This window comes from Erythrobacter epiphyticus (assembly GCF_034653295.1).
Classification (GTDB): Bacteria; Pseudomonadota; Alphaproteobacteria; order Sphingomonadales; family Sphingomonadaceae; genus Erythrobacter.
Map to the genome: position 1 here is coordinate 1 of NZ_JAYEEU010000006.1, position 57671 is coordinate 57671.

Below are 57671 nucleotides of genomic sequence, written 5' to 3' on the forward strand. Positions count from 1 at the left end.
CTGGCAGCGCGATACCGCGCTCCTCCATCTCCTTGCGCAGCAGGCGGCGCCAAGTGAAGAGCTGGGATACCGACATGCCATGGCGGCGCGCCACCGCGCTCACACTCTCCGTGCCCGAATAGCTCTCCGCGACGATCGAGGCCTTCACCTCCGGCGGCCAGTCCCGACGCTTGCCGACACCGGTGAAAACCTCGAAGCGACGCACACCGCTGATACCAGCATCATCACATGACATCGTCATAGCATCAGCGCCCTCTACAATCAGGGCGCGGACACTCCGCGGTCCGCGTCACCCGCGCAAGGTGGGCTCAGGACAGCGCTTACGGTAAAGCTTGTTTGTTGTCATGATCATAGGGGCCCCCACCTATTCCTGAGGTGGAAGCTCCGGCAATCCCGAGGTGGTTCAGCCCGATCTACTTGACCCGTTGCGTCAGATGGGCACGCATGGAGATCATGCGCCCGTCCTGCCATTCAATAAGGTCAATCCCCTCGAGAAAGTCTTGTCCAATCGAAAGTTCGAACTCGATGGCGCTGTGCGCTCCATCGACCAGAACCGTTTGAGGCCGGAACGCCAAACTGTTGCCTGCACGATCGAACAGGTCCGAGATGAACCTCAGCACCCTGTCTCGAGGTCCCAACGCCTCGTTTTCAGGATCGGTCAACACGAAATCCTCGTGCATGAGCGCCGCAACACTCTCAATGTCCCGGTTGTGGAACGCGGTGATGTACGCGTGTGTCAAAGCCCGAATGTCTTGGATCAAAGGATATCACCTTGCTTAATGTCGACGACATCAGTCACCGGCGCGAGGTGCACATTGTAGCCCGCAGCTAACACGCCGTTGAACAATGGACAGACGTAGAGAAGGCCGTTGTGCTGCTGCCCGTCGAAGTCACGGAGGGCATGTGCCACAGCGATCAGATACACCGAGGCGTCGGCAAAGACATACGTGCCCGCCGATGCGTTAGTGGAGATCACCCGTTTCTCGGCGGCTTCGACCACCCGGCCGTCTTGGTCGAGCCTCAGGTAGCTGTAGCTGGGTGAGGTGCTCTGAAAGGCGAGCGCAATGGCACCGCATTTCGAGTCCCGAGAGAAAACGGCGCGCGGCTTTAGATCGCTCACATAGAGAATATCCGCAAGATCAATGATCAACGGGCCCTCGTCGGCACCGCTCGTCGCGACACCGGCCAATGCGCTCAGAGCTGCACCCATGGAATATTGGCCAAGAAACACGTGAGCAGCACCCGGATACCAGCGGGTGAGCGGCCCTGACGCGAAGGCGCGGGTTTCCGGCCTGTCCGCCATGACGAAGGCGTACCTCTCCGGTGCGACCTCAACGGCCCATGGGCGAGAACCGAGCGCGGCGCGCAGCATTGGTTGGCCTTGAACGACGAGCTCGGCTTTCACCGAGCCGTCAGGCCGAATGAAATCCGGCCCAGCCAGAGGCACGATGACCCGCATCAATCCGGCGCATCGGGTGACGGACCGGCGCCTTGCTTTTTCAGAAAGGCTTCCAAGTCCTCTGGTGTCCCGAGGCCCTGCATAGCGTGCACCGGAACTTCGTAGACGCCGATCCTTGCGCCCTGTGCAATCATAAAGTTATAGACAGGGCAAGTATAGAACTCGCCATTTACGCGTTCGTTGGCCGCCATCATGTCCGCAGCGGCGCCAACAAAATCCTTACCTCGGGCAAACAGGTAGATCCCGACCGTGGCGAGATCCGAAATAGGCTTCTTTTCAGCCACCTCCTGAACTAATCCGTAGGCACCTACTCGTGCAAAGGACCATTTCGGATCCATCTCCGTGTCCCGGAACACGAGGATCGAGCCGTCGAGTTGTCGATTGAAGCAATCTTCTACGAAGTCGGAGACGTTGAATTCGACGATTTGATCGGAGTTAGCCACAATCATCGGTCGATCGTCGTCGAACAAACGCCGGGCCAGCAACACGGTCGCTGCCGTGCCTTCGGTCAACTTCTCAACCGGAATGACCGTAACACCCTTTGCTTCCAGATCCAGAACCGCGCTGGCCTGTTCTTCCTGATGCTGCTTACGCAGAAGGACGGTGGTTTGGGAGCCCATGGGTGAAACGTTGTCGATGACGTGGGACAGCATCGGCCGTCCGAGAACGTCAATGAACGGCTTTGGCTTTTTCCAGCCGGCCTTGGCAAAGCGGCTTCCTTCCCCCGCCGCTGGCAGGATCACGTTGATGCGCGCGTGCGCTTGTTCCCGTTCACGTATCGACGCGGCCGCTGGGGAACGTTCGAAGGCAGAGATCCGGGACGGCTCGAAAAAACTATGGTAATCTCGTGCATCGATCTGAGACAAAACGACACGACAGTTCATCAGAAGCGCTTCGTTCAAGGACGCGCTTATGTAGAACAGACCATTGACATTCGCGTCATTGAGTACAGCTTTCTGCGCTGCAAGAAGGAAAGTCTCAGCTTTTCGGAAATAATAGAAGCCAGCAACCGCGTGTCGCGACATCACCTTTTTCTCGAAGGCCTGAACGACTTCAGACCCATCCGCCACAACGTAACACCATCGCGGATGAACAGCATCGAAGGTGATCACCCCGGCATCTGCTCCCGCATGATTGAACCGCTCCACATGTGCCGCCAGGTTGTCGGTGATGATCTGGTCGCTGTTGAAGATCAGAAGCTCACGGTCCGGATCGAGCGCATCGATCGCAAGCAGACAGGAACACAAGCCCCCGGATGTATCACCCAGTCGCTCTACAATCGTCGCGCTTTCCCCGGCAGCTAGCCTAAGCACCCGATCTAGCGAGAACTCTCGCGCATCTTCACGATCGACAATAAAGGTGAAATCCGCGTCTGGAAAATCGTGCTTTAGGCTGTCGATCACCAGCTCAATCATCGGCTGGCCGGACACTTCGATCAGGGGCTTGGGAAAGAAATACTCATCCTTTGGGAAAAAGGACGTTCGGCCGGAAATCGGGATCAAAATCTGCATTCGGAATCCCCTCAACGGTCGTCTATTTCATGAATGCGCGCCTTGATGGCACGGTAGGTCACGTCGTCAGGCACCCCGATCTTCATCAAATGTCCGCCACTCGCAATGGCCGCCTCAATGCCGTGGTCGTTGTCCTCAAGGATCAAGCATTCCTCCGGTCGAACACCGAGCCGTTCCATCGCGACCACATACATCTCCGGGTCTGGCTTACCTTTGACTACATCCTCGTTCGACATCAGCAAATCGAAATGGCTTTTCAGAGCGGATAGCCGCATCATTTCCTCAACCGACTGCCGAACCGAGTTCGAACAGACGGCAGTGAGATAGCCATCTGCCTTCAATCGCGTCAGAGCGTATTGATGGTTGAAGACGGGTTTGCACCGCATATTGCTGAATTCGAGCGTATAATTCTGCTTCAATGCATTGAGAAAATGATGAAGCCCCACCGGAAGGCCACGTGACTTTGATAGCATCTGCAGCTTGGTCCGGGTCGGTAGCCCATCAAATGTAGACAAATGACTTTCACGACTGATGGTGTAGCCGAAATGGCCTAGCGCACGGTTGAGAGCTTCATAATGCCAATCCTTGGCGTCGATCAGAACGCCGTCCATGTCGAACAGGATTGCTTTGATCATATCAGTCCGTCCCGAGAATGCGATGCGCTTCGTTTGGAAAATCCGTACAAAGCTCGAAGTCCGGATGCAAATGCAGGCCGCTCCCCAAAATCTCCTGCCACAATCCCTCGTGCGGTCGACCATGCAGCTCCGGCGACACTATGGCGACCCGATGGCCATTTCCCAACAATTCCTTGGCCTTCTGCACTTGGGGAAAATCGCCCGAAAAATTGTCCACCCACACGCCCTGCGCGAAATCGGCAAACGATGGCTCCGGCTCGTACTCGCTTGCCCGTGAATAAACGGGAAATCCGCGGCGGACGTATCCAAGCGCATCCGGCACGGACATATCGAATGCGAACAAACGCTCCGTCGGAACACCCGCCGCTTCGATTGCATCGGTAATCAAGTGTTGAAGCCCGTCCGCTTTGATATTCAAAGCCAGCCGTCCGTTCCGGTTCGCTCCCACGCAATCCTCAAAGAACCGAGATGCACGGACAGCGCCCCTCCCTTTGACCGGATCGTGTGAAATCCAAAGCACTCCTTCCGAGTCCCGAAAATCAGTCTCGACCCCGAACCCGAGATCAAGCGCAGCAATCAGCGCATCACGACTGTTCTTGGCGGCAGGATCGGTCCAAAGACCGCGATGGGCCAAGATGTTGCCTCTCTTCATTCTGAACACCCTGTCATTTGTTCCGCCGAGGTCGCGGGCAATTCGAGTGTCCGCGCAGCGCCGCCATTCATCACATGCCGTGCGTTGTTCTCCCGGTGCTGAAGCATCACGGATAACCCGGATCAAAGGACATCATGCATTCGTCCAGCACTGGCTCGTAAGCTCCGGCCGCGTCAGGCGACAAAGCACCTTCCACAAGCTGTACCCATTCAAGAAAGCCCAATTCCTCCCTGTTCGACAGCGCTGCGTAGCTGCCGATCACGTCTCGCATCGTATCGTGCTGTCCCTTGACCCAGTAAATATCCGACGACATCTGATCCACTACACCAAAATGGTCCCTCAGCGCCGCCCAGCTGTCAGCAACGGTCCAATCCAGCGAACGTCCTTGCCGCAACAGGAACTGACTTGCGAGATAGGTCTCGGGCACTGCATCGTAGCGGCAAAGATTGCCGATGGGCACTTCCTTGAACAAGCGCAGCCGATCAGCCGGAAAGCTCTCGGGCAAGCGGTTCTCGTGTAAAGGCGGAGACCAGTAGGAAAGCATGTCATCGATATGTCCGAAAACCGTCTGATCACACAGATGATAGGGCGCGAACTTCAAGGTCCCGGCAGCCATCCCGAACACCCGATACTTCTGTGTTTTCGCCGCCGCTCCGAGTGGCGGGAAGAGTCGCGCCAGCGAGATCAGGCCGCTCATGATCGTGGGCTGATACAATCGCTGGTCGGTGCGCGACTTGATAACCCATTCCACACCCAAATCAGCCGCCCTCCGGATCCCGCCGGAGGAGCTTACGATCTGCATGTTCACGTTGAGCGGACCGGGAATAGCCGGCTTATCATTGAGAACAATATCGACGCCCTCTTCGGCAATCCGATCCAGATCTTCCCGAGACGTGTCTTTCCAGGTAGACAGAATAAGCCTGCAGTTCGGCATATGGCGGCGATAGATGCGGAAGGTTTCGACTGTGAAATTGTCCGCAGAACAGATCGGCCCTTGAATAACAATAGCTGCGTTTTCTGCGCGCAGTGCCGGTTGTAGGGAGTACTTTGGCGATGTCTCCGCGCACAAGCCTAAAGCCGCAGAAGCCTTGGGCCGCGCCCGGCTTGTCATGTAATGCGCGCCCTTGCGCGTTTCACTGACAAGAGCATAGCGCAGAACCCGTCGTCGCAACCTGTTAATCAGAGAACCCTTCGGCATCTGCTGTCCTGATAATCTTCGCCCACAACAAACGCGACTGAGTAACAATCGGCCGCCACCCAAAAGTCGATCACGTGCCCTCGGCGCGATAGCCGGAAGCTGGCATGGTGTCCAGCTTCCGGCCCGACGAGAGCGACCATTACTCCAGCTCGTGTCGACATGATAGAGACTAATCAAAAAGAACCTTAAGCAAAATATACGATAATCGCGGAATTATTTAATATAAATCGATCTATTTTACCGAAAAAATATGCGATAAATTTGGTTATCTTGTCGAATTATTACATTATTTTCTTCACAGCGACGCCAATAGGAACTATTTCTCTCGACGATGATGAAAACTTCAGAAATAGAAATCTATAACGCTCAAGACTGCATCCATCCAAAATCGACCTGTTTACGATCGGAGACGCAGTGCGCTTTCGATCAAGCCCTGCCTGGCAGCGCCAACATATTTCTCATACTGCGGATGCTTGAACAGATGTGCATAATAGATCTGCCAGCGCCATGGGAGATAGTCGGCGTTAAGTAGGTTTTGGTTGAGATGTAATTTAACGCTGTCCTGCCGCTCGTTGTATTCTTCAATGGCCAGAAGCTGTCCGTTATAAGGACCATACATCTCAATCTCTGAGCCAATAATATCGTCAAGATATACGAAAATACGAGGAAGAAATATTTCTGGATTCTCTTGAGCAATATCGAAAATAATTAAGCTATCACGTGTAGATGACCAATAATCTGTATCGTTAAAGATAGCTCCAATGGGCGCTGGATTATGTGTACGGATGAAGTCGGGCAGTGTGTCCCTAATTTCACCTAGAACAAGCTTAGCATTCGGCACACGCGCCTTCAGCGCCTCCACATCCATTTTGTATTGTCCCGACTGAAACCAGTACGGTAAATCCTTTGCCCCATCCGGCGGTGGCATCCCGCCGCCTGTATCGAACCCATAACATTCGATTGTCACACCCGTAGCTTTTTGCACTTCCTCCGCAAAGTCACACATGAATTTCAGCCCGTTGCCACCAGCAACACCGAACTCGATGGCTGAGATTCGGGAATGCCCAAGGCTTTTGGCAAGAATAGAAGCGTTCATCATGCAGTAAGCGTAATGGCCACGTTCCAAAAGTTGCATGTCCATTTTGAAACGTATTCCAATATTTAATAATGGATCAAGCTTTCGTAACGCCCAACGGGAAAGAGGTGCTAATAATGATCGCTGAAATTCCGGAGAAAGTAAGAATCCACCAATCGCCTTTTTCATCAAACATTACTCCAGTTTAGACACAGCTTAGGCACTGCCATGTCATATTTCGCCCTATTGAATTAGCCGAATATGAGGCAAAATCCCGACACGGGATCATCTCCGCCCTGCATCGGTGTTTCTATTATCTGATCTCGCGGAAATATATCTTAGATTTTGGAATGTCGTTTTTTGGAACAGGGCTGGCCTAAATCCCTGTGAAAAGGAAGGGAGCGAGACCATTCGAGCGCCCGCCCCGACCTTAGCAACCTGATCTATCCTCTTCTCGCCGATTTCCTTAAGCTGCAACCTCCCTGATATAACATTGAACTATCAAATCGATTGTCGCTTATTGAGACAGTTCAGGGCGCTGGTCTGAGTCCGAAGTTTCTACCAATTGGGCACCCGCAACATTGATAGCTTTGACGAACTGCCCCCTTATGATCCTCGCCCAAAACACATGCGCCTGAGTTGCGATCAGCCACCGCAGAACAACCGACAGCTTGGCCCCTTCGGACTAACGTCATGCGGATATGGTGTTTGGCTTTTTGCCGACAGGACCAACGAATAACGCGTCCAGCCATAGGCTGCGTTAGCGACGGCAGACGTGATTGTGCCGAAAAGAACGCAGGAGTAAGGTGCTGGAACAGACAGTGCGGGGGCGCATGCCAGACATAACAAAACACGCTTTGCTCGAACGCTTGACGAATGGTGACGGCATCGGAGCCCGCGTCGTGAGAAGCTCCGCGAGCATCGCGCTAGGTAATGGTGCTTCCCAGGCATTGCGCCTCCTCTCGAACCTAGCTCTGTCGCGACTTCTTTTCCCCGAAGCGTTCGGCCTAATGGCTTTGGTGACAGTGTTCATCACCGGGCTTCAAATGCTGTCCGATGCCGGGACCAGTCCCTCAATCATGCGCCACGAGCGCGGTGATACTCCGCGGTTTCTGAACACGGTGTGGTCGATCCAGGTTCTTAGAGGCGTGGTCCTGTGGCTCCTTACGATCGCTATCGCGTGGCCAGTCGCAACGCTTTACAATGAGCCTCTTCTTGCCCAGCTCCTACCGGTCGCGGGCATTTCGCTGCTGATCAGCGGCTTCACTCCGACGCGGTATGAAACATATCTAAGACATCTCAGAGCCGCGCGCGTGGCGCTACTCGATCTCGGGTCTCAGGCCGTTAGCATCGCCGTCGTAATCATTTTAGCATGGTGGCTTCAGACAGTTTGGGCGCTAGTTTTCGGGATAATCCTCGGGGCGGCAGCACGTGTCGCGATGTTGCATACTTTTCTTGACGGTCATGTCGATAAGTTTCGCATAAACCGCGAGGATGCTGCCGAGATCGTCACATTCGGCAGATGGATTTTCCTGAGCTCAATATCGGGTTTTTTCGTTCTCCAAGGCGATAAGGCCATCCTGGGCGCATACCTCTCGCTTGCCGCCCTCGGAGTCTACAATATTGGCTATTTCATGGGTATCTTCGCTGCGCAGCTTACCGACGTGGTGCAAGCCAAGGTATTGATCCCTCTTTATCGTGAGACCAACCCGACCACAAACAGCCATGACGCGCTGGTGGTCCGCCGCCTGCGACTGTTGCTGTCAGGTGGGGGTCTCGCACTGCTCGGCCTGTTCGCGTTCGGCGGAACCATCATAATCGAGATGCTTTATGATCCTCGCTATGCCTCCGCTGGCCTGATCGTGGTCCTGATCGCCTGTGCCCAGATGATGGGGCTGGCAAGCAAGGTCTATGACCAAGCGGCGCTAGCGTATGGCGACTCCCGCGGCTTTTTCATTGTCGTTGCTGTGCGAGCGGTGGTTCAGACCAGCTTGCTCTGGGTGGGCGCGGAGACATTCGGTGTTGCGGGAGCCTTGATCGGACAGGGGCTTGCGCTGCTTGTGGCACATTTGGGATCCATCATGCTTGCGCGAAAACACAAGTGCTGGGACCCTTTGCATGACAGTATCGTCATTGGAGGCGCTTTTGCGCTCACCGCCGGAGCTGTATTCGTGCATCGGGATGGCTTGATAGCTTTTTTTGTTGGTGGAGGCTGACCGAAGCTGAATGTCGATGTGAGCCGGGCGTTCATGCAAGATGAAGGCGTCCAGCTCGGCGCGCCTGCGCCGGCCGGCGACCACGAATATCAGACTGGCAAACGCTCGCTAGAACCACGTGGCCAATGGGAATCAGGTCACTGACTCTGATCTCGCGCCAGATGTAAGGTTGTGCCAGCAACGACTTCCTGCATGCAAAACCGGTGGGCGTGACATGAAGCGCATCGTCACCGGGTCCGAGTCAAAACTGCCCGCCAAAACACACTGCCACGCGCTTCTGCCACAACCTCGGATCTGCTTCAGATCACCGGCCATCATCACCGCTCGCTTTCAAGCCATGCCAAAAACATCAGTGCGTTCCACAGTTGGGGGCCCCAGTTGAAACGTTCGGAAAGATGCTCTGCCCATTTTTCAGTCAGCAGTCTTGAATTCAGAAATCCCTCTCTGTCCAGTCGCTCGGGGTCCAGGAGGGCCTGAGCCCAATCCTTCAAGGGACCACGCAACCAGATGCCGACCGGCACCTCGAACCCCATTTTGGGGCGTTCGATCAAAGCAGCGGGAACATAGCGGTACAATACTTGCCTCAGTGCCCACTTTGATTTGCCCTCGCGGAGCTTCAGGTCCTGCGGCAAGCGTCCCGCAAATTCCACCACCCGATGGTCAAGAAACGGTGCGCGGCATTCCAATGAAACCCGCATCGACGCCCGGTCCACTTTCGCGAGAATATCGTCGGGAAGATACGTAAGCACGTCGAGCAACATCATCCGTGCTGCATCTCCTTCAGACCTGCTTGGCGGGAGAAGGCTACCAAGCAGGCTTTGTGGCTCGGCCCCTCCGATCACCACATCGCAAGGCCGAGGCCAGCGCGAGACCATCTTGCGGTGCAATTCGTCAACCGACCGGCTGGCGGCATAGTCGGCCAGCCGGTGCATGCGCTGCCCATTGGGTTCTTTGCCAGCGGGCACTGCGAGAAAAGGTGCCAGCACCGTATCCAACATGCTGGTTGGGAGAGTCTTCACTGCAGCCGCGATCGCTGGCCGCAAAGGCGCTGGCACGTACCGCAGCCTTTGCATGAAGCTTGCCCCCTGCCGGTAGCGATCGTAGCCGCCGAACAATTCGTCCCCGCCATCGCCGGAAAGCGCCACGGTGACGCTCTCCCGCGCTAGCTTGGAGACGAGAAACGTCGGAATCTGCGACGAATCCGCGAACGGTTCGGTATAGATATGCGGAAGTATGGGTACCACGTCTCTGAGTTCGGCGTCGCCGACGTAAAGCTCGGTATGTTGGGTCCCAAGATGAGTGGCGACCTGCTTTGCAAATTCCGCCTCATTATAGCGCGGTTCGTTAAACCCAATAGAAAATGTCCTGACCGGACGCGCCGACTGCGCTTGCATCAGCCCGACGACGAGCGAAGAGTCGACACCGCCCGAGAGAAATGCTCCCAAAGGCACATCCGCAACCATCTGACGCGCAACCGCATCGCGTAGGAGGGCATCAAGCTCGTCAACGGCTGTTGAAGGATCAATGTCTGCCGCGGTGGGACGCAGCGCTTCAACTGCTGACCAATACTGCGTCACTGCTGGCTCGGGCTTGTCCAGCGAAAGCTCGGCCAGACAGCCAGGCGGTAACTTGTGCAGCCCTTTATAGATCGCGTTCGATTCTCCAACGTGGCCGTGGCGCATGAATTGTGCGACGGCGCCGCGATCAATCTCGGATCCGCAGACCGGGTGCGCTCTGAGCGCGCGCAGTTCAGATCCGAATAGAAAAGTAGCCTGTTCACCCTCGCCCTGCCAGCCGTAGTAAAGAGGCTTTTCGCCAATCCGATCACGCCCGAGGATTAGTTTGCGGTTTTGCCGGTCCCAGACCGCAAAGGCGAACATGCCGATGGCGCGGCCAATCGTGGTGGTGACACCCCAGGCATCAAAACCAGCGATCAAGGTCTCGGTATCCGAAAGTCCGCGCCACGCAGGTGCAAACCCAGCCGCTTCGAGGTCCGCCCGCAAATCAAGATGATTGTAGATTTCGCCGTTAAACACAAATACGTAGCGGCCCGATGCGGAGGTCATCGGTTGGTGACCTGCCGACGAGAGGTCAACAATGGAAAGGCGCCGATGCCCCAGAGCGACGCCGGCGTTGGCATCAACCCAGTGCCCGCTGGAATCGGGACCACGATGAATGATCGCATCCGTCATTGCGATCAGGCGACGCTCCGGATCGGGGAAGGATCGGCTCATGAAGCCGGCAAGACCACACATTGCTGCAACTCCAGAACCAGTTATCGCTTCACAAACAGGACAGTGTTTGTTCACGGACTGATGGTATTGAAAAATTTTCCTTGGAAGTTTTCAGTGACTTGATTTTCACAGTGTGCCGCATAGCGACACACACTCCATTCATGTGCCTCAAAATTAATAAGGATTCCCAAATCTCAGACTTCAGTTAATGATTTGGAGTTTTTCAACACGATCGGACCAGAAGCGCTCTTGGCGGGCCTCGATCGCGGCGATGGCCTTGGCTTTGCCTTTGAACAGCGCCTGTCGCTGATATGATTGGATAAATGCCCGCAACACCTTGTCATCCAGTTGCGGTTCACGACGAAGCCAGGCCCGAGCATAGCCAAAAATCATTGCCATCCCACCAACGACATATGGCCACTGCGTCATCCGAAACACGGCGGTCGCGATGAAATAGATCGGATCGGACCCCATGAAGTATTGACCGAACCCATGCCGGGCGCGCCCGGTCATGATGCTCTGCTGGCTGGATCCCATTGGGCGCAAGTGCTCAAACTGCAGGTCTGGTTCGTCCCAGCTGCGCACAATCCAGCCAAGTTGTCGCGACTTGTGACAATCGATACCGTCCCACATCACCTCTCGAACAAAGCCACCGATGTCTTCGAAGCATTTCACTCGATAAAACTTCGTCATTCCCACCGACATTTCATCGCCACATTTTTCGCTGACCCAAGCTCCGCGTCGGCTGCGGTAGTAGGGTTTGCCACTTGCGCTGCCAAGCCGCGGGTTTGCCTCCATCCGGGTCATCAGGATTTCGAAGTAACGTGGCGGCAGGTCGAGATCGACATCAAGCTTGCACACGAAATCGAACTCGCCCAAGGATAAGTGCGCCATTCCGGCATAGAACGCCTCGATCACGCCAGGTCCAACGGCCCGATGACCCCGGTCGGGCTTCCGCACAACCTTGATCCATGCGTGACGCGATGCGTACTCTTCCAAAATGGCTGGTGTAGAGTCGGTAGAGCCGTCGTCGACGATAATCCAAAGGGTTGGCGGTTCGGACTGTGCAACGACGCTGTCCAAAGTCTTGCGGATATAGTCTGCTTCGTTGCGGCATGGAGAGATCAAGGCATAGCGCCGTCCGTTGGTCTTCATCATCAGTAAACTGCTTCCTTAACGAAAAATTGCCTGCAGATTTTCCCCAATCTGGCGCTTCGATCGGGATCCGAGTCAGCTTTCGGAGTATACAATCGAATTTTGGTAGATCCGACATTTTTGTAGTATGTCGTCAGGTGATTAAGTCTCCCTAATCTGTTTGCCTAACAAGTGTTTTTAGCTTGAGCGGTTTCGGGACACACAGAAAATCGTAAATCTGGTGACATTTGCGCACTTAACCGCAAACTGCCAACTTTGGCCCGGCACGTTTTCGCCGCCGCACCCAGACATGTCGATTGGCTTTCGTTCCTTTCTTGGGGCCGGAACATTGCAAATCGGCTTTATCGGACGGTCTCGCTCAGGGTGCGGCCGGGCTCGGTGACCCGATGTTCCCCAAGTAAGCTGCAGTTCAACCCACCATTTCCCATGCGGCCCGCCCTTCCGCGCCAATATTGCGTGAACGAGTCAGCAGATCAATCGCTATTCCTACCACTCGGCGTACGCGGACGGGTAAAGGTGGGCGCATCATCAAAAAATCGTTCCGTCCCACGCCGGCAGCATTTGGGCTTGGATGGCTTGCTTGTAGATCGACTTCAGCCTTAGGGCTCGCCCGGTTTTCACTTAAAATTAAGTATACAGCTCCTAGGCTGGATAGCATGCCTTTCAAAGGATCGTAGGAATGAATGCTGCAAGTTGGACCCGAGCACGCCGGCAGAAGACTAGGAAAGCGATTGAGCTTCCTTCGTTTTCCAAACGGTCTGCGATCACCGCTTTGGCAGCACTTTTGGCCTTGACGGGTTGTGGTGGGGGAGGCGAGTCCGGACCAATCGCCGGACCTTCGCCTGCGCCGTCACCTTCGCCTACCCCTACGCCTTCGCCTACTCCATCAACCGGATGCGTAAGGCTCTCACAATTGGACGAAGTTTGTTCTTCTGTTCAAGCAACGCCCAATGTCGTTTCGGTTCGGGCGTCCCGTCAGACTTGTATTGCCCCATGCGGCATCTTTTTCGAGGCAGCGCTTAATCAAAGTCTTGGCACTGAGCGCCCGATCCATGAATTGTCCTTTCAATGGTCCTTCGAAGACCCTGCTGCCCGGTTTGAGGCGCTGTCCAATGATTTCCCGGAATCGTTCAAAGATGCCAACGCGGCACAAGGACCATTGGCTGGACATGTATTCGAGAGACCCGGCACGTATGAGGTTAGGGTCTGGGTCGCTAATCGCAATCAGAACTACGCTATCGATAGCGAAACGATCACAGTCGAAGACCCCGAAATCGCGTACGCAGGCACGCGCACAATTTGCTATTCAAACCGGGGTAACTTCAGCGGTTGTCCAAGCGGCGCGCAGCGATTCACCAGTGCAGTCGATGCCATCCGCGCCGCGAACCAGAGCCGGATGAGAGTGCTGTTCCGGTCAGGGGAAGAAACACTATTCAGTGCCGATACGAGCTTTCGCGGCCTGCGTGATATCCAAATAGGCTCGTTCGGGTCGGGCGCGAAACCGATCCTGCGTATTGATGGCTCTATCACCAGGCCGCTTTTTACACCGACAGATACCAATGGCCTCACGATTTTCGGGCTCGATATACGTGGAGACTACGATCCGCGAACAGGCATGGGCGAAAATTTCAATGAGAGCGGCATTCAAAACGTCGGGAATGTGCTTAACACCACCATCTTCAGGAACAGATTTTCCGGCCTTCAAATGGGGGTGCTTTTAATCGATCGACCTGTTGGCGTGATCGTCGCCGATAACGAGATAAGAGATTGGTACGATTACGGGATTTTTGACAGTTTCGCCGAAAGAACCGCCTACATAGGCAACTCAATCAAACAAAATCCGAACGCAGTTAGCGGGCCCGGCGGCACGGACCGATCTATCACCCCGCGCTGGGCCGATCATGGGCCCATCCGCACGTCGGAAGTCTCTTCGCTGGTTATCGCACAAAACGACATGGTTAGTACTACGGGGTGGTCAAGCAACGGGCAAGCTCACCAGCCAACGATTCGGTATAATCAATCGGGAACGCGCGGTCATTTTGGAGTAATAAATCGCAATCGTTTAGAGGGAGGCTTTCAGGTAGTGATGTTGGCCACCCAAAACAGCTCAACTATTGGCAATGTGGGCAACGTGATCGTCGAGCGCAATCTCCTGATCGGAACGGGCAACACAGGAGAATTTTTTGCACTTAGCTTTGGCGGAACGACTATCCGCAATAACGTTGGGATCATGCCTGATGTAATAAGTACGCTTAACCCTTTTTGGACACTCGCGCTTTACCAATCCAGGCCCTCAACTGTAGAAAATACGCGAGAACCTGTCGTGATTGCAGGCAACACAGTCATCCAGCTTCAATCTAGATCACCTCAAGAGTTTCGGATCCTCCGCCTATTTGAAACTTGGACGAACGCGAATTTTCGTGAGGGGAATAATCTTGTTTACGCCCCCCGTGTTCCTAATTCCTCCGGGTTCCCGAACTATCTTCCTCTCAATCAAAATGACTACTACAGGCCGCTAGCTGGCAGTTCTGCAATCGGATCGGCGGCGGCCGACGGATTAGTCTTCGATACGCTGGACGGGAGAACTCGACCGGCCAGGGCATCGGTGGGAGCGCAGGAACCTTCCCAGTGAAGTAACCTTAGTCATGGCGACGCGAGTTTCTCGTCATTTTTTGACAAGAAATCGGTAACATTTTGCTATCGTGGGGTGCTTGCTCAAGACGAAAGAACTGCTTGCCGCGGATGTCGGGTTCATGATCGAGTGACAAAAGTCCACCGCAATTGGGGACGATTTCTGAACAAATCACCGCATCTGGGCACCTGAAAAGCCGCTCGCGTATGGGGCCATGACCTTCCCGGTCGCTGGCCGCCAGCAACCACCTAAGAACCATGTGCCCAACCTCGGCAAGTTTCCTGTCCGGTAGATGCTCGAAAGCGCCGATTGGCCGACTGTTAGCTGGCGCCGCGGAACAAAGATCAAGCCCTGTGCGCGCTCTGCTGCGATGCGTGTGCTCATAGCTGAGCCGTCCACGACACCAGTTGCACGGGCGCCATCAAGATATGTATGACATTAATTAAGGTGTAACTCGGGGGGCTTCAATGCCAACATTAAAGCAACTGCTGGTTGGGACTATGTTTGGTCGCTGGCTATCCACGGCACGCGACTTTTTTTCGTTGGTTCGCGCACCTCGCGTCGCTTTGGGTACAACTGTCAACGACCAATTAGCTCCCCGCCTCCTTGCTCAGCTTTGCCGACCAAATGACGTCTTCGTCGACGTGGGTGCACATATCGGTTCAGTAATCGCTGAGGTGCGCCATAATTGCCCAAGCGCACGGATTGTCGCGTTTGAGGCTATGCCAGACAAGGTTGCGTGGCTGACCCGCAAGTTCCCGACCGCGACGGTTCACTGCTGCGCGCTGTCCGACCAGACGGGCGAAGCTGAGTTTTTTGTCAATCTCAGTCAAAGTGGCTATAGTTCGCTGGCCGAGCAACAGGGAAGCGTCCGTCGGATTAAAGTCGATAGGAAGCGGATGGATGACTTGTTAGACTGGGCGGACTTGATCAAGATCGACGTTGAAGGGGCGGAGCTGGGCGTTCTTCGGGGAGCAGTCAAACTCATTGAAAAATGTCAGCCGCTCATAATGTTCGAGAGCGGACCCCACGATGTTCTTGGGTTTACCAAAGAGGGCATGTTCAACTTTTTCTCAGAGAGGAATTACGGTTTGCTCGCACCGAACCGCCTCGCTCATCGCAGTAGTGTAATGACCCTTGACTCATTTCTTGATGGCCATGAATACCCTCGCAGGACTACCAACTATTTTGCGGTGCCTATGACTAGACTGGACGAATTCAGGATGAGGGCCGCTTCGCTTTCTCACCGCAAACCCAGCCGGAACGTGGCGTTAGAGGCGGCCTCGGTAACGATCTGACCGGTCCGGCGGTGCGATCATGAGCATGGGCGAGATCGGATGCGTGATCATCGGCGGCTTTGAGGACGCGCGTCGAGCAATGTTTTGCTTTCTGCAGGAATTCGCATCGCGGCTGGTCGATATCGCCTCCCAGTCGGCAAAAGCGTCGCAAATGCGCGCGCATCCTTGGGGAAAGTCGTTGCGCTGGACATGGCAAACCCATTATCCGCAGCGAACGCAAGCAATGCCTGGCTCGAACATCTCTAGGCCGCCCACCTGAACTTGAGATTTGTTCAGTTCACCGACAAAGCTTGGGAGTTGGATGCTGTCTGGTTGCGCAGCGCGCACAGCATTATCAAAGAGTAAGACCAGGTCGCTTTCTTGCATGATCGCCGGCGCGATCGTGTTCCCGAAACTAGCCTTTACAATCTTGTCTTCGACGTGGAATGGCACGCGCCTATCGGCAAGGCGTTCAACAGCAAGGTGCGTAGCGAATGCCTGAACACTCACCGGTTACTGTCGCTGGACGATGCTTGCGAAAAGCTGGAGGCCTGGCGTAAACACTACAATCAGGAGCGCCCGAACAGCACGATTGAGAATACCCCCGATCATGCTGGGCAAACTCAGCCGATGAAACCAACGCAGTGGATCCAAGCAAGGCGAAAAACTCAAGACCCGAGTGGACCAATGCCGGTTAGACGTGAAAAGCGCCTTAAACCGCTACGTGTAGTGGATAGAATTTTTTGGGCACAAACCAACACTAGTACACCCAAGCTCTCAAAGAATTTTTCCTATTGCTTTATCGAATTCGTAATCTCCCTGCCATCTGCATGCAGCAAGCCCAAAAACGGGGTTATTCAGATTGATGCCTAATACAATCGCCTATGCCGCGTTGATCATTTGGCCGATGGTGGTTCTGGCATTGTTCGCTTCAATACGGCCGGCCCACGCATTGATTTGGTCACTGCTGGGAGGGCTTTTGGTGTTGCCAGTCAACACAGGGTTCGATCTCCCTGTGGTGCCAGCGCTCAATAAGACGTCTATTCCGAGCGTTGCCGCTTTGATCGGAGCTCTGATTTTTGTGGGGCCCCGCGCCGTACGAGTGCCTCGCGAATGGTGGCTCATGGCACTAATGGTCCTCTACCTAGTATCACCGATGCTCACCGTCCTAACTAACCGTGATCCTCTGATATTCGGTGAACTAATGCTTCCGGGACTGAAACCCTATGACGCATTATCCGCCGCTGCTTCCAACGGTGTGAATCTCATTCCTTTTCTGCTCGGATACAATATGATCCGGACTGCCCGATCGCAGGATTATGTCTTGCGGGCTCTAGTCGTGGCAATGCTATTTTACAGCCTTCTGATGCTTGTCGAAGTCCGATTGAGCCCACAATTACATACGTGGATCTATGGCTTTTTTCCACATAGCTTCGATCAACAGATTCGGGGCGGCGGATTTAGACCGGTGGTTTTTTTGGGGCACGGATTACTGGTCGCCATCTTGACTAGCATGACCGCTGTCGCTGCGGCCTACCTCGCGCGAAGACGAGATCGGATTTTCGGGGTTTCCGCCTGGTTTTGGCTGGCTTATCTGATGCTCATTTTGGTTCTTTGCCGATCGATGGGGGCCTTGATCCTCGGCTTCGCAGCGCTTCCTGCGGCAATCTACATTCGGCGGGACAGTGCTCGCCTCATCTGCGCATTGGTGGCGATCACCGTCCTGGTTTATCCGCTCATGCGCGGCGCGGACTTGTTACCAGTGCAGGCATTTGCCGATCAAGTCGCGGATGAAAATCCCGAACGAGCCGGTTCTTTTCAGGTTCGGATCGATAACGAAAACATCCTTCTCGAGCGTGCGAGCCAGCGCCCCTTGTTCGGCTGGGGCGGATATGGCCGAAACCGGGTGTATGACGAATACACTGGCAAGGACATGAGTATAACCGACGGGACCTGGATCATCATTATCGGAACCAGCGGCTGGGCCGGGTATCTTGCGACTTTCGGGCTCTTATGCCTACCTTTGGTGGGAGCATGGTGGCGAGGTTCACATGTGAGCGCAGCCGGTACAGCTTTGTCGCTTGTGCTGGCTATCAACCTGGTGGACCTATTGCCAAACTCTTCGCTTACCCCCCTTACCTGGCTCTTGGCGGGGACTTTGGCAGCGATTCCACAGGGAGCTCGTCGCAAATCGGGGCCAATGATCCACCCTCCAGGCTCGATCCGCCAAGGTTCTAAGGCCCGATCGCACAGGGACTTTCCCAGAACTGCGATTTCCTTGATCCTTGAGCCAACAGGTGCCAATTGAGTTTCGACGTAAAAGTCACTTGAGAAATATCGCATTAATCAAAGCGCCATTTTGAATATCTCGAATGAGGGGTCTCAAATTCGATGACTAGCCAGCCAAGGCTGCTGATGCTGCCGCCCGCGCCGGTAATCATCACAGACCCGTCGTACCCCGTTCTGGACACCAAGTTCGTATCCGGCATGGAGTATATTTGTGCCAACTGGCCAGGTCGCATTGATTGCATTTTAAGAAATCAAACATCACACATCCCGTTTGGTGCGCGATATCCACTGTCCGACCTCCCCTTTGGTCTGCAGGTCATAGCCCCGAACGAACCGCTTGATCCCGCTCGACTGGAAGACTACGATGTAATTGAATTGTCCGGAGATATGCATCTGGATCTTGATTTGCCATTACTTGCCAAGCAAAGAAATCTGCGGGCCCGGCTTGTTTTGGTGATCGAATATACCCTCGAGACGCGGTTGCAAATCATCCAGCTTGATCGGGAGCTGTCTGTCTCGCGCAAGGCAAAAAGTGCGATCTGGACAATTTGGCAGGAGCTCCGTCGCCGACGGGCGATGCGGATGTCTGACGCAGTGCAAACGAACGGCTATCCAGCTTATGATGCCTACCGAAGCCTCAACCCGGATACGCTGCTTTATCTCGATAATCGCATGCGCGACGACCTGTTCGCTTCGGAGCTTGAAATGGCCGCGCGCAGGGATCACCTGTCCCAAAGGACGCCATTACGCCTGATCAATTCGGGTCGGCTCGAACCCATGAAGGGGTCTCAGGATCTCATACCATTTGCAACGGCGCTTCGTGATATCGGCACGAATTTCACGCTTGATATCTACGGGAGCGGCAGTCTTCAAAACGAGATCCAAAGCTCGATTGCGGCCAAGAATTTAGAAAAGATTGTAAAACTTCACCCGGCGGTCGATTTCGAGACAGAGTTGGTTCCGTTGTCGCGAAGAACGGCCGATGTCTTTCTCAGCTTCAACCGGCAGTCCGACCCTTCCTGTACCTATCTAGAGGCCATGGGGTGCGGGCTTCCGGTTATCGGTTATGCTAATCGCATGCTGGAAAGCCTGGTGCAAACCTCCCAGGCAGGCTGGACTGTTCCGCTGGGGAATGTAGCGGCCATGGCAAGGTTTGTGTCGTCACTCGCCCAGCGCGCCCAGGACGTTTCGCAGGCGGCGGCGAATGGTCTGGCCTTTGCGCGCCTACATTCTTTCCAAAGCGAATTTCTCAAGCGACAGGCCCACCTTTCCCAGGGGGTCGCCGACTTGAGTGATTGATCCTGCCGGGTGGGTTTGCGGTCAATCATTTAACGCGCCCCTTGCCCAAACCATTTTCGACAGTGAGAGCGTGATGGCAAAGATGCTCGCAGCCGTGGCGGCTGACGTCCCCCCAACTGGATACCTCGAAAAGCCCTCGCCATCGCTGGGCTGATCTTGGCGAGTTCCCCTGAAATGCGACCGTTTGCTGGTAGAATCCGGCACCAAGTGCACTGTTAACCAACGTCGGACCACTCGGATCTGGAGTTTTCCGCCTTGCTGAGGTCCGGTGATCTGGTTTCACCGGCTGATTTTGCCAGCTTGATCGGGGTGATATCCTGATCGCGCTGTGCGATCGCTCCTCGTTGTAACGTCTACGCCAGACCTCCAGCTTTTCGCAAGCATCGTCCAGCGACAGGAACCAATGAGCGTTCAAGCGCCATGTTATGCGCCCGCTTGACCATGCGCCGGGCTTCGGGGCAGGCTTGATCTCCCCCAAATTCACAGGCGGGCCTTGCGGGATTTGCCGATAGAGGCAAGAGCCTTGCCCGTCCGCCCCGCTCTTTCAGGGAAATGCTGCCCATGACGACCCGCGCCCGCGCGATTGCCGACAAGGTCGAAGCCTTCGTCCGCGAAACGGTGATCCCTTATGAAAAGGACCCCCGCGCCAAGGGCGATGGCCACGGGCCGGATGATGCGCTGGTCTACGAAATGCGCGAAAAGGCCCGCGCGGCCGGCGTGCTCACCCCGCACATCCTGGACGATGGCAGCCACCTGACGCAGGCCGAAACCGCGATGGTGCTGATCCCTTCGGGCCTTTCCCCGCTTGGCCCGCTGGCCTGCAACACCATGGCGCCCGATGAGGGGAATATGTATCTGCTCGGCCATGTCGCCTCACCCGATCAGAAGGCCCACTTCCTGAAGCCTCTGGTTGAAGGCCGCGCGCGCTCATCGTTCCTGATGACCGAACCCGCCGATGAAGGCGGCGCGGGGTCTGATCCTTCGATGATGCAGACCACCGCGGTGCGCGATGGCAATCACTGGCGGATCAACGGACGCAAATGCTTCATCACCGGCTACAAGGGCGCAAGCGTCGGGATTGTGATGGCCAAGGCCGAAGAGGGCGCGTGCATGTTCCTTGTCGATCTGCCCGATCCGGCGATCCACATCGAGGATGTGCCCGATACCATCGATTCCTCGATGCCGGGCGGGCACGCGACGCTGCGCCTTGATAATCTGCGAGTGCCGGCTGATCAGATGCTGGGCGAGCCGGGCAAGGGCTTTGCCTATGCGCAGATCCGTCTCAGCCCTGCCCGCCTCTCGCACTGCATGCGCTGGCTCGGCGGTTGCATCCGTGCGCAGGAAATCGCGACCGATTACGCCTGCCGCCGCGAGGCGTTCGGCAAGGCGCTGATCGATCACGAAGGCGTGGGCTTCATGCTGGCGGAGAACCGCATCCTCATCAAGCAATGCGAGCTGATGATCGACTGGTGCGCCCGCGTGCTCGATACCGGCGCGCTGGGCACCGAGGAAAGCTCGATGGCCAAGGTTGCCGTCTCCGAAGCCCTCATGAAAATTGCGGATAATTGCGTGCAGGTGATGGGCGGCACGGGCGTGACGGGCAAGACCATCGTCGAGCAGATCTTCCGCGAAGTGCGCGCGTTTCGCATCTATGACGGACCGACCGAAGTACATAAGTGGTCGCTCGCCAAGAAGATCAAGCGCGCGTGGCGTGAGGCGCAGGGCTGACAAGGGGGCAAGGGGCAAGAGGTGCAGACATTCGTTCCCGAACGGCTGGAATGGCCGCAAAGCGCCGCCGCCTTACGCGCCACGGTGCGTGAGATCGTGGCAGAGCACGGGGTGACCGATCCGGTCGCGCGCGCCAATTGCTGGTCGAAGCCCGATCCCGCCTTCAGCCGCAAGCTGGGCGCGGCAGGCCTGCTCGGCATGGTCTGGCCGCGCGCATTTGGTGGCCATGAGAGGAGCGCGATGGAGCGCTATGTCGTCCTGGAAGAATTGCTCGCAGCCGGTGCGCCGGTCGGCGCGCACTGGATCGCCGACCGGCAGACCGGCACATTGATCCTGCGCTATGGCCACGAGAGCGAGGCCGAGCGCTGGGTGCCCGGCATGGCACGCGGCGAGATCTATTCGTGCATCGGCCTTTCCGAACCGGGCGCGGGGTCCGACCTTGCCTCGGTCCGCACTGCCGCGCGGCGCGATGGCGATGGCTGGATCATCGCGGGCCAGAAAGTGTGGACCACCAATGCCCACCACGCCCATGTGATGATCGCGCTGATCCGCACCGATCCTTCGTCAGAACGCAATGCGGGCCTTTCGCAATTCATCATCCCGATGGATGCCCCCGGCGTGACGGTGCGCCCGATCATTGATCTGACCGGCGGGCATGATTTCAACGAAGTGTTCTTCGACGAGGTGCGCCTGCCGGCCACCGCGCTCCTGGGCGAGGAAGGCAATGGCTGGCGGCAGGTTACAGCCGAACTCTCGCTCGAACGCTCGGGGCCCGAGCGGTATCTGTCCTCGATGGCATTGCTGGTCGAGCTGATCCGCTATGCCGAAAGCCATGGCGACAAGGCGCTCGCCGATCTGGTCGCGCGGCTGGCTGCCGAGACCTGGACGCTGCGGCTGATGAGCGCGTCTGTCGCCACCAAGATCGCGCGCGGGGAAGACCCGGCGCTGGAGGCGACGATGGTGAAAGACCTCGGCAATGCCTTTGAACAGGCGATGCCCGAACTGGTGCAGGCGGCAGTCGATGTCGATCCGGCAGGGCCGGAGGCGCTGGGGTTGGTGCTCGGGCATTTGCTGCAAGTCTCGCCGTCCTTCTCGCTGCGCGGGGGGGACGCGGGAAATCCTCAAAGGCATTATTGCGCGGGGGCTGGGCCTGAGATGAGCGACGAACAGACCATGCTGGCCGAAATGGCAGGCGCCCTGTTTGCCAGCCTTGGCCCGAAAGCCGGTGCGGGCGATTGGAACGCGGTGGCCGAGGTGGAGCTTGCCGGGCTGCTGGTGCCCGAAGCGCAAGGCGGCTTTGGCGGGAGCTGGGAGGACGCGGTGATGGTGCTGCGCCTTGCGGGCTACCATGCGCTGGCCCTGCCCGTCGCCGAAGCGGTGATCGCGGCGCATCTGACGGGCCGCAGCAGCGGACGCGGCACCTTGGCGAGCGGCGCGCAAGGGACGCTGGCAGACGGCCACTTCAGCGGCACCCTTACCGGCATATGCTACCCTGAAGGGGCGGATTATGTGGTCGCCCCGGCCCCGCAAGGCGGTGCCATGGTGCTCGACATACCTGATGCGGGCTTGAGCCTGTCCGCCAATGTTGCTGGCGAACCGCGCGCCGCTGCCACGCTTGATCGCGTGGCTGCGCAGGCGATCCCGGGCGATGTTATCGGCTTGGGCGCGCTGGCGCGCACCGCGCAGATCGCCGGTGCGCTTGATGCCGCGCTGGCCCTGTCGGTCGATTACGCCAACCAGCGCCAGCAATTCGGGCGCGCGCTTGGCAAGTTCCAAGCGGTGCAGCAAAGTCTTGCGACGTTCGCGTGCGAGGCCGCCGCCGCCAATTGCGCCGCGATCGGCGTTGCGCAGGCAATGGCGCGGGGCAGCGCCCCTTACGAGATCGCCGCGGCCAAGCTGCGCGCCAACCGCGCGGTGGGCGTGGGCGCCGCGCTTGCCCATCAGGTGCACGGCGCGATCGGCTTCACGCAGGATTATGGCTTGCACCCCTTCACCCGGCGGCTGTGGGCGTGGCGGTCCGAATTCGGCAATGATGCCTATTGGAGCGCAAAACTCGGCCCGCAAATCATTGCGCGCGGGGCGGATAACTTCTGGGCAGACATCACCGCGCTGACGGATTAGGCGGCTTTGCTCCAATATTTCCGGCTGGCGATTTCCGCGCCTTGCGCGAGCGCCTCAAGCTTGGCCCAGACGATTTCGGGATCAAGCGCATTGCTGCCCGCGTGCACCGAAAAGCCGCAATCGACGCCCGCCATCACCCGCTCGCGCCCGAGCAGATCGGCGTAGCGGCCGATGCGCTGTGCGATCAGATCGGGATGCTCGATATAGGGGCTCTGCGGCTCGACCATGCCGGGGCACAGCACCTTGCCTTCGGGCAGCGGGTGCTCTTCGAAGAAGGCAAATTCATGCGCATGGCGCGGATTGGCGCCTTCGAGCAGCACGGTCTGCGGCTTGGCCTGCCACACGATGTCGCCAATCTCGCCCAGCGCGACATCGCAGTGGTGCGGGCCGGGATAATTGCCCCAGCACAGGTGCATGCGGATCTGCTCTGCCGGGATGTTCTGGAGCGCATGGTTCAAGGCGGCGATGTTCATGCCGATGCGCTTGCGGAATTCCTCGGTCGAAAGATGCGTGAACTGGACGTGACGCCCCATCGCGAGATCCGGGCAATCGACCTGCAAGGTGATGCCCGCCGCCGCGATGGTTTCGTATTCGTGGCGCAGCCCTTCGGCGAGCGCGAAGACATATTCCTCATCGCTCGCATAGAACTGGTTGGGGAAGAACAGCGCGGTCACCCCCGGCGAGGCGGCCGACATGAAGGTGGCATGGCCACGGGCGAGCCTTTGCAGGCGCTCGGCATCGATACGCGGCGCCTCCATGTCGATGACTTCGATCGGCGCCGTGCAGGCCGGAGCGGAACGCTTGGCGCGGCCCTTGTTGCCGAAGACCTGCGCCTTGGCGCCGGGGAAATCCTCCAGATCGGCAAATTCATATTGCCCGGCCTCGCCGCCGAAGCCCGACAGGCGGTGCTTGATATAGGTGGCGTAGCTCGGCTTCGACATCTCGCCATCATTGACGATCGATACGCCCGCCTTGATCTGGCGTTTGATCACATAGGCCGTGGCGCGCTCGACCGCGGCGTCGAAGGTGGCCTCGAGCACCGGGGTGCCGCTCTCGCGCGCGAACACCAGATCAAGCAGGTAATCGGGACGCGGCAGGCTGCCGACATGGGTGGTCAGAAAGCGATCAGTAGTCATGATGGGGGCCCTTGCAGCACGGCGGCCTGGAGAAACTCACGCACCAGCGCATCAAAGCGCGCCGGATTATCGAGATTGGCGACATGGCCCGCCCCTTCGACGAGCGCGAAGGACCCATGCGGGACGGCCGCCGTCAGGGCCGCAGCGCAGGCCCGTCGCCACGGCGTATCGTGCTCGCCCGCCAGCGCCAGCAACGGCATCGCCAGTGAAGCCGCATCGGTGCGGGTCAGATCGGGCAAGGCAGAAGGCCGGGCCAGATCGTGGCCTTCATAATCGGCAAGCATCACCGCCAGCGCCTCGGCCGCAGCCGGGGTGCAGGCCTGCATCAGCGGGTGCTGCGCCCAATCGGCGCGCATTGCCGCGAGATCACCGGCCGCCGCAAGCGCCTGATAATGCGCCAGATCAAGCGTTTCGTGCCGTTCGACCAAGGCTGGCAGCGGCGCCCCGCACACCACCAGCGCATCGATCCGCCCGGCCATCATCACCGCGGTATCGAGCGCGACGCTCGCCCCTTGCGACAGGCCAAGCAGGCTGAAGCGATCAAGCTTGAGAACATCGGCGATGCGGGCAATATCCTCTCCCTCGCGCATCAGAGCAGGCGGCGCGCTGGAGCGGCCAAAGCCGCGCCGGTCGGGCATGATCAGCGTGAAATCGCGCGCCAGATCAGCCATCTGCGGCTGCCACATGCGCGCATCAAGCGTCCAGCCGTGAAGCAGGATCAGTGGCGGGCCTTCACCCGCCACTGTCAGACGCAGCAGCCCGCCTTCAACATCAACCGCACCGCGCCAGGGCGCATTACCACCGGCCACAGGCGCCGCCATGATCGCACGCGCGCCCATGGCTGGCGCTAGGCAGCTTCTTCAGCGCGGAACGAGTTGTTGTTGTGATGATCGCCCGCCAGCCAGCGCTTGAGTTCGCCATGCGCCGAAGCCCGGCGTTCGGCATCAAGCGGCGCCGCACGCGGGTCATCATGAGTGAACTCGAGGATCATCCCGTTGGGATCCTTGACATAGAGCGAGCGGCAATAGCCGTGCTCCAGCACATAGGTATCGGGCTCGGTGATCCCGGCTGCGGCAATCCGCTTCTGCAATTCGGCCTGCCCATCGGCATCGACATGCAGCGCGATATGGATGAACGGGCTTTCCGGCAGATCGGGGCCGAATTCGGCCTGGTCTTCGGGATCGGCGAATTGGAAGAAGGCGAGCGCGCTGCCATCCGCCAGTTCGAAGAACACGTGGCAATAGGTGCGTTCCTTGCCGAACAGCTCGTCCTTTTCGCAATAGGTCGCCATCAGCGGGAAGCCGAGCACGTCTTCGTAGAACGCGCGGGTCTTCTCGAGATCCTTGGTCACATAGGCCGTGTGATGCAGGCGATTGGCGAGGATCTTTTGCGTCATCTGCTCTCTCCTTGAATTCCGATTTGCGCTTTATGCCGCATGTGCGCGCCCATCAGAAATCGTAACGCACCTGCACGCCAAAGCGACGCGGACGGGCACGGAACACGAAGCCGCCGGGCGAGAATTCCGCGTTATAGGTCTTGTCGAACAGGTTCTGGGCGAAGGCCGTGATGGCCACGCCATCAACCTTGATACCAAGACGTGCATCGACGAGATCAACCGGATCGCGCACGGTGGTGTTGAACGGCTCCCACCAGGTCCGCCCGATGCGGCGGTAATCGACGCGCGCGAGCAGATCGACCCGGCCGGCCAGCGGCCCGGAATATTGCGCGCCGAGGTTGAGTGTCGAGCGCGCGATCTGCGGGGCTTCGTTGCCGATGACGCTGGGATCGGGGAATGCCTTGATCTCGCTGTCAGTCAGACCGAACGAGGCGTTGACATCGAAATAGGGCAGGATCCGTGCCGAGGCATCGATTTCAAAGCCATTGAGCCGCACCTCAGGGATGTTGCCGAGGTTCTGGGTCGACGACTGGGCGAGGAAGACGAAGAAATAGCTGTTTTCCGACTTCGTGGTGTAAGCCGCCGCATTGAGGTTCACCGGCCCGATCTTGGTCTTCACACCGACTTCGAAGGTATCAGCGGTTTCCGCCTCGAAGATATCGCCCACGCCCACGATGGCGTTGTTGATCGCCTCGGCGCCGACGCCGGTCTGGTTGAAGCCGCCCGAACGGAAGCCACGGCTGTAGCCGCCATAGATCGTGACATCACGATCCGGCTTGTAGGTGAGCGTCACCTTGGGCTGCCAGTCTTCGAAGGTGCGGGTGCGCACTTCGCCGCTTTGCGCCTGTGGCACACCCGGCACCACCGGCAGGAAGCCCTGCGGGGTCAGCGTGGTCTGGCGGCGACGGTCACGGTCATACCGCAGCGAGGCATCGACGCGGAACTGTTCGGTGAATTCGTAGCCCGCGTTGACGAAAGCCGCCCAGGCGAAGTTTTCCTGTCCGTCCGCCAGATAGCTGAACTGCGGGTTGAGCGGGTTGGTCGAAGGGGTGCGGAACACCGGGAACACGCCGTTGCCGGTGTCGATCATGTTGCCGGTTGAAATGAAGCGGGTGGTATCGACCAGATAGCCACCGACCAGCCAGTTGAACTTGCGCCCGTCATTGGGCGAGGCCAACCGCACTTCCTGGCTGAACGCCTTCACATTGAGATACTGGCTCTGGTTGAGGTCAAAGCCATTGCCGGGGCCGAAAATGCCTTCAAACAGATTGAAGAAGAAGCTGTCTTCGATCGGCAGGAAGTCGAACGCATCTCCGGTGAGGATTTCCTTGAGGGTGTCGTAAGACGAAATCGCGGTCAGCACCGCGTTATCACCCTTGTATTCGACCTTCATCGCCACGTTGTAGATGTCGCGATCGTTCTGACCGGGGTTGTTCACCCGCACATCAGCGATCGTGTTCACATCATTGACGATGTTGTAATAGAGGCCCTGCGTGCGCAGCTGGTTCACCGATGCACGCACATCGATGGACAGACGATCCGTGGCTTCAAACAGCAGGCTGCCGCGCAGGCTGAAATCCTGCACCGGATCGGCATCTTCACCCAGGAAGGTGTTGGGGATGAAACCGTCGGTGTCGTAGTAGGAACCGGCCACGCGGAAGAACACGTTATCTGCGAGCGGCCCGCTGACCCCGCCGCGCAGGAAATAGCCGAAACCATTATCGATCCCGGCGGTCACATTGCCTTCGAACTCGCTCGTCGGCTTCTTGGTGTTGATGACAATCGCGCCGCCGATCGCGTTGCGTCCATAGAGGCCGCCTTGCGGACCTTTCAGGACTTCGATCTGCTCGATGTCAAAGAGCTCCTGGTTGAATTGTGCGGGGTTTACTTGAAGCACCCCGTCTACAATCACTGCGACCGAAGGCTCGGAGTTGCGGTTCTGCGTGATACCGCGGATGACGACGAAGGCATTGCCTGCGTTCTGGGTTTCGACCAGCGTCACGTTGGACGTCAGGCCGATGAAATCGGAAGGACGCTCGATCCCGGCATCATCAATCGCCTTGGCATCGAAAGCGGTGATGGCGAGCGGCGCATCCTGCAAGCGCTGATCGCGGCGCAGCGCGCTGACGACGATCTCGCCGGTGGTGGGGGCTTCGGCCTGCTGGGCCGGGGCATCGGCCGTCTGCGCAACCGCTGGCGTGGCCAGCAGGGCAGCAGCGAGAGCCGTGGTGCTCGCAAAAGTGGCGCCCGAAATCTTCATATATCTCTCCCCTGTGGGGCACGCGAGACGCGCGCCTTCGTCATGCCCTCCTCCTTATCCCCCTATTATCTTCGAAATGCGAAGTCAACTTCGATATGCGAAAAACCGGCAAGTGTTGCCTTATGGCCGCAGCGAGACCTCGAGCGCGGGCCAGCGTTTGAGAGCCGCCTCGATCTCGCCCGCCGCCGCTCGCAGCAGCGGCAGGCGGGTGCGCACGAGTTCATCCTGCGAAATACGCGTGGTCGAGGTTGAACAATTGATCGCGGCGATCACCCGTCCATCGCGCCCGAACAGCGGCACCGCGACCGAGACGATGCCATAATCAAGCTCATCAAGCGCCGAATCATACCCGCGCGCCGCGATCAGCGCGAGCCGCTCTTCCATCGCGGCCCGCTCGGTTATGGTGCGCTCGGTGAAGCGCTGGAACGGCGCGCCATCCAGCAGCGCGGTCTGCTCCGCCGGCCGCAGATGCGCAGCCAGCGCCTTGCCAAGCGAGGTCGCGTGGAACGGGAACCGCGTGCCGACATTGGCGGCCACCCGAAAGCGCCGGTCGGTCGAGACATGGGCAACATAGAGGATCTCCGCGCCCGAGAGCACGGCCAGCGAGGCGCTGTCGCCGGTCTGATCGCGCAATCCCTGCAAGGGCGGCAGCACCACCTGCTCGATCTGCATCGAGGCCAGAAAGGCCGAGCCAATCGTCAACACCGAAGGACGCAGCAGGAACTTGCGTTCATACTGGCCGATATAGCCCAGCTCGACGAGCGTCTTGAGACAGCGCCGCACGACCGCAGGCGAGAGATCGGTGCGCGCCGCGACCTCGCTCAGCGTCATTTCGGGATGCGCTTCGTCAAAAGCCACCAGCACGCGCAGACCGCGTTCAAGCGTCGAGAGGTATTCGGGATCCTTGCCAACGCTTTCGGGGTCTGCTTCAGCCATGCTCAACTCCTGATGGTGCGGCGGATTTCCTCGTCATGGCTGCCCAATAGGGGAGGCGCTGTGACTGTGTCCATGCGCGCGCCATCGAAACTCACGGGGAAACGGATGGTGCGGAACGGCCCCTTCGGCCCGGCCGGATCGCTGACTTCGAGGCCAAGATGCTGCGCCTGTTCGCTCGCCAGCACTTCTTCGGAAGTGTGCACCGGCGAATTGGGCACTTCAAGGCGGGTCAGCTCGGCCGCCCAATGCGCGCGCGGATGCTGCGCGAAGATCGGGGCGAGAAAGGCGACCACATCTTCATAATGAGCGATGCGGGCATCGCGGCTGGCGAAGGCGGGCAGCGCAAGCATGTCGGGCTGGCCCACCGCGATCGCCAGGTTCTCCCAGAACTTGGGCGGCGAGGACATGTGCAGCGCGATCCATTTGCCGTCGGCACAGGCGAAGACATAGGACTGGCTGACATGCGGGCGGCTATAGGGCCCCATCACCTGATCGGCGGACAGCAGATGGGTGAAATCATCGAGATTGAAGTGGCACATTGCCTCGAACATCGAGGTTTCCACCAGCCTGCCCTTGCCCGTGGTCTCGCGTTCATGCAGCGCGGCGAGCACACCGATCGCCGCGTAAAAGCCCGTCATCGCATCGGCAATCGCCGGGCCGACCACGCGCGGGTGTTCGGGATTGACGAGCAGCCGCAGGAACCCGCTGGCCGCCTGCGCCACGGTGTCGAACGCAGGGCGGTTGCGATCCGGCCCTTCGCTGCCAAAGCCCGAGATCGAAGCATAGATCAGGCGCGGATTAAGGCCCTGCAAGCGCGCGGCATCGACATTGAGACGATCCGCCACGCCGGGGCGGAAATTCTGGATGAAGACATCGGCCTGCTCCACCAGCTGATCAAGCACCGCCAGATCTTCGGGGTTCTTGGGATCAATCGTCACCGAGCGCTTGTTGCGGTTGTAAGTCTGGAAATGCGGGCTGTAGAGTTCGCCCTTGAACGAGCGGAACGGATCGCCCGTGCCGGGCTGTTCGATCTTGATGACATTGGCACCCAGATCAGCGAGGATCATGCCCGCAGCCGGCCCGGTGATGAAAGTGCCCATTTCGAGCACGGTTACGTCCTTGAGTGGCTGCGCCGTCATGTCATCATCCCGGTTATGCGCTTGAAGGTTGACGTTACCCTATATCTTTCGCATAGCGAAATCAACTTCGACTATCGAAAAGGCAAAACGGATGCGCATCGGCAAGCAGGACAACGCGGTTACGTCTATCTGCACCTCGGATGCCACCAGCATCACGGTGCGCGGGCTCGACCTGTGTGACGAGGTGATCGGCAAGGTCGATTTTACCAGCTATTTCTGGCTGCTCGTCACGGGCACGATGCCGTCGGGCCCGCAAAAGGTGCTGGCTGATGCCGTGCTCTGCGCCATTGCCGAACATGGCCTTGTGCCGAGCGTGGTCGCCACCCGCATGACCTATGCCGCCGCGCCCGAGGCGTTCCACGGCGCCGTTGCCGCCGGCTTGCTCGGCTGCGGTTCGGTGGTGCTCGGCAGCGCGGAAGTGGCAGGCAAGTTCTATGCGGCCTGTGTCGCGCGGGCCGAAGCCGAAGGCATCAGCGCTGCTGACGCCGCTACTGCCGCGATCAAGGAATTGCGCGCCGAGAAGAAGGCCATCCCCGGCTTTGGCCATCCGCAGCATTCGGGCGGTGATCCGCGCGCGCACCGGTTGCTCGCCATCGCCAAGGAGCAAGGCATCGAAGGCGCGCATATCGCCATGCTCCACACTATCGCTGCGGCACTGCCCGACACCATCGGGCGGAGCCTGCCGATCAATGTGAACGGCGCGATCCCGGCGGTGATGCTCGATGCGGGCTTCCCGCTCGCGGCGCTGAAAGGCATTTCGCTGCTCGCCCGCACTGCCAGCCTGATAGCGCACTTGCAGGAAGAAACCGAACGACCGATCGGCTTCATCATGTCGGGCGCGGCGGCGGAACGCATCGGGTTTGACGCGGGCGAATAGGCCAGCGCCGGCTTTCCCCTGCGCGCCCGCCGCTTCCGGCTTGCCTGAGCACTTTTGAGGGGCTGAGCACCCTTGCCTTGGCCCCCGCCCGGCGGCATGGGGAGCGCACAGGACAGGAGAGCTTTTCCCCCATGGTACAGACACTGCGTCAGATCGACCATTTCATCGTCGGCGACAGCCCCGCCAGTTCAAATTCCTCTGGCCGCAAGCACGCCATCTGGAACCCTTCGACCGGCGAAGTGCAGGCCGAAGTCGCGCTCGGCGATGCCGCGCTGCTCGCCCGCGCGGTGGAGACCGCGAAGCGCGTCCAGCCCGGCTGGGCCGCCACCAACCCGCAGCGCCGCGCGCGGGTGATGTTCGCCTTCAAGGAACTGGTTGAGGCGAACATGCAGAGACTCGCCGAGATGCTCTCCAGCGAGCACGGCAAGACCGTCCCCGATGCGCGCGGCGATGTGCAGCGCGGCCTTGAAGTGATCGAATATGCCTGCGGGCTGCCGCAGATCATGAAGGGCGAATACACCCACGGCGCCGGGCCCGGGATCGACGTCTATTCGATGCGCCAGCCGCTCGGCATCGGCGCGGGGATCACCCCGTTCAACTTCCCGGCGATGATCCCGATGTGGATGTTCGGCATGGCTTGCGCGGCGGGCAACGCCTTCATCCTCAAACCCTCCGAACGTGATCCGAGCGTGCCGGTGCGGCTGGCCGAGCTCTTCCTCGAAGCGGGTGCGCCCGAGGGGCTGCTTCAGGTCGTCCACGGCGACAAGGAGATGGTCGACGCAATCATCGAGCACCCTGATATCGCCGCGATCAGCTTCGTGGGCTCGTCCGACATCGCGCAGTATATTTACGCGCGGGGCAGCGCGAACAACAAGCGCGTGCAGGCCTTCGGCGGCGCGAAGAACCACGGGATCGTGCTGCCCGACGCGGACTTGGATCAGGTCGTTACCGATCTGACCGGCGCGGCCTTCGGTTCGGCGGGCGAGCGCTGCATGGCGCTGCCCGTGGTGGTGCCGGTGGGCGAGGACACCGCCGAAAAGCTCAAGGAAAAGCTGCTCAAGTCCATCGCGGGCCTGCGGATCGGTGTCTCGAACGATCCTGACGCGGATTACGGCCCGGTCGTCACGCCCGAGCACAAGGCGCGGATCGAACAGTGGATCACCACCGCCGAGGAAGAGGGCGCGGAGATCGTCGTCGACGGGCGCGGCTTCACCCTACAAGGCCACGAAAAGGGCTTCTTCGTCGGTCCGACGCTGATCGACCGCGTGACCCCGCAGATGAAGTCCTATCAGGAGGAAATCTTCGGCCCCGTGCTCCAGATCGTGCGCGCGCATGATTTCGAAGAAGCGTTGCGCCTGCCGAGCGAGCATCAGTATGGCAACGGCGTTGCGATCTTCACCCGCAACGGCCACGCCGCGCGCGAATTCGCCGCGCGGGTCAATGTCGGCATGGTCGGCATCAACGTGCCGATCCCGGTGCCGGTCGCCTACCACTCGTTCGGCGGGTGGAAGCGTTCGGGCTTTGGCGACATCGACCAATATGGCGTCGAGGGCCTGAGGTTCTGGACCAAGAACAAGAAAATCACTCAACGCTGGCCCGACGGCTCGCACGACGGCAGCAACGCCTTCGTCATCCCGACAATGGGGTGATCGCAGCACTCCCCCTCCCCACCAGGGAGGGGGAGCGTCGGTGTTTCAGCCTTCGAAAGCGAGCTTGGGCTTGCGCGCAGCGCCGGTCTCGTCAAGGCGGCGGCGAGGCGCGAAATAGGGCGCCTGCTTGAGCGCCTCGTCCCCGGCCAGCGCCCGTTCGACCACCGCGCGGAAGGCCGCTATGAACTGATCGATCGCCGCCTTGCTCTCGGTCTCGGTCGGCTCGACCAGCATCGCGCCATGCACCACCAGCGGGAAATAGACCGTCATCGGGTGATAGCCCTCGTCGATCAGGCCCTTGGCGACATCAAGCGTCGACAACCCGCCACCGAAATCCTTGTCGCCGAACAGCGCCTCGTGCATGCACGGCCCGCTCGCCGCGAAGGGCGCGTGGAGGATGTCCTCCATCGAACGCAGGATGTAATTGGCGTTGAGCACGGCATCTTCGGCGACCTGCTTCAACCCGTCCGCGCCGTGGCTGAGGATATAGGTCAGCGCGCGCGTGAACATGCCCATCTGGCCGTGGAAGGCGGTCATCCGGCCAAAGCTCGGCCCGCGTTCCTCGGTGTGCTCTTCCTCGACAAGGTAGAAGACGCCATCGCCATCCTGCCGCACGAAAGGCAGCGGCGCATAGGGCGCGAGCGCTTCGGAGAACACCACCGGCCCCGAACCCGGCCCGCCGCCGCCATGCGGGGTCGAGAAGGTCTTGTGCAGGTTGATGTGCATCGCATCGACGCCGAGATCGCCCGGGCGCACCCGGCCGACAATGGCGTTGAAGTTCGCACCGTCGCAATAGACATAGCCGCCCGCTGCGTGGACCGCATCGGCGATTTCGCGGAAGTCCTTTTCGAACAGCCCGCAGGTGTTGGGGTTGGTGATCATCACCCCGGCCACATCCGGCCCGAGCCGCGCCTTGAGCGCCGCCACATCAACCCGGCCTTCGGCTGTCGCCGGGATATCCTCGACCCGGTAACCGGCAAAGGCCGCCGTGGCAGGATTGGTGCCGTGGGCGCTTTCGGGCACGAGCACGACCTCGCGCGCATCGCCGCGCGCGGTGTGGGCCGCGCGGATCGCAAGGATGCCGCACAGCTCGCCATGCGCGCCGGCCTTGGGGCTCATCGCGACGCCGGGCATGCCGGTCAGCTTGCAGAGCCATTCGCCAAGCTGGCTGATCACTTCAAGCGCGCCCTGCACCGTCGATTGCGGTTGCAGCGGATGAATGTCGGCAAAGCCGGGCAGCCGCGCCATCTTCTCGTTGAGACGCGGGTTATGCTTCATCGTGCACGAGCCGAGCGGGAAGAAGCCGAGATCAATCCCGTAATTCTGACGGCTGAGGCGCGTGTAATGGCGCACGGTTTCCGGTTCGGTCAGGCCGACGAGGCCGATCGCTTCCGAACGGGCCAGCCCGCCAAGGCGGGTCGGCGCGGAAGCGTCCACCATCGGCAGATCAACGCCGGTAACATCGGCGCGGCCGATCTCGAACAGCAGCGGCTCTTCAAGCATCAGCGCGCGGTTGCCCGTGGTGGTGACAGGGCCGCCGAGAAAGCCGCTTTCGGCGATCTGCATCTCGGGCTTCCAGCCGGACTTGTTGGGGGCGTTCATCACACAGTCTCCTTGAGGCTGGCTGCAAGTTCGGCGGCGAGCCGCTCGATATCCTCTTCGGTGGTGGTCTCGGTCACGGCAACGAGCAGCGCCTGTTCGAGCGCGGCAACACCCGGATAGAGCCGCCCGAGCGAAACGCCCGCGAGCACACCGCGATCCGCCAGATCACGCACGATTTCGCGCGCCGGCTTGCCATCAAGCATCACGGTAAATTCGTTGAAGAAGCCGTTGTTGAGCACACGCACCCCCGGCACCTTCGCCAGACGGTCCGCCGCAAAGCAGGCCAGCCGGTGGTTTTCGGCGGCGAGCTCGCGCAGGCCGCGTTCACCCAGCAGCGTCATGTGGACGGTGAAAGCGAGCGCGCACAGGCCCGAATTGGTGCAGATATTGCTCGTCGCCTTCTCGCGGCGGATGTGCTGTTCGCGGGTCGAAAGCGTCAGCACGAAGCCGCGCTTGCCTTCGGCGTCAGTGGTTTCGCCGCACAGCCGCCCGGGCATCTGCCGGACATGCTTGGGATCGCGCACCGCGAACAGGCCAAGGTAAGGCCCACCGAATTGCAGGCCGACGCCGAGCGACTGGCCCTCGCCCACCACGATATCCGCGCCCATTTCACCAGGCGACTTGATCGCGCCCAGCGCCACCGGCTCAGTGTTGACCACCACCAGCAGCGCACCCTTGGCGTGGGCGGCTTCGGCAATCGGGGTCAGATCGCTGATCCGCCCGAGAATATCGGGATATTGCACCACGACGCAGGCGGTCTCTTCATCGATCCGGCTGATCAGACCCGAAAGCTCGGGATCAGGCGTGATCGAAGGCAGGGCATCGCCAATGGTGTAGCCGGTGAATTGCGCCATGGTCTTGACGACTTCGGCGTAATGCGGGTGGAGCGCGCCCGACAGCACCGCACGGGTGCGCTTGGTGACGCGCGCCGCCATGGCGACGGCTTCCCAGCACGCGGTCGAGCCATCATAGAGCGAGGCATTGGCTACCGCACAGCCATAAAGCCGCGCCACCTGCGTCTGGAATTCGAACAGCATCTGCAAGGTGCCCTGCGCGATTTCCGGCTGGTAGGGCGTGTAGGCCGTCAGGAATTCGCCGCGCTGGATGATGGTATCGACACTGGCCGGCACGTGGTGGCGATAGGCGCCCGCGCCGAGGAAGAACGGCACATCGCCTGCCACAAGGTTCTTCGCCGCGAGCTTTTTCATATGGCGTTCGACCGCCATTTCGCTGGCATGCAGCGGCAGATCGCGGATCGGCCCGTCAAGCTGCGCGATCGCGGGCACATCGACAAACAGATCGTCGATCGAGGCCGCGCCGATCTTTGTCAGCATGTCGGCCCGGTCGGTATCAGTGAGAGGAAGGTAACGCATGATGATCTCCTGTCGCCCGCTTGCAGGGGCGGACCAAGGCGCCAAGAATCACAGCTTGGCGACGAATTCCTGATACGAAGCCTCGTCCATCAGCCCTTCAAGCTCGGAGGGATCGGCCACCGTCATCTTGAAGAACCAGCCGTCTTCCTCGGGGCTGGTGTTGACGAGCGCGGGGTCTTCCTCGAGCGCGGGATTGGCTTCGGTCACTTCACCAGTGATCGGGGCATAGACATCGCTCGCCGCCTTGACGCTTTCGACCACAGCGGCGTCCTTGCCCTTTTCCACGGCGGTGCCGGGGGCAGGCAATTCGACGAACACGATGTCGCCCAACTGGCCCTGTGCGTAATCTGTGATGCCGACCGTGGCGAGATCGTCTTCGACATCAATCCATTCGTGTTCATCGGTGAAATAGCGCGGCATTGATCAGCTCCCTCGGTAATAGCGGTGCGGGACAAAAGGTGTGGGCGAGACGGTGGCGGCGAGGCGACGCCCACGCACTTCCACCTCAAGGAGAGTGCCGGGCGCGGCCTGTGCGCTGGCGACATAGGCCATCGCAATCGGCTGGCCGAGAGTGGGGGAAAACCCGCCGCTGGTGACCGTGCCGACCAGGTCGGCGCCAGCGAAAACTTCGGCGCCTTCGCGCGCGGGCAAGCGCCCTTCAATCTTGAGGCCAACCCACTTGCGCGCCGTGCCTTCGGCGATCTCGCGGTTGATCCGCCCGGCACCGGGGAAGCCCCCCTCGGTGCGGCGGCGCTTGTTGATCCCGAAAACCAGCCCGGCCTCAACCGGCGACGTCTCGGGCGAGAGATCATGGCCGTAGAGCGGCAGCCCCGCTTCGAGCCGCAGCGAATCACGCGCACCAAGGCCAATCGGCTTCACTTCGGGCTCACCGCACAGCAGCGTGGCGATGTCCTCTGCCGCGCTGGCAGGCAGCGAGATTTCGAACCCGTCCTCGCCGGTATAGCCCGCGCGCGCAATCGTCACCGCATGCCCGGCGAGCGTGTAACGCCCGAACTTCATGAAGGTGAGCGCCGACAAGGGATGTTCGCCCGTGACATGGCGCGCAAGCGCATCGGCCGCCTTCGGCCCCTGCAAGGCCAGCAGCGCCTGTTCATCGAGATGCTGGAGCGTGATCTCATCGGGGAGATGCTCGCGCAAGGTGGCGATATCATCCCACTTGGTCGCGCCGTTCACCACCAGATACAGCGCATCGGGCCAGCGCGAGACCATCAGATCATCGAGCACGCCGCCGTTTTCGTCGAGCAGCAGCGAATAGCGTTGCTGCCCCACTTTGAGGGTCGACAGGTCAATCGGCAGGATCGCTTCGAGCGCGGCATCAAGCCCTTCGCCCGACAGCAGCAATTGCCCCATGTGCGACACATCGAACAGGCCCGCATGCTCGCGCGTCCAGGTGTGTTCGGCGACAATGCCTTCATACTGGATCGGCATCTCATAGCCTGCGAACGGCACCATGCGCGCGCCTTGCGCCCGGTGCCAGCTATCCAGCGGCAAGGGATCGAGCGGCAGCGGTTCGTCAGAATCCATCGCTTGGTCGATTTGGTCGCTCACACAGGTTCCCGATCACAGAAATGACAGCAGCGCAGCGCCAAAACAGCGCTGCACCATTCCTGCCCCCTCTGTCGGGTGACCTGAGAGCTTGGGCGCACGGGGCCTTGCGGGCCGCCCTGCACTTTCCCCTTCGGTGGCCTTGCGGGTTACGCAAGGCGCTTTCCAGAGTGCCCTGTCTTGCGCGGTCCATTTGCCTGAGAGTTTCCGGGGCGGTTGCTCCTTCGGCGCCATCCCGACCCTGTGAGGCCGAGCCTGTCTCTCCCGCGAAAGACGCCGGAATCGCTCCCGGCAGGCCCTCGTCCTTTCGCGGATGCACAATCGCGCGTCAATCCGCGGTGTGAGGCTTTGCGCACGAATTGCGCGCAAAATGTGACGGGATGTTGCGTCAGGGTGCCAGAAGCGCGGTGGCGCGCGCGATCAGCGCCTTTTCGCGGTCGGTGAAGCCGCCGGTATCCTCGCCGCCGGGCGGCGGAGGGACTTCGGTGGTGAAATAGACAAGGCCCGCCCGGAACGCGTCGACCCACAGCCCTGATTGCAGCCCATAGGCCTCCCCCGAATGACCCATCCGCATGCGGCCATCGCCGAACAGCTTGTCACTGCAATCGCGATCGGGATGCTCGATAAGCTGGAGGCCAAGGCCATAGGTGCAGAAGAATGCGCCGTCACCGGGCCGCGAGCGCACCATCGGAGCAAACCAGTGCGTCTGCGCCCTATGCGAAAGGAACCCGCTTTCGCGCCGCCGCAACAACGCTTGTCCGATCTTGGCCAGATCGATCATCCCGATCCGCACCCCGCCCTGCGGCGAGAAGATCGAGGCATTGGTGCCGGGGACATAGCTGGCCAGATCGCAGGGCTGACCCTCGGCCACGGGGATGGTGCAATTCGGCGGCAAGTCCTCCGGCGCATCGCGGGCCACTTCGCCGGTATCGCGATAGAGCGTGACGGCGCGGGCCTGCATATCGGTATCGCATAGGGTCCAGTTGAGGCAGGCTTTCACCCCCAAGGGCGCAAACACCAGCCGCTCGACAAGCCGATCATACCGCTCCCCGCTTGCCGCTTCGAGCACCGTTGCGATGAGCGGCGAGCCAAGATTGGCATATTGGAATGCGGCCGCGCCGGGATAATCAACGTCGCGCCACGCAGCGGGATCGGCGAACTTGGCCTGCAAGCTCTCACCCAGCGGGATGATATAGCCCGCCTTGTCAGACAACCCCGCGCGGTGCGACAGCAGGTCGGTGAGCGTCACCGGCGCATCGGGATGATAGGGTGAGCGCACCGGCCACCCGAGATAATCCGAAACGTCGCGAGTCAGATCGACCTTCCCCTCGTCCATCAGCCTGAGCGCGGTCAGCGCCATGATCAGCTTGGAGATCGAGGCGATGCGCACCGGATCATTGGCTTCGAGCGCGCGGCCCGTCTCCTTGTTCGCCAGCCCTTCGACGATGAGCGGGGTAATGTTCTCGCGGTCGAAGGCGACCACCACCGTTGCGGGTGGCGGGGCGTCCTGCGCGGCGGCCGGGGCGGCGATGAACAGCATGGCGGCGAGGAAGCGGCGGAACATGCCGCCCATCATCGCCGCCCTGCGCTCCGCGTCAATCGAGATTCGGCCGCAGCCAGCGTTCGGCCGTCGCAAGCTCCACCCCGCGCCGCTGCGCATAATCCTCCAGCTGATCGCGGCCCACCCGGGCGACGCCGAAATATTCGGCCTGGGGGTGGCCGAAATAGAAGCCGCTGACCGCTGCCGTCGGCCACATCGCGAAGCTTTCGGTGAGCGTCAGCCCGGTGTTCTTGGGCGCATCGAGCAGATCGAACAGGATCGGCTTCAGCGAGTGATCGGGGCAGGCGGGATAGCCCGGCGCGGGGCGGATGCCGCGATATTGCTCCTTGATCAGCGCGGCATTGTCGAGCTGCTCTCCCGGCGCATAGGCCCACAGCGTGGTGCGCACATGCTGGTGCAGCGCTTCGGCGAAAGCCTCGGCGAAACGATCCGCCAGCGCCTTCAGCAGGATGTCCGAATAATCGTCCTTGTCGGCCTGGAAGCGGGCCGAGTGGCTGTCGATCCCGTGGATGCCCACCGCGAATCCGCCGATCCAGTCGCCGCCCTCGTCGATGAAATCGGCAAGGCACATGTTCGCCCGCTCGCGGCTTTTCTTGACCTGCTGGCGCAGCATCGGGAGTCGCGTTCCATTGTCGAGCACGATGTCGTCCCCGTCGCGCCCGCACGGCCACAGCCCCGCCACGCCGCGCGCGGTCAGCCATTTCTCCGCGATGATCTGGTCGAGCATCGCGTTGGCATCGGCGAAGAGCTGGGTCGCGGTCTCGCCCACCACCTCGTCGGTGAGGATCGCGGGGTAATTGCCGTGGAGTTCCCAGGCGCGGAAGAAGGGGGTCCAGTCGATGAAATCGCGCAGGTGTGCGAGGCTCCAGTCGTCGAACACATGCAGCCCCGGCTGCGCGGGGGCGGCGGGCTTTTGCGACACATCGCAGGGGAAGGCGTTGGCCCGCGCCTCTTCAAGCGAGAGCAATTCGCTCTGCCCCTTGCCCGCGCGGGCATCGCGCACGGCGATATATTCATCCTCGACCTGCGCGACATATTCGTCACGCTGGGTGTCGGACAGGAGCTTGGACGCCACCCCCACCGCGCGGCTTGCGTCGAGCACGTGGATCACCGGGCCTTCGTAAGCCGGATCAATCTTGAGCGCGGTGTGGACCTTCGAGGTGGTCGCCCCGCCGATCAGCAGCGGCATGGTCATGCCCGCGCGCTGCATTTCCTCGGCGACCGTCACCATCTCGTCGAGCGAGGGGGTGATGAGGCCCGAGAGGCCGATCATGTCCGCCTTGTTGTCGTTGGCGGCGGCGAGGATCGTCGGCCAGGGCACCATGACACCGAGGTCGATCACCTCGTAGCCGTTGCACTGGAGCACCACGCCGACAATGTTCTTGCCGATGTCATGCACATCGCCCTTCACCGTCGCCATGATGATCTTGCCCTTGGCCTTGCGCTCCTCTTCGGGGAGCAAGTCCTTCTCGGCCTCGATGAAGGGGATAAGGTGGGCGACGGCCTTCTTCATCACGCGCGCGGATTTGACCACCTGCGGCAGGAACATCTTGCCCGAGCCGAACAGGTCGCCGACCACGTTCATCCCGTCCATCAGCGGCCCTTCGATCACCTCGATCGGGCGGCCACCCTTGGCGGCGATGGCGGCGCGCATCTGTTCGGTGTCGTCGACGATATGCGCGTCGATGCCCTTGACCAGCGCGTGTTCGAGCCGCTTCTCGACCGCCCAGCCGCGCCATTCCTCGGCGGCCTTCTCGTCGGCGACGTTCTTGCCCTTGAAGCTTTCGGCGAGGGTGATGAGGCGCTCGGTCGCGTCAGGGTCGCGGTTGAGGATCACGTCCTCGCAGGCTTCGCGCAAAGCGGGGTCGATCTGGTGGTAAACGTCGAGCTGCCCGGCATTGACGATCGCCATGTCGAGCCCGGCGGGGATCGCGTGGTAGAGGAACACCGAATGCATCGCCCTGCGCACCGGTTCGTTGCCGCGGAAGCTGAAGGAGAGATTGGACAGGCCCCCGGAGTAGTGCGCGTGGGGGCACAATTCGCGCAACTCCTTCACCGCCTCGATGAAATCGACGCCGTAATTGTTGTGCTCTTCAATGCCGGTCGCGACCGCGAAGATGTTGGGATCGAAGATGATGTCCTCGGGCGGGAAGCCTTCCGCGACAAGCAAGTCGTAGGCGCGCTTGCAGATCTCGACCTTGCGCTGCTTGGTATCCGCCTGTCCGACCTCGTCGAAGGCCATGACCACCACCGCCGCGCCGTAATCCATGCAGATGCGCGCGTGTTCGAGGAACTGGGCCTCGCCTTCCTTCATGCTGATCGAGTTGACGATCGGCTTGCCGGATACGCACTTCAGCCCGGCCTCGATCACGTGGAACTTCGAGCTGTCGATCATCACCGGCACGCGGGCGATGTCGGGCTCGGCGGCGATCAGCTTCAAAAAGGTCGTCATGGCGTGGACCGCATCGAGCAGCCCTTCGTCCATGTTGACGTCGATCACCTGCGCGCCGTTCTCGACCTGCTGGCGCGCGACTTCCACCGCGGTGGCGTAATCGCCCGCCATGATGAGCTTCTTGAACGCCGCCGAGCCGGTGACGTTGGTGCGCTCGCCGATATTGATGAAGCGGGAGGAGGAGGGTTGGGTCACGTGATCTCTCTCACTTCCGTTCGCCCTGAGCTTGTCGAAGGGCTGCACTTCTCTTCTTAAGAAAAGGACAGTGCCTCGACAGGCTCAGCACGAACGGGGTTTGGTTCTCTGTTTTCTAAGCGGCAATGAAGGCCTCAAGCCCCGCCAGCTTCATCGCCGGTTCGGGGGTCGGCACGGCGCGTGGTTCGCTCTTCGCCACCGCCCGCGCAATCGCGGCGATGTGCGCCGGCGAAGACCCGCAGCACCCGCCGAGGATATTGACCTGTCCGTGGTCCGCCCAGTCCTTGACCAGCCCCGCGGTGGTGTCGGGCAGCTCGTCATATTCGCCGAGCTCGTTGGGTAGCCCGGCATTGGGGTAGATCATCAGCAGCGTGTCGGCGATCTGCGAAAGCACCTTGACGTGCGGGCGCAACTGCTCCGCGCCGAAGCTGCAATTGAGGCCGATGGTGAGCGGCTTCGCATGCCGGACGGCATACCAGAACGCCTCGACCGTGTGGCCCGACAGGTTGCGGCCCGACAGGTCGGTGAGCGTCATCGAGATCATCACCGGCACTTCCCGGCCCAGTTCCCGCTCCAGTTGCTTGACCGCCATGATCCCGGCCTTGGCGTTCAAGGTGTCGAACACGGTCTCGATCAGGATGAAGTCGACCCCGCCCTCGACCAGCGCTCGCGCCTGTTCGAGATAGACGTCGACCAGATAGTCGAAGTCGATCTCGCGAAAGCCCGGGTCTTCGACGTCGGGGCTGAGCGAAAGTGTCTTGTTGGTCGGCCCGATCGCGCCTGCGACAAAGCGGGGCCGCCCATCCTTCGCCTCGAACTCCTCGGCAAGCTTGCGGGCGAGTCGGCCGCTGGCCACGTTGATCTCCCGCACCAGACCCTCGGCGGCGTAATCGGCCTGCGAAATGCGGTTGGCCGAGAAGGTATTGGTCGAGACGATATCCGACCCTGCCTCGAAATAGGCGCGGGTGATGTCGCTCAGCACGTCGGGGCGGGTCAGGGCGAGGATGTCGTTATTGCCCTTCTGGTCGGCGGGCAGGCCGAGATCGCCCGCGTAATCCTCTTCCGACAGCTTCCGCAGCTGGATCTGCGTCCCGAAGGCACCGTCGAAGATCAGCACGCGGTCCTTCGCGGCGGCGAGGAGTTGGTCACGCTTGCTCATGCGGCGTTCTCCGTAACGGGGCGCTTCCCGAGCATGTGGCAGATCGCATAGGCAAGCTCGGGGCGGTTGAGGGTGTAGAAGTGGAAGTCGCGCACCCCGCCCGCATAGAGGCGGCGGCACAGCTCGGCGGCGACCGTGGCGGCGACCAGCTGGCGCGCGGCGGGCTTTTCGTCGAGGCCTTCGAACAGCCCGTCCATCCACATCGGGAATTCGGCCCCGCAGGCGCTCGCGAACTTGCGCGCCTGCGCGACGTTCGTCACCGGCAGGATACCCGGCAGGATCGGGGCATTGATCCCCGCCGCCGCGCATTTGTCGCGAAAGGCGAAGAAAGTCTCGGGCGAGAAGAAGAACTGGCTGATCGCGCGGCTCGCCCCGGCATCCAGCTTGCGCTTGAGATTGTCGATATCGTCCTGCGGGGACAAGGCATCGGGATGGGTTTCAGGATAGGCCGCCACACTGATCTCGAACGGCGCAATCGCCTTCAGCCCGCTGACCAGCTCCGCCGCGCTCGCATAGCCTTCGGGGTGCGGGGTGAAGGGCGCACCCGGCTCGCCCGCATCGCCGCGCAGCGCGACGATATGGCGCACGCCTGCATCCCAATATTGCTCGGCAACCTCGCGGATTTCGGCCTTGCTCGCCGCCACACAGGTGAGGTGCGCAGCCGCCGGAAGGCGCGCTTCGGAAATGATCCGCGCGACCGTCGCATGGGTGCGCTCGCGGGTCGAACCGCCTGCACCATAGGTAACCGAAACAAAGCTCGGCTCGAGAGGGGCAAGCTGCGTGACCGCATCCCACAGCTGTTCTTCCATCTTCTCCGACTTGGGCGGGAAGAATTCAAAGCTCACCGCAACATCCCCCGGCAGGCCCGAGAACAGCGGCATGTCAGTGGCGGTGCGATATTCGTGGAGCTGGTCAAGAGTCGGGGTCATCAGACGGTTTCCGTGAGGGCGGCGGGGGTCTTGTTAGGGGCAGCGCCCCGGCGGCTTGCGATCCAGATCTTCACGATCAGCGCATCACCGGCGAGCGCGAGCGGTGCGCCCGCCTTGAACCCGGCATCGCGCAGCAATTCGGCCATCTGGCGATCGGAAAAGCCGAGCCGGGCGTGCTGGTGGCGGGTGCGCAATTCCTCCCGGTCATGGCTGGCGAAATCGACAATCGCGATGCGCCCGCCGCCCCGCAGCACGCGCGCGGCTTCGGCCAGCGCGGGGACGGGATCGGCGGCAAAGTGCAGCACCTGATGCAGGATGACCGTATCAAAGCTGGCATCAGCAAAAGGCAGATCGGTGAAATCGCCCTGCACCAGCTCGATCAGGTTGGTCGGCAGGTGTTGCAGTTTGGCGCGGGCGACGCGCAGCATTTCAAGGTTCTTGTCGAGCGCGACGATGCGTTCGGCATGGGGTGCGAAGAGTTCCGCCATGCGCCCTGTGCCGGTGCCGATATCGAGCAGTGCGCCGAGGGGGGCATCCGCAAGCGCTTCGGCGAGGCGATGCTCGACCTCGGCATCGGGGCTGTGGAGCGCGCGCAGATCATCCCATTCGCTGGCATGACGGGCAAAATAGGTTTCCGCCGCTGCCTCGCGCGCCTCCCGGATCGCGGCAAGCTTCCTGCGATCAGCATCGCAAAGCGCGGCAAAAGCAGGCTCGGCCGTCTCGGCAATCGCCAGCGTGGTTTGCACCGCTTCGATGATCGGAGCGTGCGGGCCTTCGGCATCGGCCTGGCGCAGGAACACCCAGCTGCCCTCACGCCGCCGTTCGGCAAGGCCGACATCGCACAGGATGCCGACATGGCGCGACACGCGCGGCTGGCTCTGCCCGAGCACCTGTGCCAACTCGCCCACGGCAAGCTCCATCGTGCCGAGCAGACGGGCGATACGCAGGCGGGTCGGATCGGCCAGCGCCTTGAAGATATCCTCGACGATCATGACGGGAAGGATATAAAGATATTTTTATATCTGTAAATCCATTTGGCGTCGTGAATGTGCCGCCGATGCCCTGATCAGCCGATGCGGATCAGGCCCGCTCCGGCTTGCGCGGCGAAGACCTCGGCACGGGCCGGCAGGGCCGCGCCGGGATTATAGCGTGTTGAAATCGCGTCGCGTACCGCGCTTGTCATCTCTTCGGCGACCAGCGCCACCAGACAGCCGCCAAAGCCTGCCCCTGTCAGCCGGACACCGCCCGCGTCGCCCAGCACATCGGCGACAAGGCTGACAAGCGCATCAATCGCGGGCAGCGACACGGCGAAATCCTCGCTTAATGACCAATGCGAAGCGGCCATCACCTCGGCCAGAACGGCGGTCTTGCCAGCGGCCAGCGCATCTGCCGCGCGTTCGACCCGCGCGATCTCGTGCACCACATGGCGCGCGCGGGCGAAGAGCACCTCATCAAGCGCGCCGCGATCCGCCACCAGCCGTTCGGGCGAGAGATCGCGCAGCAGGGCAACGCCGTAATGCGCCGCGGCCGCCTCGCATTCAGCGCGGCGCTGGTTGAAGGCGCTGGTCGTCAACTGCCGCCTGATCCCGGTATCGATCACCATGATCGCAAGGCCGGGCGCGATCGGCACTGGCCGGTGTTCAAGGCTGGCGCAATCAAGCAGCAGCGCATGCCCCGCGCTGGCGCAGGCCGACGCCATCTGATCCATGATCCCGCAAGCACAGCCGGCAAAATCATTCTCGGCGCCTTGCGCGATCTGCGCCCATGTTGCCGGGGCCAAAGCCGCGCCGCTGGCATCGGACAGGGCGAGCGCCAGCGCCACGCCGAGCGACGCGGACGAGGACAGCCCTGCCCCCATCGGCACGTCGCCCGCAATCGCCAACCGGGCGGGTTCCACCGCATGGCCCCGCTCTGCGAGCCCCGCAATTACCCCACGCAGATGGTTTTCCCATTCCTGCGCACCCGGCGTGATGGGCCCCGCCAGATCGACCCGCCCCCGCGCGCCCGCCATATCAATCGCAACCGCTTCGACACAGGCATCCGCCGTGCCCTCTTCAGCCGGGCCGAGCGCGATCACCGTTTCGCGGTCGATCGCACAGGGCAGAACCAGCCCGCCATTGTAATCGACATGCTCGCCAATAAGGTTGACCCGCCCGGGCGCGGCATAGAAGCGCGCAGGCGCGGCCCCGAAGGCCTCGCGGTAGCCCGCAGCGGCGCGGGCCATCAAGTGCTCACGGCGATCCATGGTTCAGCCTGTCTCCCCTGCGCTGCGATAATGCACCCGGCCATCGACCGCGCGGAGCATCCGGGCGGCAAGCTCAGGCGTCAGATCGCGCTGGGGTTCGGCCAGCATCTCATAGCCGACCATGAATTTGCGCACCTGTGCCGACCGCAGCAAGGGCGGGTAGAAATGCGCGTGAAGCTGGAAATGCGGCGCGCGCGCATCGGCGAACGGCGCCTGATGCCAGCCCATTGAATAGGGAAAGCTGGTGCGGAACAGATTGTCGTACCGCGTGGTCACTGCCTTGAGCATGCCGGCCAGATCAGCGCGCTGATCGGGGAACAGATCGGGCAGGCGCGCGGCGGGAAAGCGCGGCAGCAGCAGGATTTCAAACGGCCATTCGGCCCAGAACGGCACGATGGCGAGCCAATGCGCGGATTGTTCGACCACGCGCTCGCCCACGGCGATCTCGCGCGCGGCAAGATCCATGAGCATCGCGCGGCCATGCTTGGCCATGTAGGCGCGCTGGCTTTCATCCGCGATGCGCACGGCATCGGGCACATGGCCGGTTGCCCAGATCTGCCCGTGCGGATGGGGGTTGGAACAGCCCATCATCGCGCCCTTGTTCTCGAAGATCTGGACGCTGGCATGAGTCTGGCCGAGTTCGGCGGTCTGATCAGCCCAGCAATCCACCACGGCGCGCAAGGCCTCGGGCGAGAGCAGCGGCAGGGTTTTGGCATGATCGGGCGAGAAACAGATCACCCGGCACGTGCCACGCGCCGTTTCTGCCCGCAGCAGATCATCGCCCGCAGCCTCATCCGGCGCTTCGGTCAGCGCGGGGAAATCATTCGCGAAGACATGTACCCCGCGATAGGCCGGGTTTGTTTCGCCCCCGATGCGGGTGTTGCCGGGGCACAGGTAGCACGCCGGATCATAGACGGGCGGGAGCGGCTCGGGCGGGCTTTCCTCCCCCTTCCACGGCCGTTGCAGCCGCTGGGGTGAGACCAGCACCCAGCGGTTCGCCAACGGGTTGAACCGGCGATGCGGGCGGGTGAAGGCCGCCGTCATGGCCGGGCCTCTGCCGGCTGTCGCCAGAACGGCGCGAAAGTGGCGCGCCCGCCCATCAGCCGGTTGCTGACCAGCGCGGCCATCACGCTCGTCACCAGCGTGATCACCATGAAATCAATGTAATGCAGCGCGATGATCCCGGCAGGCTGCAACTGGAAGGTGAAAGCGCCATACAGCGCCACGCCCCACACCACCCCGGCAATCGCGGCAGGCGCGCTCACCCCCCGGAACATCAGCCCCGCGATGAAGGCTGAAAGGATCGGCATCGACAGCAGCCCGTTCAGTTGCTGGAGCAGGTTGATGATGCTGGTGGCGGATTGATACATCGGCACCAGCGCAATCGCGATCACCGTCAGCAGCACCGAAACCCCTGCGGCAAGCTTCCAGAAATCGCGCACGTCGCCGACGAAACGCTCATGGAAATCGACGGCGTAAAGCGCCACCGAGGAATTGAGCACCGCGCTGAAAGTGGTGATGACCGCCGCCGCCACCATCGCGGCAAAGGCGCCAGCGAGCCACGGCGGAAGGACTTCGGCGACCAGCCGGCCATAGGCCGCATCACCGACCTGCCCGAACAGCTTGAAGGCGACAATGCCGGGGATCACCACGATCGGCGGCACAATCAGGATGCGGATGATCGCGGCGGCGATCACGCCTTTCTGCGCTTCGCGGATAGTGGGCGCAGCCATCGCCTTCTGGGTGAGGTTCTGGTTGGTGGACCAGTAGAAGATCTGGATGAAGATCATGCCGGTGAACAGCGTGTGGAACGGGATCGGACTATCCGTCCCGCCGATCATCGTGAGGCGTTCAGGCGGCACGCCGGTGACAATATCGAAATCGACGGCGGCCAGCGCCAGCACGACGATCAGCAGCGCAAGGCCGAGAATGCCCACGCCCGAATAGGTGTCCATCACCGCCACCGCGCGCAGCCCGCCCAGCATGGTGTAGGCAGCGGAAATCACCGCCAGCACGGCGGCATAGGCGATGATCGACACGCTCCCGCCAAACAGCGATTGCATGAACAGCCCGCCCGAATAAAGCGCGGCCGGCAGATAGATCAGCACATTGCCCGCGAGGAAGAGCCCGGCAATCAGCGTGCGGATGCTGCGTCCGCCATAGCGCCGTTCGAGCAATTCGGTGACCGTGGTGCAGCCTTCGCGGTAATAGATCGGGACGAACACGAGGGCGAGGATCAGCAGCCCGGCAAAGCCCGCGATCTCCCACCATGCCAGCAGCGCCATCTGGTTACCGTTCATTCCCACCAACTGATCGGTGGACAGGTTGGTGAGCGTGATCGAGCCAGCAACGAAGGGCCAGGACAATCCCTTGCCCGCAAGGAACACGTCCTTGCTCGATCCGTCATGACGGGTGCGGCGGATCGTTGCCCAGGTTGCCAGCGCGACCAGCGCCGTCAGGCCAAGGCAGACACCGATCTGAAGCAGGCTGGCCGATGGCAGGGTTTCGCGCATCATTCTCTTTCGCAAGCGGTTCTGCGCGGTTACAGCCGATGTGCCGCGGATCGGCAAGGGCTTGCCCGGCCTCCATCACCGGCGCAATGAAAGTGAGACGATTTGTCCGATACACCCGCTCATGTCCGGCTTGATGGCCACGCGCTGACACTGGTCTTTGCCTGCGCCCGAGACGGCGCCGCGCGGCTGATCCATGCCGGGGCGAAGCTCCCGGCAGGCGAGGATCTGGCCGCGCTTGATACAGCAGGCGCACGCGGGCGTCACGAAAACCAGCCTGATGTGCCGCCGGTTGCCGGGCTCCTGCCCGAAGCCAAGCACGGCCTGATGACCAGCCCCGCGGTGGTGCTGCGCCGCGGCGGCGCGCGGCTGACGACGGATCTGCGGCTGGCGCGCTGGGAAGCGACGCACGAAGCCCTGACCCTTACCTTGCGCGATGAAGCGGCGCAGATCGAAGCGGTGCTCCACTGGCAGATCGGTGCGGGCGATGTGGTGCGCTGCCACACCGTGCTGACCAATCACGGCACCGCGCCGCTCGAGATCGAACAGCTTGCCTCGCTCGCGCTGCCCGTGCCCGCCCGCTTTACCGAATGCACCAGCTACGCAGGCCGCTGGGCGAGCGAGCTCCACGAACATCGCCGCACAATCGCGCCTGACGGCCTCCACCGCAAGTCGCACGGCGGCAAGCCGGGGTTTGATGGCGGCAACTGGCTGTTGCTCCACGGGCCGGGGCAGGAAGTGCTGGGCGCGCATCTTGCCTGGAGCGGGGATTTCATCACCCGGCTCGAATGCGACAGCGCAGGCGCGGGTGATGGCACTGCGCTGCTGCAACTGGCGGCAAGCTGGCAGCCGGGGGAGATCATGCTTGCCCCTGGCGCAAGCCGGGCCACGCCCCCTGCCCTGTTTGCGACAGCGGATCATCGCAGCGCACTCGCACGGGCGTTCCATGCGCATCTGCGAGACGATGTACTCCCTGTCCGCAAGGATTGGGGGCCGCGCAAGGTGCACCTCAATTCGTGGGAAGCGCTCGGCTTCGACCTCTCCGAGGACAAGCTGATCGCACTGGCGGAGGATGCCGCCCGCCTCGGCATCGAGCGCTTCGTGCTGGACGACGGGTGGTTCGGGGGCCGCCGCAACGACCAGACCAGCCTCGGCGACTGGCTCGTCTCGCCCGATGTCTTCCCGAACGGCCTCGGCCCGCTGATCGCGCGTGTCCACGCTCTCGGGATGGATTTCGGCCTGTGGGTCGAACCGGAAATGGTCTCGCCCGACAGCGACCTCTATCGTCAACACCCCGACTGGTGTCTGCACGCGCCCGGACAGGAACGCCGCACGATGCGCGGGCAGCTGGCACTCGACATGGCACGGACAGAGGTGCGCACCTACCTGTTCGAACGGCTCGACGCGCTGCTGCGCGAGAACGCCATTGCCTACCTCAAGTGGGACCATAACCGCGACCTCTTCCCCTCGCGCCCCGGCCAGACCGATGGCTTCTACGCCCTCCTCGACCGCCTGAGTGCCGCCCACCCCAAGGTGGAGATCGAAAGCTGTTCGAGCGGCGGGGGGCGGATCGACTTCGGCGTCCTCTCGCGCGTCCACCGCGTCTGGCCCTCGGACAACAACGACGCCATCGAGCGCCTCAGGATCATGCGCGCGTGGTCGCAATTCCTGCCGCTGGACGTGCTCGGCAGCCATGTCGGCCCCTCGCCCAATCCGATCACCGGACGCCGCCTCGCGATGGACTTCCGCGCCAAGGTGGCGATTTTCGGCCACATGGGCGTGGAGGCCGATCCGGCCCGCATGACCGACAAGGAACGCGCCACGCTGGCCGCGCATATCGCGCTCTACAAGCAATGGCGCGGCGTGCTGCATTCGGGCGCGCTGTGGCGGCTCGCGCATCCCGATCCGAACGTCACCGGGATGATGGTCACCCACATGGGCAGAGCGCTGGCGTTGGTGGCCCAGACCGCCTTCTCCCCGGTGTTCGACGCCGCGCCGGTAAGGCTTGCGGGTCTCGAGCCTGATGCGCGCTACCGCGTGACCCTCCCCGAGCCATGGCCACCACGCGCGAGGCACTATCTCGCCGCGCCGGAGCAGTGGCGCGAGGGGCTCGTCCTGTCGGGCACCGCGCTGATGACGCAGGGCCTCGCCCTCCCCCTCACCCATCCCGAAACCGCGTGGCTCGTCGTGCTGGAGAGATTGCCGCAATGAAACTCGGCTGCTGCTACTATCCCGAACATTGGCCGGAGGAATGGTGGGCCGAGGATGCCCGGCGCATGGCGGAGATGGGCCTCTCGCTCGTCCGTATCGGCGAATTCGCATGGAGCCGCCTCGAACCCGAGCCCGGACACTACGACTGGGGCTGGCTCGACCGTGCTATCAACACGCTTCACGCGGCGGGCCTCAAGGTCATCCTCGGCACGCCCACCGCGACCCCGCCCAAGTGGCTGGTCGATCAGATGCCCGATATGGTCGCCATCGACGAGCAGGGCCGCCCGCGCGGCTTCGGCTCGCGCCGCCACTACTGCTTCAGCCACGAGGGCTATCGCGCCGAATGTCGCCGGATCGTCACCGCGCTGGCCGAGCGCTATGGGAAGCACCCCGCGCTTCACATGTGGCAGACCGACAACGAATTTGGCTGTCATGACACCGTGCTGAGCTTCTCCGACGCCGCCGCCACGTCGTTCCGGGGCTGGCTGGCGGCGCGTTACGGTACGGTTGAAGCGCTGAACACGGCCTGGGGCAATGTGTTCTGGAGCATGGAGTATCGCTCCTTCGCCGAGGTCGATCCCCCGCACCTCACCGTCACCGAGGCGAACCCGGCGCATTGGCTCGACTACCGCCGCTTTGCTTCCGATCAGGTCGCCAGCTTCAACCGCGAGCAGGTGGATATCCTGCGTGCGCACTCACCCGGCGTGGACATCACCCATAACTTCATGGGCTTCTTCACCGAGTTCGATCACCATGCCGTGGGCCGCGATATCGACGTGGCGACTTGGGATTCCTATCCGCTCGGTTTCCTCGAACAGTTCTGGTTCTCGGGCGAGGAGAAGGCCGCCTACCTCAGGCAGGGCCACCCCGATATCGCCGCCTTCCACCACGATCTCTACCGCGGCTGTTCAGGCGGCCGCTGGGGGGTGATGGAACAGCAGCCCGGCCCGGTGAACTGGGCGCGGTTCAACCCCGCGCCGCTGCCGGGGATGGTGGCACTGTGGACGCTCGAAGCCTGCGCGCACGGCGCGGAGCTGACGAGCTACTTCCGCTGGCGGCAGGCCCCTTTCGCGCAGGAGCAGATGCACGCCGGCCTGCTGCGCCCCGACAGCACCGAAGCCGAAGCCGCGCCCGAGGTGCGAAAGGCAGCCGAAGTCCTCGCCGCCATCGGCAAGCAAGCGACCGCGCAGGCCCCGGTCGCGCTGGTGTTTGCCTATGAGGCGGCGTGGGTGATCGGCATCCAGCCGCAGGGGGCGAGCTTCCGCTATCTCGAACTGGCGTTCGAATTGTATCAGGCGCTGCGTGTTCGGGGTCTGGATGTCGATATCGTGTCCCCGGATGCGGACCTTTCCGGCTACAGGATGGTGCTGGTGCCGACCCTGCCGATCATGCCCGATGGCTTTGCGGCCAAGATGGCGGCGCTCGAATGCCCGGTGCTGCTGGGCCCGCGAACAGGCAGCAAGACGCAGAGCTTCACGATCCCCGAAGGGCTGGCTCCGGGCGAGGTGCGAGACCTGATCCCGCTCACCGTCACCCGCGTCGAAAGCCTGCGGGACGGGGTGGCCGAGGCGGCAGACGGCTTCGCGGTGACCCGCTGGCGCGAGGACGTGGCGAGCGACCTCGCCCCCGAACTGACGGACAGCGCGGGGCGCGGGGTGGTCTACCGCCACGCCAACATCCGCTACTGCGCGATCTGGCCCGACCGCGCATTGCTGCGCCTGCTGGTCGAGCGGATGGCGGGCGAGGCGGGGGTAGCCGTGCTCGATCTGCCCGAAGGCATCCGCGTGCGCCGCACGGCGACCCACGCCTTCACCTTCAACTACGCCGCCGAGCCGGTCGCAGTGCCACATCTCGGCGAAACCCTCGCCCCGGCCAGCTGGCACATCGCGGGACGTTAAAGCGCGGCAAGCGCCTTGGCATAGTGATCGCGCAGCGTCTCGCTCCCGAATTCGGGGGTGAGATCGGCACGGTAGGTGCCCGTTGCCGGATCTAGCACCAGCATCGACTCCGTCGCATAGTAGCGCGCGATGCGGGCATATTCGGCCTTTTCGGCGAACCAGTCCGACCAGCCCGCGCCCAGCGCTAGCAGCTTTTCCGCCTTGGTGAACAGGCCGGGCGATACGGATTTGTAACGCGGCTCCTTGCCGAGCAATTCGAAGATCATCGCGCCCTGCTCACGCAAGGAGATCGCCGGGCCGGGGCCGCCAATCGGCAGGATCGCATTGCGGCGCGCCGGATCGGCTGCACAATCCGCGATGAAGCGCGCCAGATCATCGTCCGAAATCGGCTTGCAGCGGGTAAGCTCCCCGTCGCCAAAAATCAGGAAGGGCTTGCCCCGCTTCACCCGCTTCAACTGGCCCGACAGCGATTTGAAGAAGGCGGTGGGCCGCACAATGGTGTAATCCATGCCGCTGCCGCGCAGCTCGGCCTCGAAGGCAAGCTTGGCGTGCTGGAAGGCAAGCAGCGGCTTTTGCACGCAGATCGCCGAAAGCAGGATGAAATGCTGCGCGCCCACCCCTTTGGCCGCCGCGAGCAAGGCGAGATTGGCGCGGCGATCGACCTTGTCGGCATCCTTCGGCCCGCCGCTGCGCGAAGCAATGCACGAGATCACAACTTCGGGCTGCGCCTTGGCAAAAGCGGCAGCGAGACCCGCGGCATCATCAAGCGCAACCGTGATGCCATGCGCCCCGGCCAGTTCGGGGAGCGCCCGCCCGGCCTTGCCCTGCGGCCTGAGCAGGGCTGTCACCGCGGCGCCGCGCGCCACGAATTCGCGCACAACCGCGCGGCCAATAGTCCCGCTTGCCCCGGCAATGATCACGCGATGGGGTGGCGGCGTCGGGTGGTCAGTCTCAGCCATGGGCCGGTGAGTAACGCCGTTGGAGACAAGGTCAACGGGGCGCGCACTGGCAATGCGGCGCAAAGAAAAAGGGCGGCAGGTTGCCCCGCCGCCCCAATTCTGCGGACGCTTGCGCGTCCTGATCCATCAATCGATCAGAAGTTCAGACCGATGGTGACCGAGAAGCGACGGCCCAGCGCGTCGTAAATGGTCGGGAAGGTGTTACCCGTGTTGAACGCCGTCGAACCAATGGTGCTGCCGACTTCCGGCGGATCCTTGTCGAACAGGTTCTCGATCAGCGCCGAAACGCGGATCTTGTCGGTCACATCGAAGCCCAGGTTGAGATCGAACCAGTTGTAGGCATCGATCGAACGATAGGCCCCGACCACACGGTTCGGGTTGGTGGCGCCGAAGCTGCCCACAACGCCCGGCTGCAAGGTGTTCGGCACGGTGCGGGGTTCCACATCGAAGCCGCTGATGTAGCGCCAGAACAGCGAGGCATCAAAGCCCTTGTAGGTCAGGGTCGAACGCAGGTTCGCCGACCAATCCGGGATCATCACGCTATCGCAATCAACCGAGAAGAAACCTTGGCATTCACGATTGAACGAAGCCGGGCCCGACTGGAAGCGGTTGCGCATCGAGTGGTTGGCGTTGAGGTGGAAGTTGAGGCCCACTTCGCCGAGGTCAACCGCGTAGTTTGCGTTGATATCAATGCCTTCACGCTGGATCTGGCCCAGGTTCGACGGGAACAGCAGCAGACCCTGAACCGAGCCCGGATCACCCGAAAGACCGCCGGTCAGACGATCACGACGGATCAGCTGACAGTTGACGAAGTTCGGATCAGTCTGGCCGAAGCAGCCGCTGACAACGTCACCCACGCCCGGCGAAGTGATCGCATCCTCCACCGTGATGCGATACCAGTCGGCCGAGATCAGCAGCCTCGGAGCAAACGTCGGCTGGAATACGACACCGGCTGACCAGGTGGTCGCGGTTTCGGGTTGCAGGTTGATGTTGCCGCCACCGGTGGTGTTGATCTGACCGGCAATCGGAGCAGGGATGCTGCCCAGACGGCCCGGTGCCGCGCCAACCGCTGCAAGCTGCGCAGCACAGAGCGCCGAGACAGTTGCGTTGGCGGTACCCAGAGCCAGCTGGCACGGGTCGGTCGTCAGGTTGGTTAGCGTGGTGTTCACCGGCGAGAACAGTTCGCCGATGTTCGGCGTACGGGTCGCACGGGTCCACGCCGCGCGGAACTTGATGTCCTCGATCGGAGCCCACTGCACACCGCCCTTGAAGGTCCAGTTGCCGCCCGTAGTGTTGAAGTCCGAATAGCGGAAGCCGCCATCGACCTGCAGCAGGTGAGCGAACGGACGATCTTCAACCAGCGGCACGATCAATTCGCCGTAGAATTCGGTCGAGAAGAACGAACCCTCGGTCCGCTGCACCGCACCGCCTGCGCCAAGGATGGCACCAGCAGTCGAAGTCGGAAGGTCACCGAAGGTAAGGCCCGAGTAACGACGATATTCGGCACCAACCGCGAAGGCGATGGGGGTTTCAGCGATCGGCGACGTCACGCCGAAATCACCGCTGATAATTGCCTGGGCAGTTTCAAAGGTGGTGGTGCTGAAGGTGCTGGTCGGCGTGCCGATGAAAGCCAGCATCTGCGGCGTGATCGAGCCTTCCGGACCAAACAGGTTGAGCGGGACGCAGCCGCCCGACGGATCGGCGCAAGCGGCCGGGTTGGTCGGGTTGACGCGCAGCGCCTGGTTCACACGCGCAAGCAGAGCGTTGCCCGAAACGTTGGTATTGACGCGGTTAGATTCGCCATACTGACCGAAGATATCGAAGTTCACCGTGTTGGTGATCTTACCACGAACACCTGCGGTGAACTGGAACAGATCGGTGGTGAATTCGGTCACACGCGGGCCGGACTCAACGAAGCGACGACCGACCAGCAGGCCCGGAACGTTGGTCCCGTTGGCGATCGCGGTGGCCAGAGCTGCCGGGGTGAGACCGGCAAATTCGGCCAGCTGCTCGCGCATTTGCGTGGTCAGGAACGGGTTGTTGAACGGAACCTGGACCTGGCTGCTGAAGAAGGTGCCCGACGGCGCCAGTTCAGTGCGAACCTTGCTGCGGGTGTAGAGGCCTTCAGCATAGACTTCGATCGCCGGAGCCACTTCGTAGTTGGCCTGAGCCATCATGCTGAAGCGCTCAAGCGGGGTCTGGAAGAGGTTCGGCGGGTTGAAGTTGTAATCCGACAGACCCGGAACGATCTGGCCGTTCTCAAAGCGAGCACCGGGCGCGAACGGACCGGTGGTCGGAACCGGCGAAAGCAACGCGGCCGGGACAGCGGTTGCCGAACCCTGGATCGGGCCGGCGGTCGCAGTGGCGCAGTTGGCATCCGACACCGAAGCCGGGCAAGTCGAACCACGACCAAACAGGCTGAACGCGCGGTCGCCCTGACGAACCGGCTCAGTCTTGGTGTAGTCAAGACCGATGGTCACGTTGCCGCGGCCATCCGAGATGTTGGCGCCGAATGCACCGCTGACGCGGAACTGGCGGCCATCACCACGCTCGGTGATGCCGTTGATCATCTGCAGATCAACGCCTTCGAAATTGCGACGGGTGCTGAAGTTCACAACCCCGGCGATAGCGTCCGCACCATAGGTGGTCACAGCACCGCCGGTCAGCACTTCGAAGCGCTCGATCATGGCGATCGGAATGGCGTTGAGGTCAACCACCGAACCCAGCGTCGAAGGAACAAGACGACGGTTGTTCATCAGCACGAGGTTACGGTTGGCACCCAGACCACGCAGGTTAAGGGTCGCGACACCGCCGTTACCGTTGTTGACCTGCTGACCGACGCCCGGCGCGGCGCCCGGGAGGCGGCGCAGCACGGTTTCGATCGACATCGGCGCCTGAGCAGCGATTTCAGCCGCGTCAACACCGAGCACCGGGTTCGAGAGAACGAGGTTCGAGTCCGCGATGCGCGTACCCGTTCCGGTCACGACGATAACCGCACCCGGCTCTTCGGCGGCAGGCGCAGCGTCATCGGTTTGCTGTGCGAAAGCGGGAGTCGCGGTGAAAGCCAGCGCGATAGCGAGGCTGGCAAGACCGCCCTGCAACTTAAATTTGTTCTGAGACACGTTATTCCCCTCGGGACGTTGGTGATCCAGCCAAACGCAAACCGCAGTAAATTCCAACACTACAGTCCCCGTCCGACATCAGACTGAGATACGCGGTGACCAATTGCACTGTAAAGGCAAGGGCGTAGCCCGCACGTCGCTTAGCAACATTTAGTCGCAAAAATGCAACACTTTTGAATCTTACCGCAAAACCGATTAACCATTCCTTTTCCACTGCTTAATAGCCGCAAGGGATCACATCGAATCCACCCCAGCCCGTTGGCCTGCTTGGGAAATTCATGCCAGGGCAGCGCAAACATGATGGCTCCAAAGCGCGCAGCCTGTCGACAGGACAGCTTGACAGTCCGCGTTGCCGCGCGCACCCATGGGCACTCTAACGGTGGGGTTTTACCGGGAGGACGTCACATGTTCACACGCTGGCTGGCCGATGTGGCCATTACATTCCTCGCTGTTTCTGCATCCGTTGCCCTGGCTCAGCCAGCGCCACCCGCACCTGCGGCTGTGACCGATCCCTCTGTGACGGTTATTGGCGAAAAGCCAGCCACGGCAGAGCCTTCGGACAAGGTCACCGACCCCAAGGATCCCAATTTCGTACGCTGCCGGAGCGAGCCGGTGCTCAATTCGCGCGCCCAGCGGGTCAAGGTGTGCCGCACCAACAAGGAATGGGCTGCGGCTTCGCGGGAGGGGAATCGGCAGACGCAAGAGCTGCTGAATGCGGGGCGCCCCACACAGCCCTCTCCCTGATCGAAGCACAAAGAGGTCGGAAACCGCGGGCGGATCGCACCGCTCGGGCGCTGGCTGCCATAATTATGTTGCGCTCTTGCAACGCTTCGCACTTAAATTTGTAACAATGTGCTCATGCGGCGCTTCGAAGGTTGCGCAGTCGCAACCTTTGCCTTTTAACCAGCGTCAGCATTTTTCCAAAATTGCTGAAAATCCAAAAACAGGGGTACCATCATGATGAATTTGCAGGCGCGCCAGCGTCGGGACGCACTTTTCGTGAGCGCAGGACTCG

Annotated in this window: 43 protein-coding genes, 2 pseudogenes and 2 riboswitches; of the genes and pseudogenes, 14 read left to right on the plus strand and 31 right to left on the minus strand. The window is 61.3% G+C overall.

The features are described 5' to 3' along the window. The 8 genes from SOQ14_RS04485 to SOQ14_RS04520 all read right to left on the minus strand — a co-directional run. The coding region (locus SOQ14_RS04485) for a transposase (RefSeq protein ID WP_322896864.1) at nt 1-241 on the minus strand (241 nt) is incomplete at its 3' end. Nucleotides 242-413: 172 nt separating this feature from the next. Further along, nucleotides 414-761, minus strand: coding sequence for a nuclear transport factor 2 family protein (locus SOQ14_RS04490; protein WP_322896865.1), 348 nt, complete (start codon nt 759-761; stop codon nt 414-416). Continuing rightward, complete coding sequence (locus SOQ14_RS04495; RefSeq protein WP_322896866.1) at nt 758-1459, minus strand: glycosyltransferase family protein; 702 nt, start codon at nt 1457-1459, stop codon at nt 758-760. Before SOQ14_RS04495 ends, SOQ14_RS04490 begins: the two co-directional genes overlap by 4 nt. Beyond that, nucleotides 1459-2970 carry a glycosyltransferase family 2 protein gene (locus tag SOQ14_RS04500; protein ID WP_322896867.1) on the minus strand — a complete coding sequence of 504 codons (1512 nt, stop codon included), beginning with the start codon at nt 2968-2970 and terminating at the stop codon, nt 1459-1461. Before SOQ14_RS04500 ends, SOQ14_RS04495 begins: the two co-directional genes overlap by 1 nt. A gap of 11 nt (nt 2971-2981) precedes the next feature. Further along, nucleotides 2982-3605, minus strand: a complete 624-nt coding sequence (locus SOQ14_RS04505) for an HAD family hydrolase (RefSeq protein WP_322896869.1) — start codon at nt 3603-3605, stop codon at nt 2982-2984. A 1-nt stretch (nt 3606) separates the two neighbouring features. After that, a complete protein-coding gene (locus tag SOQ14_RS04510) occupies nt 3607-4383 on the minus strand; it encodes a PI-PLC domain-containing protein (protein WP_322896870.1) in 777 nt (258 codons plus the stop codon). Beyond that, nucleotides 4364-5455, minus strand: a complete 1092-nt coding sequence (locus SOQ14_RS04515; RefSeq protein WP_322896871.1) for a WavE lipopolysaccharide synthesis family protein — start codon at nt 5453-5455, stop codon at nt 4364-4366. Before SOQ14_RS04515 ends, SOQ14_RS04510 begins: the two co-directional genes overlap by 20 nt. A gap of 397 nt (nt 5456-5852) precedes the next feature. Then, the gene (locus SOQ14_RS04520; protein WP_322896872.1) at nt 5853-6719 is read right to left on the minus strand and encodes a hypothetical protein; all 867 of its coding nucleotides are present in this window, start codon (nt 6717-6719) and stop codon (nt 5853-5855) included. Nucleotides 6720-7399: 680 nt separating this feature from the next. Between SOQ14_RS04520 and SOQ14_RS04525 the strand changes: the two genes are divergently transcribed. Next, nucleotides 7400-8746 carry an oligosaccharide flippase family protein gene (locus SOQ14_RS04525; RefSeq protein ID WP_322896873.1) on the plus strand — a complete coding sequence of 449 codons (1347 nt, stop codon included), beginning with the start codon at nt 7400-7402 and terminating at the stop codon, nt 8744-8746. Between the two features lie 317 nt (nt 8747-9063). Here the strand turns inward: SOQ14_RS04525 and asnB are convergent, their stop codons facing one another. Next, entirely contained in the window at nt 9064-11001 is a 1938-nt protein-coding gene (gene asnB, locus SOQ14_RS04530; RefSeq protein WP_322896874.1) for an asparagine synthase (glutamine-hydrolyzing), read from the minus strand. Nucleotides 11002-11181: 180 nt separating this feature from the next. Then, a complete protein-coding gene (locus SOQ14_RS04535) occupies nt 11182-12138 on the minus strand; it encodes a glycosyltransferase family 2 protein (protein ID WP_322896875.1) in 957 nt (318 codons plus the stop codon). Nucleotides 12139-13048: 910 nt separating this feature from the next. Here SOQ14_RS04535 and SOQ14_RS04540 point away from each other — a divergent pair. From SOQ14_RS04540 to SOQ14_RS04565, 6 genes and pseudogenes are all read left to right on the plus strand, one after another. Beyond that, a complete protein-coding gene (locus SOQ14_RS04540; protein ID WP_322896876.1) occupies nt 13049-14767 on the plus strand; it encodes a hypothetical protein in 1719 nt (572 codons plus the stop codon). Nucleotides 14768-15234: 467 nt separating this feature from the next. Beyond that, on the plus strand, nt 15235-16065 hold the full coding sequence (locus tag SOQ14_RS04545; protein ID WP_322896877.1) for an FkbM family methyltransferase: 831 nt from the start codon (nt 15235-15237) through the stop codon (nt 16063-16065). A gap of 19 nt (nt 16066-16084) precedes the next feature. Then, nucleotides 16085-16324: a hypothetical protein gene (locus tag SOQ14_RS04550; RefSeq protein ID WP_322896878.1), complete on the plus strand. Its 240-nt coding sequence runs from the start codon at nt 16085-16087 to the stop codon at nt 16322-16324. A gap of 185 nt (nt 16325-16509) precedes the next feature. Next, nucleotides 16510-16644, plus strand: a pseudogene (locus tag SOQ14_RS14455) (integrase core domain-containing protein); the annotation flags it as partial. Between the two features lie 265 nt (nt 16645-16909). Continuing rightward, nucleotides 16910-18352, plus strand: coding sequence for an O-antigen ligase family protein (locus tag SOQ14_RS04560; protein WP_322896879.1), 1443 nt, complete (start codon nt 16910-16912; stop codon nt 18350-18352). Nucleotides 18353-18435: 83 nt separating this feature from the next. Next, nucleotides 18436-19632 carry a glycosyltransferase family 4 protein gene (locus SOQ14_RS04565; RefSeq protein ID WP_322896880.1) on the plus strand — a complete coding sequence of 399 codons (1197 nt, stop codon included), beginning with the start codon at nt 18436-18438 and terminating at the stop codon, nt 19630-19632. Between the two features lie 319 nt (nt 19633-19951). On the opposite strand, the pseudogene SOQ14_RS14460 reads toward SOQ14_RS04565, so the two are convergent. Continuing rightward, nucleotides 19952-20047, minus strand: a pseudogene (locus SOQ14_RS14460) (integrase core domain-containing protein); the annotation flags it as partial. Nucleotides 20048-20193: 146 nt separating this feature from the next. Between SOQ14_RS14460 and SOQ14_RS04575 the strand changes: the two are divergent. Together SOQ14_RS04575 and SOQ14_RS04580 are read left to right on the plus strand one after the other, a co-directional pair. Then, nucleotides 20194-21360, plus strand: coding sequence for an acyl-CoA dehydrogenase family protein (locus tag SOQ14_RS04575; protein ID WP_416232729.1), 1167 nt, complete (start codon nt 20194-20196; stop codon nt 21358-21360). A 21-nt stretch (nt 21361-21381) separates the two neighbouring features. After that, nucleotides 21382-23481 (plus strand): acyl-CoA dehydrogenase family protein, encoded by a 2100-nt coding sequence (locus SOQ14_RS04580; protein WP_322896882.1) that lies wholly within the window; start codon nt 21382-21384, stop codon nt 23479-23481. Here the strand turns inward: SOQ14_RS04580 and SOQ14_RS04585 are convergent. From SOQ14_RS04585 to SOQ14_RS04610, 6 genes are all read right to left on the minus strand, one after another. Further along, nucleotides 23478-24617 (minus strand): cobalamin-independent methionine synthase II family protein, encoded by a 1140-nt coding sequence (locus SOQ14_RS04585; protein WP_322896883.1) that lies wholly within the window; start codon nt 24615-24617, stop codon nt 23478-23480. The two genes, SOQ14_RS04580 and SOQ14_RS04585, sit on opposite strands and share 4 nt — an antisense overlap. Then, nucleotides 24614-25456 (minus strand): alpha/beta fold hydrolase, encoded by an 843-nt coding sequence (locus SOQ14_RS04590; protein ID WP_322896884.1) that lies wholly within the window; start codon nt 25454-25456, stop codon nt 24614-24616. The genes SOQ14_RS04585 and SOQ14_RS04590 overlap by 4 nt, the downstream gene beginning before the upstream one ends. Before the next feature lie 8 nt (nt 25457-25464). Next, on the minus strand, nt 25465-26013 hold the full coding sequence (locus SOQ14_RS04595) for a VOC family protein (protein WP_322896885.1): 549 nt from the start codon (nt 26011-26013) through the stop codon (nt 25465-25467). A 52-nt stretch (nt 26014-26065) separates the two neighbouring features. Further along, complete coding sequence (locus SOQ14_RS04600) at nt 26066-28273, minus strand: TonB-dependent receptor (protein WP_322896886.1); 2208 nt, start codon at nt 28271-28273, stop codon at nt 26066-26068. Between the two features lie 120 nt (nt 28274-28393). Continuing rightward, on the minus strand, nt 28394-29209 hold the full coding sequence (locus SOQ14_RS04605) for an IclR family transcriptional regulator domain-containing protein (RefSeq protein ID WP_322896887.1): 816 nt from the start codon (nt 29207-29209) through the stop codon (nt 28394-28396). Nucleotides 29210-29211: 2 nt separating this feature from the next. Further along, nucleotides 29212-30348, minus strand: a complete 1137-nt coding sequence (locus tag SOQ14_RS04610; RefSeq protein ID WP_322896888.1) for a CaiB/BaiF CoA transferase family protein — start codon at nt 30346-30348, stop codon at nt 29212-29214. A gap of 91 nt (nt 30349-30439) precedes the next feature. Here SOQ14_RS04610 and SOQ14_RS04615 point away from each other — a divergent pair, with 91 nt between their 5' ends. Both SOQ14_RS04615 and SOQ14_RS04620 read left to right on the plus strand, forming a co-directional pair. Further along, nucleotides 30440-31225: a citryl-CoA lyase gene (locus tag SOQ14_RS04615; protein WP_322896889.1), complete on the plus strand. Its 786-nt coding sequence runs from the start codon at nt 30440-30442 to the stop codon at nt 31223-31225. Nucleotides 31226-31368: 143 nt separating this feature from the next. Continuing rightward, nucleotides 31369-32874, plus strand: a complete 1506-nt coding sequence (locus tag SOQ14_RS04620) for a CoA-acylating methylmalonate-semialdehyde dehydrogenase (RefSeq protein ID WP_322897047.1) — start codon at nt 31369-31371, stop codon at nt 32872-32874. 45 nt (nt 32875-32919) lie between these two features. Here SOQ14_RS04620 and gcvPB read toward each other — a convergent pair whose 3' ends face one another. From gcvPB to SOQ14_RS04680, 12 genes are all read right to left on the minus strand, one after another. Continuing rightward, nucleotides 32920-34476 (minus strand): aminomethyl-transferring glycine dehydrogenase subunit GcvPB, encoded by a 1557-nt coding sequence (gene gcvPB, locus SOQ14_RS04625; protein ID WP_322896890.1) that lies wholly within the window; start codon nt 34474-34476, stop codon nt 32920-32922. Next, entirely contained in the window at nt 34476-35849 is a 1374-nt protein-coding gene (gcvPA, locus tag SOQ14_RS04630) for an aminomethyl-transferring glycine dehydrogenase subunit GcvPA (protein ID WP_322896891.1), read from the minus strand. Before gcvPA ends, gcvPB begins: the two co-directional genes overlap by 1 nt. 48 nt (nt 35850-35897) lie before the next feature. After that, on the minus strand, nt 35898-36269 hold the full coding sequence (gene gcvH, locus SOQ14_RS04635) for a glycine cleavage system protein GcvH (protein WP_322896892.1): 372 nt from the start codon (nt 36267-36269) through the stop codon (nt 35898-35900). 3 nt (nt 36270-36272) lie between these two features. Next, entirely contained in the window at nt 36273-37394 is a 1122-nt protein-coding gene (gcvT, locus tag SOQ14_RS04640) for a glycine cleavage system aminomethyltransferase GcvT (protein WP_322897048.1), read from the minus strand. 82 nt (nt 37395-37476) lie between these two features. Continuing rightward, nucleotides 37477-37590, minus strand: a riboswitch (glycine riboswitch). After that, nucleotides 37591-37692: riboswitch (glycine riboswitch) on the minus strand. 111 nt (nt 37693-37803) lie between these two features. After that, entirely contained in the window at nt 37804-38979 is a 1176-nt protein-coding gene (locus tag SOQ14_RS04645) for a serine hydrolase domain-containing protein (protein ID WP_322896893.1), read from the minus strand. A gap of 31 nt (nt 38980-39010) precedes the next feature. Then, the gene (gene metH, locus SOQ14_RS04650) at nt 39011-41623 is read right to left on the minus strand and encodes a methionine synthase (protein WP_322896894.1); all 2613 of its coding nucleotides are present in this window, start codon (nt 41621-41623) and stop codon (nt 39011-39013) included. 115 nt (nt 41624-41738) lie between these two features. Then, entirely contained in the window at nt 41739-42782 is a 1044-nt protein-coding gene (locus tag SOQ14_RS04655; protein ID WP_322896895.1) for a homocysteine S-methyltransferase family protein, read from the minus strand. Next, nucleotides 42779-43711 (minus strand): methylenetetrahydrofolate reductase [NAD(P)H], encoded by a 933-nt coding sequence (gene metF, locus SOQ14_RS04660; RefSeq protein ID WP_322896896.1) that lies wholly within the window; start codon nt 43709-43711, stop codon nt 42779-42781. Before metF ends, SOQ14_RS04655 begins: the two co-directional genes overlap by 4 nt. Then, nucleotides 43711-44703, minus strand: a complete 993-nt coding sequence (locus tag SOQ14_RS04665; protein WP_322896897.1) for an ArsR/SmtB family transcription factor — start codon at nt 44701-44703, stop codon at nt 43711-43713. Before SOQ14_RS04665 ends, metF begins: the two co-directional genes overlap by 1 nt. A 74-nt stretch (nt 44704-44777) precedes the next feature. Beyond that, complete coding sequence (galK, locus tag SOQ14_RS04670; RefSeq protein WP_322896898.1) at nt 44778-45956, minus strand: galactokinase; 1179 nt, start codon at nt 45954-45956, stop codon at nt 44778-44780. Between the two features lie 3 nt (nt 45957-45959). Then, nucleotides 45960-47000, minus strand: coding sequence for a UDP-glucose--hexose-1-phosphate uridylyltransferase (locus SOQ14_RS04675; protein ID WP_322896899.1), 1041 nt, complete (start codon nt 46998-47000; stop codon nt 45960-45962). Continuing rightward, complete coding sequence (locus tag SOQ14_RS04680; RefSeq protein ID WP_322896900.1) at nt 46997-48472, minus strand: sodium:solute symporter family transporter; 1476 nt, start codon at nt 48470-48472, stop codon at nt 46997-46999. The genes SOQ14_RS04675 and SOQ14_RS04680 overlap by 4 nt, the downstream gene beginning before the upstream one ends. Nucleotides 48473-48571: 99 nt before the next feature. Here SOQ14_RS04680 and SOQ14_RS04685 point away from each other — a divergent pair, with 99 nt between their 5' ends. Continuing rightward, a complete protein-coding gene (locus SOQ14_RS04685; protein WP_322896901.1) occupies nt 48572-50677 on the plus strand; it encodes an alpha-galactosidase in 2106 nt (701 codons plus the stop codon). Further along, a complete protein-coding gene (locus SOQ14_RS04690) occupies nt 50674-52575 on the plus strand; it encodes a beta-galactosidase (RefSeq protein ID WP_322896902.1) in 1902 nt (633 codons plus the stop codon). Before SOQ14_RS04685 ends, SOQ14_RS04690 begins: the two co-directional genes overlap by 4 nt. Here the strand turns inward: SOQ14_RS04690 and SOQ14_RS04695 are convergent. Together SOQ14_RS04695 and SOQ14_RS04700 are read right to left on the minus strand one after the other, a co-directional pair. Continuing rightward, entirely contained in the window at nt 52572-53534 is a 963-nt protein-coding gene (locus tag SOQ14_RS04695) for an NAD(P)H-binding protein (protein WP_322896903.1), read from the minus strand. The genes SOQ14_RS04690 and SOQ14_RS04695 overlap by 4 nt on opposite strands. A 134-nt stretch (nt 53535-53668) precedes the next feature. Beyond that, complete coding sequence (locus tag SOQ14_RS04700; RefSeq protein WP_322896904.1) at nt 53669-56713, minus strand: TonB-dependent receptor domain-containing protein; 3045 nt, start codon at nt 56711-56713, stop codon at nt 53669-53671. A 444-nt stretch (nt 56714-57157) separates the two neighbouring features. Between SOQ14_RS04700 and SOQ14_RS04705 the strand changes: the two genes are divergently transcribed. Then, nucleotides 57158-57400 carry a hypothetical protein gene (locus tag SOQ14_RS04705; RefSeq protein WP_322896905.1) on the plus strand — a complete coding sequence of 81 codons (243 nt, stop codon included), beginning with the start codon at nt 57158-57160 and terminating at the stop codon, nt 57398-57400. Nucleotides 57401-57671: the final 271 nt, after the last annotated feature.

Bases quoted from the DNA above. Each gene is read 5' to 3' on its own strand.
- SOQ14_RS04545 (WP_322896877.1), top strand. From the start codon at position 15,235: ATGCCAACATTAAAGCAACTGCTGGTTGGGACTATGTTTGGTCGCTGG.
- SOQ14_RS04675 (WP_322896899.1), bottom strand. From the start codon at position 47,000: ATGACGGCGGCCTTCACCCGCCCGCATCGCCGGTTCAACCCGTTGGCG.
- gcvH (WP_322896892.1), bottom strand. From the start codon at position 36,269: ATGCCGCGCTATTTCACCGATGAACACGAATGGATTGATGTCGAAGAC.
- SOQ14_RS04600 (WP_322896886.1), bottom strand. From the start codon at position 28,273: ATGAAGATTTCGGGCGCCACTTTTGCGAGCACCACGGCTCTCGCTGCT.
- SOQ14_RS04515 (WP_322896871.1), bottom strand. From the start codon at position 5,455: ATGCCGAAGGGTTCTCTGATTAACAGGTTGCGACGACGGGTTCTGCGC.
- SOQ14_RS04590 (WP_322896884.1), bottom strand. From the start codon at position 25,456: ATGGGCGCGCGTGCGATCATGGCGGCGCCTGTGGCCGGTGGTAATGCG.
- SOQ14_RS04655 (WP_322896895.1), bottom strand. From the start codon at position 42,782: ATGAGCAAGCGTGACCAACTCCTCGCCGCCGCGAAGGACCGCGTGCTG.
- galK (WP_322896898.1), bottom strand. From the start codon at position 45,956: ATGGATCGCCGTGAGCACTTGATGGCCCGCGCCGCTGCGGGCTACCGC.
- SOQ14_RS04505 (WP_322896869.1), bottom strand. From the start codon at position 3,605: ATGATCAAAGCAATCCTGTTCGACATGGACGGCGTTCTGATCGACGCC.
- asnB (WP_322896874.1), bottom strand. From the start codon at position 11,001: ATGTGTGGTCTTGCCGGCTTCATGAGCCGATCCTTCCCCGATCCGGAG.
- SOQ14_RS04645 (WP_322896893.1), bottom strand. From the start codon at position 38,979: ATGTTCCGCCGCTTCCTCGCCGCCATGCTGTTCATCGCCGCCCCGGCC.
- SOQ14_RS04605 (WP_322896887.1), bottom strand. From the start codon at position 29,209: ATGGCTGAAGCAGACCCCGAAAGCGTTGGCAAGGATCCCGAATACCTC.
- SOQ14_RS04520 (WP_322896872.1), bottom strand. From the start codon at position 6,719: ATGAAAAAGGCGATTGGTGGATTCTTACTTTCTCCGGAATTTCAGCGA.
- SOQ14_RS04585 (WP_322896883.1), bottom strand. From the start codon at position 24,617: ATGACTACTGATCGCTTTCTGACCACCCATGTCGGCAGCCTGCCGCGT.
- SOQ14_RS04500 (WP_322896867.1), bottom strand. From the start codon at position 2,970: ATGCAGATTTTGATCCCGATTTCCGGCCGAACGTCCTTTTTCCCAAAG.
- SOQ14_RS04610 (WP_322896888.1), bottom strand. From the start codon at position 30,348: ATGACGGCGCAGCCACTCAAGGACGTAACCGTGCTCGAAATGGGCACT.
- metF (WP_322896896.1), bottom strand. From the start codon at position 43,711: ATGACCCCGACTCTTGACCAGCTCCACGAATATCGCACCGCCACTGAC.
- SOQ14_RS04575 (WP_416232729.1), top strand. From the start codon at position 20,194: ATGACGACCCGCGCCCGCGCGATTGCCGACAAGGTCGAAGCCTTCGTC.
- gcvPA (WP_322896891.1), bottom strand. From the start codon at position 35,849: ATGCGTTACCTTCCTCTCACTGATACCGACCGGGCCGACATGCTGACA.
- SOQ14_RS04665 (WP_322896897.1), bottom strand. From the start codon at position 44,703: ATGATCGTCGAGGATATCTTCAAGGCGCTGGCCGATCCGACCCGCCTG.
- SOQ14_RS04495 (WP_322896866.1), bottom strand. From the start codon at position 1,459: ATGCGGGTCATCGTGCCTCTGGCTGGGCCGGATTTCATTCGGCCTGAC.
- SOQ14_RS04690 (WP_322896902.1), top strand. From the start codon at position 50,674: ATGAAACTCGGCTGCTGCTACTATCCCGAACATTGGCCGGAGGAATGG.
- SOQ14_RS04550 (WP_322896878.1), top strand. From the start codon at position 16,085: ATGAGCATGGGCGAGATCGGATGCGTGATCATCGGCGGCTTTGAGGAC.
- SOQ14_RS04595 (WP_322896885.1), bottom strand. From the start codon at position 26,013: ATGACGCAAAAGATCCTCGCCAATCGCCTGCATCACACGGCCTATGTG.
- SOQ14_RS04565 (WP_322896880.1), top strand. From the start codon at position 18,436: ATGACTAGCCAGCCAAGGCTGCTGATGCTGCCGCCCGCGCCGGTAATC.
- SOQ14_RS04560 (WP_322896879.1), top strand. From the start codon at position 16,910: ATGCCTAATACAATCGCCTATGCCGCGTTGATCATTTGGCCGATGGTG.
- gcvPB (WP_322896890.1), bottom strand. From the start codon at position 34,476: ATGAACGCCCCCAACAAGTCCGGCTGGAAGCCCGAGATGCAGATCGCC.
- SOQ14_RS04535 (WP_322896875.1), bottom strand. From the start codon at position 12,138: ATGATGAAGACCAACGGACGGCGCTATGCCTTGATCTCTCCATGCCGC.
- SOQ14_RS04695 (WP_322896903.1), bottom strand. From the start codon at position 53,534: ATGGCTGAGACTGACCACCCGACGCCGCCACCCCATCGCGTGATCATT.
- gcvT (WP_322897048.1), bottom strand. From the start codon at position 37,394: ATGGATTCTGACGAACCGCTGCCGCTCGATCCCTTGCCGCTGGATAGC.
- SOQ14_RS04615 (WP_322896889.1), top strand. From the start codon at position 30,440: ATGCGCATCGGCAAGCAGGACAACGCGGTTACGTCTATCTGCACCTCG.
- SOQ14_RS04680 (WP_322896900.1), bottom strand. From the start codon at position 48,472: ATGATGCGCGAAACCCTGCCATCGGCCAGCCTGCTTCAGATCGGTGTC.